Here is a 55,565-nt window from a genome sequence, read left to right as displayed (position 1 = left end):
GAGACATACGACATGGGTACCGTGGGAGCAGTCGACGTAACGAGGCAACCTGGTGTTTGGTCCGAGCCTGTCCCAAGGTTCTTTGTCGAACCGTTCATCGACGGTTGGAACCAGGGCGGGGGAGAAGAGAACCCCGACTCCAGGGTGGACTACGGGTTCGCGGGAAAGTCGCTCTTAATCAGATACACAACCTTGAAGCCAGGTTTTGTGGCCGTAACGGTCTCCACCGACCAATTTACCCTTGCCGGCGCCGCTCTCCCTCAGATCACAGGAAACCCTTGGTTCGGCGAGACTTTGAAAGCAAGCCTTGACCCTGCAACCGTCGTGGGTCTACCCACTGGAGCCAAGCCGACAATAACGTTCGACTGGTACAACGATCTGCAAACACGAATAGGGTCGGGTCCCACCTACACGATCCAACCCCAGGACGCGGGCCACAGCATTCGGGCTGTAGCGCTGATCAGTTACGGCGGAAAGCGTCTCGGCTTAGTAGGCTCACCGACAATGGACTACCCCGAGTTGAACGTGTCCCCAGCAATTTCCCATCCCACGCCCAAAAGAAACTTTGGCGGAGGAAGCACAAACAACCTGATCGCGCGGACGAGCTGGGGCGACCTCATCCAGCACTATACGACTTCCAAATACAGGCATGAGTCCCAGCCCTATATCGGCTGGGGATGGGGAGCCTTCAATCTAATGATCACGCCGGGAGATTTCAACGGAGACAACCTTCCTGACGTCCTTGCCCGCAAGCCCAACGGAGAGCTCTGGCTGTATCCCGGCGACGGCCACAGCGGGTGGCTGACCCCGACTACCGTCGGCTGGGGTTGGCAGGGCATGACTGAACTCATCGCCCCCGGGGATTTCGACGGCGACCACCGCGTTGACGTCTTGGCGAGGGACGGTTCAGGGCGGCTGATTCTGTACCCGGGTAATGGTCGCGGCGGATGGCTTTCGCCCCGGCAGGTCGGTCAAGGATGGAATATCTTCGACAAGGTCTTTTCACCCGGAGACTTCGATGGGGACTCACATGCGGATCTCCTGGCACGAGACAAAAGCGGGCAGCTCCACCTCTACTCTTCCAATGGAGCCAGTGGTTGGTTGGGATCGCGCGTCATAGGAACCGGCTGGTCCTTTATGAAGTTCATCGGCAGCGCCGGAGACTCCGACTTCGACGGCTGGAATGATCTCTACGCCGTAGACCAATCGGGAGTTCTTCTCATCTACCCGTTCAAATCGGGTACGTGGAAACCGCGGAAGTATTTGTCGCCTGGCTGGGGTACTTACACAGCGCTGTTCTAGTTTCAGTGCTTCGCGGAGACGTCCTGCGAAATCGCGTTGGCTGTGGCCACCACTTCCTGTCGCACTGACTGGAGGTACGCGTCCGGGTCCGGCTGTGCCGCGACCGCTTGGGCCTGCAGGGACACGTTGATGGCCGCCACCGTGTCGCCGTTATTGCGGTTGTGCACCGGCGCTGCGATGGACATCAGGCCGAGCTCCAGCTCCTGGTCCAGCAGGCACCAGCCTTGCGTTCGGACACGCTCGACGGCGGCCCTCAGGTCGATCGCGTTCGCTACGGTTCGCGGGGTGAGGGGCTTGAGTTCGGCCTTCTCCAGGTAGGCATCCAGCTTGGCCGGCGGCAATCCAGCGAGCAGCACGCGACCCATGGACGTGGCGTACGCGGGGAAGCGCGTTCCGACCGTTATACCAACGTTCATGATGCGCTTGGTGGCGACGCGCGCTACGTAGAAGATGTCCTGGCCGTCGAGGACCGCGGCGGAAGTGGACTCCCCCAGTTTCAGGCTGAGCTGTTCAAGGTGCGGCTGGGCCAGCTGCGGCAGGGACAGCGCCGACAGGTACGAGTAACCGAGCTGCAGCACCTTGGCCGTGAGCGCGAACGTCTTGCCGTCGGTGCGGACGTAGCCGAGCTCCACGAGCGTGTGCAGGAAGCGGCGTGCGGTGGCCCTCGTCAGGTCAGTGCGGGCAGCGACTTCGCTGAGGGTCATCACCGGGTTGTTCGCATCGAACGCCCGGATCACAGCAAGACCCCGGGCCAGCGACTGGACGTATTGGTCGCTGGCCTGCGGAGAAACTGCGGAATCGCTCATGGATACCAATCCTAGAGTGCGTTGCGGGGCCCGCTTTGCGCCCTATTCGGGGCAAATGACATGTAAAGCGGGCCTCGCAACAGGAGGAGCTTCGTTGCGGGGCCTGCTCTGCAGGCCATGCCGAGGGCGTAGCACGTAAAGCGGGCCCCACAGTGGGGAGCCCAGATTTGCGGGGCCCGCTATGCCTTTTTCAAAGGCAGCGGCACGAGCTCCTGGATTTCCTCGAAGGTGCAGCCGAAGGTCTCGCGGACAGTGACGCCGTCGGGGCCGGTGAGGAACACTGCTTTGTCCGTGTACACGCGGGTGACGCAGCCTACGCCGGTCAGAGGATACGTGCAGGCCTCCACGAGCTTGGATGCGCCCTCGCGGGTCAGCAGGGTCATCATCACGAACACGTCCTTGGCCCCGGTGGCCAGGTCCATCGCTCCACCAACAGCGGGGATCGCGTCCGGGGCACCGGTGTGCCAGTTGGCGAGGTCACCGGTTGCGGAGACCTGGAACGCTCCCAGCACGCAGATATCCAAGTGCCCACCACGCATGATCGCGAACGAATCGGCGTGGTGGAAGTACGAGGCTCCGGGAAGTTCGGTGACGGGGATTTTGCCCGCGTTGATGAGGTCGCCGTCGATCTCCTCGCCCTCGGCGGCGGGCCCCATGCCGAGCATCCCGTTCTCCGTGTGGAGGGTGATGTTCTGCTCTTCGGTGAGGTAGTTGGACACCAAAGTGGGCTGGCCGATGCCCAGGTTCACGAACGAGCCCGGGGCGATGTCGCGGGCCACCAACTGGGCCAGTTCGTCGCGGCCCAGCGGCTTTTCGGAGGTTTGGATGCTTGTCTGCGTGCCCATGCTCAGGCCACCTTTCCGTTCGAACCAAGCGCTTCAGAACCAGCAGCGGAACCCACGCGCACCACGCTGTTGACGTAAATCCCCGGGGTCACCACGTTCTCCGGATCCAGCGAACCCGTGGGTACGATCTCTGAGACCTGCACGATGGTGTGCTTGGCCGCGGCGGCCATGATCGGGCCGAAGTTCCGGGCTGTCTTGCGGTACACGAGGTTGCCCTTCCCGTCGGCCTTCAGCGCCTTGATCAGCGCGACGTCGGCGTGGATCGGGGTCTCGAACACCTGCCACTTCCCGTCCAGGAACCGGGTTTCCTTGCCCTCTGCCAGCGTGGTGCCATACCCGGTGGGTGTGAAGAACCCGCCAATGCCGGCCCCGGCAGCGCGGATGCGTTCGGCCAGGTTGCCCTGCGGCACCAGCTCCAGTTCGATCTCACCGGCGTGGTACTTCGCGTCGAAATGCCACGAATCGGACTGCCGCGGGAAGGAACAGATCATTTTCTTCACCCGGCCTTCCTTGATCAGCAACGCCAAACCCTGGTCTCCCTGGCCGGCGTTGTTGTTCACCACGGTCAGGTCCTTCGCGCCGCAGTCCATCAGCGCGTCGATCAACTCGAACGGCTGCCCGGCGTTGCCGAACCCGCCGATCATCACCGTGGAACCATCCTGGATCCCGGCCACGGCCTCGCCAACAGTGTCAATGAAATTCAACATCGCCCTTAGACTCCTTCAACGCCAGAGGTTACGTTTTCCAGCACCACAGCCAGTCCCTGCCCCACGCCGATGCAGATCGCCGCAACGCCCCACCGCTGCCCCGAAGCCTGCAACGACCGCGCCAGGGTCCCCAGGATCCGGGTACCGGAGGCCCCGAGCGGGTGGCCCATCGCGATCGCGCCGCCGTGACGGTTCACGATGGACGGGTCGATACCCCACGCGTCAACGCACGCCAGGGACTGGGCGGCGAACGCTTCGTTAAGTTCGACGGCGCCAACCTGGTCCCAGCCGATGCCCGCCTTCGCGAGGGCCTTGTTCGCGGCCTCCACCGGGGCGAACCCGAAGAACTGCGGATCATTGCCGTGCGCGCCGCGCCCGGCGATGCGCGCCAACGGTTCCAAACCAAGAATCCCGGCAGCGTTCTCCGAACCGATCCACGCCGCAGAAGCACCATCAGACAAAGGCGAGGCATTCCCGGCGGTGACCGTACCGCCGTCGGGCCCTGAACCCTCGGGACGGAACACCGTCTTCAACCCGGCCAGCTTCTCCGCCGAAGAACCGGCACGGATGCCTTCGTCACGGACCAGGTCCGTGCCCGGAACCGCGGTCACAAGGTTGTCGTAGAAGCCTTCGTTCCACGCAGCATCGGCCAAATTGTGCGAATCAGCCGCAAAAGCATCCTGCCGCTCACGCGTGATCCCATACTTCTCCCGCAGGCGCTCCGTGGCCTCGCCCAGCGAAATGGTCCAGTCCGTGTTCATCGCCGGGTTCACCAAACGCCAACCCAGAGTCGTCGACGCCAAGGTCATGTCCCCCGCCGGGTACGGCTTGGACGTCTTCGGCAACACCCACGGCGCACGCGACATCGACTCCGCACCACCCACCAGCACCACATCAGCGTCCCCGGCATTGATCTGCCGCGAAGCAATGATGGCCGCATCCAACGACGAGCCACACAAACGGTTCACCGTGGTCCCCGGAATCGAGACCGGCAAACCAGCCAGCAGCGTGGCCATGCGGGCAACGTTGCGGTTTTCCTCGCCCGCGCCGTTCGCGTTCCCGAACACCACCTCATCAATCCGCTCCGGATCAAGCCCCGGAGCCCGGCGAACGGACTCACGCACCACATGCGCAGCCAAATCATCGGGACGGACAGCAGCAAGTCCGGATCCGAACTTGCCAAACGGCGTGCGCACGGCGTCGTACACAAAAGCCTGGTTCATAAGATTTCCTTCGTTTCTACGTACCCAACTGGGGGACAGTAAGCGTCGCTATGGGCGTTCAGTGGGACGTTTGCTGTCCCCTCTAGTTGGGTGAGGGGGTTAGTTGGGGGTGGGGGACGCCTCAGAAGCAGCGTCGATGTCTTGGAAGACTTTTTGGGCCGTCTTGAACGCCGAGTTGGCTGACGGAACACTGCAGTAGATGGCGGTCTGGAGCAGGATTTCCTTGATCTCGTCCCTGCTCAGGCCGTTGTTGAGGGCCGCCCGGACGTGCATAGCGAGCTCCTCCCAGTGACCGTGCGCCACCAGCGCCGTGAGGGTGACAGCGGAGCGCATTTGCCGGCTCAGGCCCGGCCGCGTCCAGATCCCGCCCCAGGCGATCCTGGTGATCATGTCCTGGTAGTCCTCGGTGAAGGAATCCTTGTTGGCGTTCGCCCGGTCCACGTGCGCATCGCCCAGTACTTCGCGGCGGACCACCATGCCGGCGTCGTAGATTTCCTGGCCGGTGGCCTCGGGCTGCACAGCTCCGTAGCGCGACGGATCGCCGCTCCGCTGGGGGTTTACTCCGTTCACAGTCCGTTCTCCTTCATGAAGTTCCGCATCAAACCAGCCACCACGGCAGGTGACTCTGCCGGCGCGAGGTGCCCCACGCCGTCGAGCGCTTCCGCCACGGCGAAGCTCCCGCCGGACCGCACGCCAACAGCCACCTCCTCCGCAAACGAAGGCGGCGCAACGGTATCCTCGACGCCGGCGATCGCCTGCGTGGGGACGGTGATGCTGCCGAGCTGCTCGCGGACGTCGAACGTGGCGAGGGCTTCGCAGCAGAACGAATAGCTGAAGCGATCGGCGTCGCGGAGCGTGTGGAGCAGGCGGCTGCTGATTTCGGGCTGCCGATCCATGAACCCGGGCGCGAACCATCGTTCGGCAGATCCCTGGATCATCACCGGTGTACCCAGCGAGCGGACGGTTGCCGCGCGCTCCAGCCAGCCTTCCGGCGTGCCGAGCTTGGCGCCGGTGCACTGAACGGACAGGCTGCGGAGGCGGTCGCCGTGCTTGATGCCGAGCTGCAGGCCGGTGGCCCCGCCCAGCGAAACACCCGCGTAGTGGAACCTCGCGCCCGGGATCACCGAGTCGACAAGATCGACGACGGCGTCAGCAAGTTCCGCTACCTCGAAGCCTTCCGCGGCGGCCGGCGAAATACCGTGACCCGGCAGGTCCCAGCCGATGACGTCGTATTCGTCGCCGAGCAACGCGGCGGTCTCGCTCCAGAGCACGGTGGACGTGCCCAGCGACGGGCCGACCACCAGGAGCGGCTTGGCTCCCAGTTCGCGCTGCGGGGACAGCAGCACAGCCTTGACGGTTGGCTTAGCCACGGGTGGCTCCCTTCGTTGATGCGGTGAAATCGGGGTGGGCGGCGAGGATGCGGCGGCTGATTTCCTTGGCCTCGCCCAGGTAGCTTGCGGGATCCAGCAGGGCGTCGAGTTCTTCGTCCGGGAGCTTGTCCGTGGGAACTGCTTCGCGCAGCAGCTTGCGGTACGTGTCCGCCTGCTGGTCGGCGGGTGCTTTGAGCGTTTCGTCGACGACGGCCTGCAGCTTTTGCTTTCCGTCTTCGCCCAGGCGGGGTGCGACGGCGGCCGTCACGCCTTCGCTGAGGAGCAGCGGGCCCGAGATCTCCAGGTTGCGGCGCATGGCCTCTGGGAAGACCCTGAGGCCCTCGGCGAGTTCCCGGAGTTGGATGGCAGCCCCGATGGTGAGCGCGAGAAGACGACGCAAGGCAGGCCATTCCGTGTGCCAAGCTCCGTCGGGGCGCTCATCGTTGAAGGTCGCTGCAGCCAGGTGCAGCTGGGACGCGAGGCCCGGAGCCTGGAGTGCCGCACTCCGGATCAGCACGGACAGCACGGGGTTCTGCTTCTGCGGCATCGCGGAGGAAACACCGCGTCCGGCCGCCAAGGGTTCGCCCAGCTCCCCAACTTCGGGGCGGCTCAGGAACAGCAGGTCTGCGGCGATCTTGCCGAAGGAATCCACCAGTGCAGCCAACGCGTCTCCGAGTCCGGTGACGGCCAAGCGATTGGTGTGCCACGGGGCAACTGCCGGCGAGAGCCCGAGTTTGGAAGCCAGGTCATCGGCCAACGTGAAGGGGGTTGAGCCCGAGCCGGAGGCTGGGCCCGAACCCGGGCCAACCGCGGAGGCTGTCGCGGAACCCGGGCTTCCCGCCAGGCTTGAGCCAGCAGCCAACCCGGAACCCGGGCTAGCCGCCAGGCTTGAGCCGGCAGCCAAGCCAGAACCGCCGGTCAGCTTGGTTCCCGAGGCCAATGTCCCGCCCGCACCGCCGAACTGCACGGGCAACGCCAAGGAAGTGAGCCGCGATGCAGCAGCAGCCACCCCATGGAACCACTGCGCAGCCCTAAGCCCAAAGGTGTACGGGAGCGCATGCTGCGTCAGGCTCCTGCCCACGCACAGCGTGTCCGCATGCCGTTCCGCCAAGGTGGCGAGCGCCGTCGTCGTTCCTTGTACCTCGGCGAGTAGCGCCGAAACGGTGCGGCTGGCCAGGAGCATGAGGGTGGAGTCGAGCACGTCCTGGCTGGTGAGCGAGGTGTGCACGGCGGAGGCCGCGCCGATTCCGGCCGAGTCCAGCTCGCGGACGCGGGCACGGAGTTCGCCGAGGAGCGGGATCACCGGGTTGGCGCCGCCCTGGGCACGTTCGGCGATAGCGGCAAGGTCGTATTGTCCGGGATCGGCGGCTTCGGCCACCACAGCGGCGGATCCTTCCGGGGCGAGCCCGGCATCCTCAAGGACGGACGCCCAGGCGGACTCGACGTCGAGGATTGCCGCGATCACGGCACGGTCACCTGTCAGGGCCGTCACGGCAGGCGAGGCAGTGACGGGGCTGAGGAGGCCGAAGTCGCCGTCGATCATGGCTGTTCCGAAAGGTCCAGTGACCCGTCCTGCTGGAAGTCCAGGAACACGGTCTCGTCCCCGCCCTGGAGGCGGATGTCCCACGTGAGTCCGCCGTCGGCGTCACGGCGGGCGATCAGGGTCTTGCGGCGCTCGGGATCGAGGGAGCTCAGCAGGGGGTCGTTGGCCAGTGCTTCCTCGTTTTCCGGCAGGTACACGCGGGTGAACAGGCGGTTCATGAGGCCGCGGGCAAAGACGGCCACGGAGATGAACGGCGCCGCGCCAGGCTTGAGTGGCCCGGGGTTCACCGTGGTGAACGTGTAAACGCCGGAGTTGCCCACGGAGCCGCGGCCCCAGCCGGTGAAGGTGTAGCCGTCGCGGACCAGGGAGCCGGTGCGCTGCACGATGTTGCCTTCGGAGTCCGGCTGCCAGATTTCGAGGATGGCGTCCGGGATGGTGTTTCCGGCGCCGTCATACACCGTGCCCTGGAGGCGGATGCTGCCGGGGCTGCCCGGTGCCAGGAGCTCGTTGTCCTTATTAAACGGGAGTGCGTAGCCGTAGAAGGGGCCAACGGTCTGGCCCGGTGTGGGTGTCAGCTTGGTCATGTGCTTACTCCTCGTCCCCGGCGTCGCCGTACGCTTCGTTTTCGGTCCAGGTCCGCTTGGAACCGGTCAAGATGATGTCCCACTTGTAGCCGAGGGCCCATTCCGGGCTGGTGAGCTCGTGGTCGTACTGGGCTACGAGCCGGTCGCGGGCGTCCTGGTCCACGATCGACTGGTAGATCGGGTCCAGCGGGAAGAGCTGGTCGCCCGGGAAGTACATCTGGGTGACGATGCGCTGGGTGAACTCCGAGCCGAACATGGAGAAGTGGATGTGCGCCGGACGCCAGGCGTTCAGGTGGTTCTTCCACGGGTAGGCGCCGGGCTTGATGGTGGTGAAGGAGTAAGAGCCGTCCTCGCCGGTGATGCAACGTCCGACGCCGGTGAAGTTCGGGTCGAGCGGGGCGGGGTGCTGGTCGCGCTTATGGATGTACCGGCCGGCGGCGTTGGCCTGCCAGATCTCCACGAGCTGCCCGGCAACAGGGCGACCGTCGCCGTCGAGAACCCGGCCTGCGACGATGATGCGTTCGCCCTGGGGTTCGCCGTTGTGCTGGATGGTCAGGTCCGACTCCAGCGCGTGCACGTCCTGGTGCCCGAATGCCGGCGAGTACAACTCGATGGTTTCCGGGTCCGCGTGGTGCAGGCTCTTGGTGGGGTGGCGCAGGATGGAGCTGCGGTACGGCGCGTAGTCCAGGCGCGGCATGGTCTCGGGAGCCTTGCCGTTCCTCAGCGACTCCGCGTAGCGGTCCTTGATGCCGTTGATCTCGGCACTGAGGTCCGCTTGCGTTTCCACGGCCTTGGCGGGCGTGTGCGCGGCGTGTGGTTCGGCTGGCGGCACGAGTTCCTCGGATTCGAGAGCTTCTGCAGTGTGGTCTTGTGGCACGGCTGGCTCCTTTCTATGGATTCTTTGTCAGGTTCGGGCGGCTATGCCCGGTGGAGTGAGTCGTATTGGACGGCGTGGCGGACTGGTGCATTCGGCGCTCCGTAGCCGTCGTAGGTGCCGCGGCGTTCAACCATTTCGAAGAACACACTGCCCACAGTGGCGGTGTAGAAGTGGAGGAATTCGCCGTTGGCGTCCCGGTCGTACAGGAGGTTGAGATCCTGGAGCGTGTCCAGGAAGCCGGGTTCAAGATCGAACCGGGCGTCCAGGTCCTCGTAGTAGTTGGCCGGAATCTGCAGGAATTCAAGGCCGCGTTCCCGGGCCGACCGGGCTGTCGCCACGAGGTCGTCCACGGCGAACGCGATGTGTTCCTGGTAGGTTTTGCGTGCTTTTTCGGCTTGCTGCGCCGGGGCCAGGTTCAGCACCAGCCGCACCGCGCCGTCGGTGGTCTGCATGACCTGCGAACGGACCAGGCCGCTGGGACTGGGAACCTCGGCAAAGGGCTGCGGTTCCAAGGCCAGGGCGCTGGTGTAGAAGAGGACGGCTTCGTCGAAGTGCTGCCACGGCTGGGCCAGGTTTACATGGTCAATCACGGCGTTCTGCGTTGTGGCCGGGTGCTCCAGTCCCTCGCCGAACTCGTGGGTCCAGGCCGCCGTTCCATCCGGGCTGCCCTGGCACAGGAAGATTTCGGTGGAGTCCGGCGCGGCGATTCCCTGGAACACTTCCTCGTCCGCCTGCACCTTCCGGGCAACCACGGGGGCCTTGAGTTGCTGGGCCCGGGCGGAGGCAATCACGGGAGAGTCGACGTCGAACCCCAAAGCGGCGATAGCCGGTTCCGAATGCGACGCCGCCTGCTCGTTGATGATCACGCGGGCCTGGCCCATGGTCCACAGCTGGACATCCTTGGTGCGGTGCCGGCCCTCGAATTCGAAGCCGAGCTGGCCCAGGAGCTTCTCCAGCTGGGCGGTGTCGTCCGCCTTGACCTCGGCGAAGTTGAAGCCTGCGGGCTCGTTCACCTTGGGCAGCGTGGCCAGTTCCATGGGATAACGACGGCGGCTGGCGGCCTTCATTTCAGCGTTGCTTTCCGCTGGGGTGCCGGCCAGCCACTTGGCGCTCTGTTCCTCGAGCCAGATGAGGGAGCGCATGGCATCCACGGCGGTGCGCTCCACGTCCGACTGCCGGAAGACGTCGTTGAACACCTCCAAGGAAACAGGACCTGTGTAACCCGCGCGGACCACGTGGCCCATGAACTTTGCGAGCTCGAACTGTCCCTCGCCGGGAAAAACCCGGTAGTGGCGGCTCCAGGACAGCACATCCATGGTGAGCTTGGGGGCGTCTGCCACCTGGACAAAGAAGATCTTCTCCGCGTTGATGTCCTCGATCGGGGCGGTGTCCCAGTCGCGCGAAAGAATGTGGAACGAGTCCAAGCAGGTGCCCAGGTTGGGGTGGTCCACCATCTCCACCAGGCGGTAGGCGTGCTCGTAATCGTTGACGTACTTGCCCCAAGCGAGCGCCTCGTACGCCACCTTGACGCCGTGGTCCCCCGCCAGTTCGGCGAGTTCGCGGAGCTGTTCGGCCCGCAGGTCGTCGTCGTCAATAGTCGCCGTGGCCACGTTGGAGCAGACCAGGATGGTGTCCATGCCCAGACGGGCCATCAGCTTGAACTTTGCCTCGGCGCGCTTGAGGTTGGCCTTCAGCAGGTCCGGAGTGACGCCGTCGAAATCGCGGAACGGCTGGTACAGGTCAAGGCCCAGGCCCAAGTCCGCCGCCATCTTCCGGACATCCTCCGGGCTGAGCGATGACGTGACGAGGTCCTGCTCGAAGATTTCAATGCCGTCGAAGCCCGCGATGGCGCAGGCCTGCATCTTCTCCTTCAGCGTGCCGGAGAGGCAGACGGTTGCGATTCCAGTGCGCATCAGTGGGCCGCCTTTGCCAGTGCGGGTGCTCGCTCTTCAGAGGCGATGAGTTCCAGGAAGTGTTCACGCATACGGTCGCGGTCGGCGTCCTTTCCGGTAAAGATCTTGAAAGCGTCCGCCGCCTGCCCGACTGCCATGCGGCCGCCGTCGAGCACTTCGCAGCCCTTGGCGCGCGCCTCGCGGACCAGTTGCGTTTCGATGGGGCGGTAGACGATGTCCGCCACCCAATGGCGCGGTTCCACGAGGTCCATGTCCAGCGGGAGGCCCGGGTGGGCGGCCATGCCGATGGGGGTGCAGTGCACCAGGCCGTCGGCGAGGGGCATGATCTGTCCGAGTTCGGCTATGCTCCGCGGCGTGATGGTTGCAGCCGGGAAGAGTTCGCCGAGCTCTGCGGCACGTTCGGCCGCGCGGTCGGGGTCCATGTCCACGAGGTCCAGCTGCTTGGCGCCGGCTTTGAGGAGCGCATACGCGACGGCGGATCCGGCACCGCCCGCGCCCAACTGGACCACGCGATCGAGCTTGGCCTCCGGAAGTCCGTCGGCGAGCGCCGAGCCGAAGCCGGAGAAGTCTGTGTTGTGGCCGATGAAGCGGCCGTCCTGGATCAGGACCGTGTTGACGGCACCGAGGCGACGGGCGTCGTCGGAAATCTCATCCAGGTACTCCAGCACCAACTGCTTGCACGGGTGCGTGATGTTGAGGCCGTTGAAACCCAGCTGCCGGGCGGCCGTGAGGAGATTCCCGACGGCGGTAGCCGGCAGTGCGAGCCCAAGCAGGTCGATGGGGCGGTACAGCAAGCGAAGGCCCTGCACATCGGCCTCGCGTTCATGCATGGGCGGAGTGAGCGAGGGCATCACGCCTTCGCCAATCAGGCCCACCAGAACGGATTCGGCTCGGTTGCTCATCCTCAAGCTCCTTTTACTTTCACGTCCCGCCGGTGCGTATCAACGCGGTCCCGACCGGGCGTATGACTCAGGTTACTACAGTTGTTCATATTCCGCACGCTTGTTCTTATCGCGAACAAACTGCGATGACGGCCCTGCGTTGTTGGGCCTGCTCTGCGTGCCATTTGGTGCGACCAGGGCGCAAAGCGGGCCCAGCAACGCATGGTCAGCGCTGGGGCAGGCGGGCCGCAAGCTCGGCCGCGGCTTCCTGCAGGGTGGGGACGTGGGCCACGAGTTCCTCCATGGTCAGGCGGAACACCGGCACAGCGACGGCGATCGACGCAAAGGCATTGCCTTGGGAGTTGAGAATCGGCACGGCAACTGCACGCATGCCGATCTCGTTCTCCTCGTCCATCACGGCATAGCCCTGGCGGCGGACCTGCTCGATCTCCTCACGGAACTCGTCCCGGTCGGTGATGGAGTGCTCGGTCAGGGCCTCGAGGGGAAGTTCTTCGAGCAGTCGCTTGCGCTCGATCTCCGTCTCGAACGCAACGATCGCCTTGCCCACGGACGTGGTGTGCAGCGCACCAAGGTGTCCAGGGTCGCTCGTGACCCGGAAGGACTTGGGTCCATCCACCTTGTTGACCGTCAGGTGATGGTCGCCGTCGCGAACGGAAAGGATGGTGGCTTCATGCGTGCGTTCAGTAACCCGTTGCAGTACAGGCAGTGCAGTTGCCGCAAAACCGTGATGATTGGAAACGCGCTGGCCGAGCTGGAACACGCGGAGGCCCAGATGGTACCGGCGGCCGTCCGGCTCATAGTCCACAAAGCCATCCCTGGTCAGTGAGCCCAGCAGACGGTATGTGGTGCTGAACGGCAGGCTTGCGCTCCTGGCAAGATCCGCCGCACTGGCGCCCTTCGGCTCGTTGCCCAGCAATACCAAAAGGCTCAAGGCCTTGCCGACCATGTCGGTCTTTGTGTCCTCTTTCACACTCATAAGTGAAATGCTCTCACATTGTGAGAGCTATTTCTAGATGGTGATTACTTCTCTTGACAAGTGACCCCACTCACAGCCACTATTGCTGTATTACACAAGTAGCTCTCACCATGTGGTTACTTATCGGGAAGCTCCAGCCGCACCTCGCTCGGGATCCCGCACAGCTTTATCCGCGACATCGTCGTCACAGAAGGAACACCCCATGAGCCAAACAATGCCGTCAGCGACGCCAGGCACAGAAACAACCAAGGGAACGCCCAAGAAAGCCGCACTCGCCAGCTTCCTGGGCAGCGCCGTTGAGTACTACGACTTCTTCATCTTCGGATCCGCCGCCGCGCTGATCTTCCCGCACGTCTTCTTCCCGGACGCTGATACCAACGCCGCAGTTATGTCGTTCGCTACGTTCGGTTTCGCGTACGTCGCCCGGCCCGTGGGCGCAGCCTTCCTGGGCCACTTCGGTGACCGGATCGGCCGCCAAAAGGTCCTCATGTTCACTCTGATCCTCATGGGTGCGGCAACGTTTGTGATCGGCTGCCTTCCGGACTTCAAGACCATCGGCTGGTGGGCACCCGTGCTGCTTGTGCTGGCCCGCCTGGCCCAGGGTCTCTCCGCCGCCGGAGAGCAGGCCGGTGCTTCATCCATGACCTTGGAGCACGCTCCGGACAATCGCAGGGCCTTCTTCACTTCATGGACCCTGACTGGCACGCAGGGTGGCTTGATTCTCGCGTCCCTCGTCTTTATCCCGGTAACGGCGCTCCCGGACGAGGTCAAGTACTCCATCGGATGGCGCATTCCGTTCTGGCTCAGTGCCGTGGTGGTGATGGTCGCGTTCTTCATTCGTCGCACGCTCCACGAGCCGCCGGCCTTTGCCGAGGCGCAGAAGACCAAGCAGATTGCCAAACTCCCGATCGCCGACCTCTTGAAGCAGCACTGGCGCGACGTTGTGCGTGTGATCTGCTGCGCGTTTATTGCCGCTGTCAGTACCGTCTTCAGCACCTTGGCCATCAAGTACGCCACCGACGTCGCCCAAGTGAACAGTTCCATCACGCTCTGGCTCGTGGTTGTGGCGAATGTGGTGGCTCTCGGCACCCAACCGCTCTTCGGCATACTGGCGGACAAGATCGGCCGAAAGCCGGTGTTCATCTACGGAGCCGTCGCCAGTGCCATCATGACGCCGTTCTTCTTCCTAAGCTTTGAATCCGGCTCAACGCTGGTGATGTTCGCGGCTGCGGTTGTCTACTTCTCCTTCGGTTACGCAGCCGCCAACGCAGTGTGGCCGTCGTTCTACGGCGAAATGTTCAGCACCAAGGTCCGTTTCTCCGGCCTGGCGATCGGTACGCAGCTTGGATTCCTTGCCGCAGGCTTCGCTCCGACCATCGTCACGGCAATCGGTGGAACCAAGCCCGGCGGATGGGTTCAGGTTTCAGTCTTCACGGCTGTCATTTGCGTGATCGCCGCCGTCTCCGCCCTGACGGCCCGCGAATCAGCAAAGATCCCCACCGCCCAGCTCGGCCTGACCAAGTAATCCAGGCTTCAGCGGAGGAGCGCTCCTTCCCGGCTCCCGGGAGCGCACACCAGTGACGACACACAGAAATGCCCGGCATGTTCCCAACATGCCGGGCATTTCTGTGCCCTGCCACCCCGCCTGATGGGGGCACACCCGGGAGTAGGCGAAGGAATACTGGCGGGACTACCGCGGGTTCAACGCCACAGGCTTGAACTTGCCCGCACCGGTCCCGGAGTACAGCAGCAACGAGCCATCCCCGGCTACCCCCACCACTGACGGGTCACCCGTTCCGGTAAATCCATTGCCCAACGCCGCGATGCCGGAGAACATGTTCCACCCCGATCCCAGGAAGGAACGCGACAAGAAACCACCGGATCCGTCGCCCGGGTAGAGCCATAACCCACCATCGCTGCTCCGGCCCAGGATGTCCTCCCGGCCATCGCCATTGAAGTCGCCGGCCTGCAGCACCAGGTTGAACATGTTCCAACCGGAGCCGATCTGCTTCCGGGCCAGGAACCCGCCGCGCCCGTTTCCGGGGTAGGCCCACAACGTCCCATCCGAGGACTCCGCCACGATGTCCGGCTTTCCGTCGCCAGTGAAATCGCCAGGGGCAAGCATCTGCGTGAACCACTGCCAACCGGTGCCGATCTGCTTCCGGGCCAGGAACTGCCCCTTCCCGTCCGTCGGGTAAAGCCAAAGCGTCCCGTCAGGGGCCCGCCCCACTAAATCGGGACGGGCATCGCCGTCGAAATCGCCGGCACTGAGCACCGTGATGAACATGTTCCACCCCGTCCCGATTTGCTTGCGCGGCAGGAAGCCACCCGAACCGTTCCCCGGGTAGAGCCACAGAACCCCGTCCTTGCCGCGCGCCAGGACGTCAGCCGCGGCGTCGCCGTCGAAATCACCGGCCTCCCAGACTTGGCTGAACGCGGACCAGCCGGCACCGATGGCAATCCGGCCAGCGAAGCCGCTGCCGTCGCCCGGATACAGGGTCATGCCGCCGCCCGACGCGGCGGCCAGCACATCCGCGGACTTGTCACCCGTCAGGTCGGGGCCGCCGATGATGTCGCCGGCACTGTTCCAGCCGCTTCCGACGGCGGCCCGCGGCTGGAAGCCTCCCTCGCCGTCGCCGGGGTAGACATAGAGCGTCCCGTCGCTGGCCCGGGCGAGGAGTCCGGAAGTTCCGCCGCTGAAGGAACCCGCCGGTGCGAGAGTGGTGAAAACATCCCACCCCTGCCCGATCTGCGTCGCAGCCAGGAAGCCACCGGAGCCGTTGCCCGGATAGAGCCACAAGCGCCCATCGTTGCCGGCTGCAACGACGTCGTTGCGGGAGTCGCCGTCGAAATCGCCCACAGCCACGACCTGCGAGAAGCCCTGCCAGCCGAAGCCCACCTGGCTCCGCGTGAGGAATCCTCCCTTCCCGTTGCCGGGGTAGAGCCACAATCCGCCGTCGCTGGCCCGCGCCAGGATGTCCGCGAAGCCGTCACCGTTGAAGTCGGCAGTGCCGAGGACCGCGTTGAAGATGCCCCAACCCGATCCGATCTGCACCGGATCCTTCAGGCGGTTCCCCGACTGGCCGCCGAAGAGAAGGAGCGAGCCATCAGCCTCACGGGAGATCACGTCGGGGAGCTTGTCGCCGTCGAAATCCCCTGCCGAGAAGCGCATGCGGGTCTTGAGTTTCGGATCGGCATTGATGGTGACGGTGGCGGAAGTGCTGGAGACCGCGTTGATGGTGACCTGGGTGCCGGTGTAGGTGGTGAAGGTGCTGCCGGCCTGCCACGCGTGGTTCTTGGCGTACCAGGGCTCAGTGAAGGGGATAGTGGACGGCATCAGGATCAGCGACGATGCGATGGTCGCGCCCCCACGTTGGACGATCTTCACGCCGCGGTTGCCCTCACGACCCGCTGCGGAGAGGTAGCTGTCGTAGCCCACCGGCTGCCGCAGTTCGAGGTAGTAGACTTCCTTGCTCACGGGGTCCGTGAACTTGATGGCCCGCTGCGCTTCGGTTCCGCCCCACGGCTTGAGTGTGTAGCTCTTGACTCCGCCGGCAACCCCGACATCCCGGATCTCGTCTCCACGGCCGAAGCCCGCGTAGTCCCAGAACGACGAACTCACCACGGGCTGCGCGTATTGCGCGGCACCCATGATGTCCGTGGTGTCCCCGTATTCACGGATGTAACAGGAAGGATCCGTGAAACGGCCGCTGCTGTCCGTTCCCACATCCGGCACACCGCTTCCGCACTGCAGGGCGTCAGCGTGCATCAGGCCGATCACGTGCCCGAACTCGTGCGTCATCACATTGCTGGAGAAGCTGCTGAGCTGCGGCATCAGCACCCGGCCGCTGTAGCCCCCGCTGCTGTAACCGGCTCCCAGTGCGTTGCCGGACAACGTGGAAGTTGGGATGAAGATGACCAGCGCCGTGTAGGGGCTCGCCGACCATTTCAACTCGCTGGTGATCGTGGAAATGATGGTGCCGTAACTGTCCGTGGATCGGGCGCTCGACTGGAATCCGGCCACCCGGGAGTCCACGGTCATGGACAGCCGGCCCGCCGTCATCGCCCTCCAGTAGCCGCTGGTGGCTGCCACTGCCTGCTCGGCTCCGCTCATGGACACCGTGTTGGCATTGTCGGCCAGTTTCGCGGTGACCAGCCGGATCCGGATATCACCGTTGGGGCCCGCCGCGGCCACGCCGTCGCTGAGGCGGCTTTCGACGTCGGTGGATCCTTGGGTAGCTCGCGGCGGAACCGTGGGTGGCGTCTCGAAGACGTGCTCGGAATGCGGTGTCCCCTCAACGAATCTGACGTTCGGATTATCGGGGCTGGGCAGCGGCACGGCCGGTGCCGGGGCCTGGACAAAAAACAGGCCGGTGGCGAAAACCACCAAGCCCGTGGACACCGCAATTGCACGCCGCAGCAAACCCATGGAATCTCCCAGAGACCGAGCCTTCGGTTCCCGTGAGTCCCAAGAACCGACATCAGGCTACAACCGGCCCCGCTGACTGCGGCGGACCTGCGGGCCAAGCGTCGGCGCGTCACCCCGCCTGTGGCGCGTTCCGGCGTCGGGCATTCCCGAAACTCCGGCAGCGCCCAGTGCTAACCGGACCCTAACCATGCCGAAATACCCCGGCAACAATGCCCCGCCACACTGGAATAGCCGGCAAGTGCAGGCACCAGCTCCAGCCAGGAGGACACCATGCTGAAGGAAGTCAAAACTCAAACAACACGTATACGCGCGATCAGCCAGCTTCACCGCGGAGACGAAATCGAGGCCCGCATGTCCGTGGGACCTGCCTACGACGACGTTGTGATCCGTCGTGGACTCGTCCAGGAAACAGCGCCGGGGATTGGCGTTGTCTGGATCATGGACCGCGTCTCCGGGATGAGGAAAGCCATCAATACCGACGAGTGCAGCGTTTGGCGCGTCGCCTGAACCACCTCGTTTCGAGTGTTGGGCACGGGCCCAACCCAGGCACCCGCTCAGCCGCCGGCCACGGACTGGATAATCAAGACCTCCTGGCCGCCAGAAACTTCCGTATCAAGCCCCTTGAGTCGCCGGACCTCGTCACCGTTCACGTAAATATTCACGAAACGGCGGAGCGCACCGGTTTCATCGCGCAAGCGCCGGGCCAGCACCGGATATTCACCGGTCACAGTGTCCAGCAACTGTCCAACGGTCACAGCCCCGTCGGCGGACGCAGTCAGGTAGGACTGTCCGCCGACGAGAGGCTGCAGGACACCAGGCAGCAGGACCGTTATGTCAGCCACATCGGACCTAAGCCGGTGCCGGGGCGCCGGTAGTATCTTCGGGCGCCCCGGCCTCTTTCGCAGCTGTCTCCACGATCTGAGCCGCCTCCACCAGCACCGTCTCTTCGGCGGCTGCCAGCGGCGCGTCCACGCCTGCTTCGTTTCCAAATACGACGGCGGCCCTCACGCAGAGCACGTCCGGCAGGTGCGAGGCCACCTCCGTAAAGGTCCCGCCCTCGTCGGCGCTGGCATAGACGGACCCGCCGCGGGTTCCGAAGTACACGCCAACGGGATCACCGGTGTCCACGGCCGCAGCGTCACGCAGCACCGCGTTGTACTCGTGGTCCGGAAGTCCCGTGTGCAACTCTGTCCAGGTGTTGCCGGCGTCTTCGGTGCGGTGGACGCTCAACTTGCTGTCCGGCGGGATGCGTTCACCGTCGGCCTTCAGCGGGATCACCCAAGCCGTTCCCTCACGGCGCGGGTGGGTCAGCATCACGAATCCGAAGTCGGCCGGAAGTCCCTCGGCGATCGAGTTCCAGTTTTCACCATTGTCATCCGTGCGGTACACGCCGTGATGGTTCTGGGCGTACAGGCGGCCCGCCACCATGGCATCCGCTGCGATCTTGTGGACGCACTGGCCGAACTCCGGGTTGGGATCGGGCATGAAGTAGGCCGAGATGCCCTTGTTCCGGGGCTCCCAGGAGGTACCGCCGTCGAGCGATCTGTAAACGCCGCCGGTGCTCATTGCGATGTGTACCTGCTCGCCGGAAGGGTCCACCACGATCGAGTGGGCGGCCGCGCCTCCGTAGCCGGCACCCCACTCGCTGCGATGCGGATGGTCCCACAGCCCGCGGTTCAGCTCGAAGTGCTCGCCGCCGTCGGTGGACTTCCAGACCGAGATCGGCTCGCAGCCGGCCCAGACGACGCCAGGCCTGGACTCGGCATCGGGGTAGATCTGCCAAATGCGTTCCAGCGCGGCGTCGGTGCCGTCAGGAAACGTGATGGCGCCATTGTCAGGCTCGGTCCACGTGGCACCAAGGTCATCCGAATGTGCAACGGTGGGTCCCCAGTGCTCGGAACGGACGCCCACCATGATCCGTGTTTTGCCGGCCCGCGTGTCAATCCCGATGCTCGGTATCTCGTTCATCAGGAAGTGCGGGCCGGAGAGGGACCAATCCTTGCGGTCAGGGCTGGTTGCCAGCCACAGACCCTTTTTGGTCCCGATCGCCAAGACATAACTCTCTGCGGTATTTGGGGTTGCCATGAGTCCCATCGAACCATCGTGGGACGGGGAGGGCAATGGATTCATCGCGGCTATGTGGACAACATGGCGACTCTGACATCAGGGAAGCGGTAGAGATTCGCATCACGTTCCAGTGTCGGGCTTCACTACGTCTTTGACAGGGGAGTAGTGCTGAGGTCGACAGAGCTCCAAAGAATGGAGCTCTGCGCTAACCGTAGCGAAGCTCCCAATCGCAACTCGAAGGGGACGATTCGTGATTGGTGTACGAAATTCGGGCGCGGCTTTACTGGCCGTAGTTGTGTCGTTGAGCGCAGGGGGGCCGGCCGCTGCTTCGGTTTCTCAATCACCAACTCAGGTACCGACAGCGGAGCTGAACGTACTTTCTGAAATTCTGGAGTCAGCGATTCGGGACCGGAACCAGCAAATGGTAGTTGGCAGTGGCCGTGATGGCACCGAGCAAGTGAGTACACAACTTTTTAGTGCAAAGTCCAAAGATAAGATCGCTGCTGAAAATAGGGAGCTCAAGGCTCGAAAAGAGCGCCTGGCGGGCTACGGACAGGGGTATTCAAAAATCGAGACGAATTTTGAATCGGAGAGATTCGAAGTCACCGGTGATAAAGCCAGAGCGGAGGTGACCGAACGAACTGAATTGACGTACACCACCGGAGGGCCACCGGAGAGCTACAAGTATGAACAGATCATTGAATTTTCGAAATCAGGCAGCGGATGGACTATCGACAACATCAGCCCCAAGTCCCGGGAAGGAATTCCGCCGTCAACAGTGGTCAGCTCAGAGCAGCTTTCCCATGCAACAGGGGCCCATGGCTCCAGCGCTGCCCTTCGCCTTAATTCGGGCCGCGTGGCAACCCCTGCAAAGGCAGAGGTAGCTGAAAATCATGCCACACAGAAGACGGCGCCCGGACAAAAGGAGACTGGCCAGGAAGTCTCTCGGGCGGTGAGCTACAACTACACAGCCATGGTGAACTACGCACGTTCCTGGGCCCTTGGCCGAAATGGCGCGTACAGACAATTTGGCAACGACTGCCAGAACTTCGTGTCCCAGTCTCTAAACGCTGGCGGCTGGCAGCACGTAGGAGGCTGGTACCAATACGACAGCAGTTGGTGGTACAGCTGGGCCAATCAGACTTGGTCCTGGACCGGAGCGCAGCATTTTCATAACTTTGCAGTGTCACAAGGACGAGTTTCGTACCTCAATTATCTGAACGACCTCGGCCCCGCTGACGTGCTTCAGGTGCACTGGCCTGAAGGCACGCCTGATGTAGATCACTCAATGATTGTCACTTATTCCCCATGGAGCGCCGGCACACGTGACATCCGAGTCAGCTATCACACGACGGACACTCTCGACAGGAGTATCTGGAATTTGTACTCTTCCTTCCCCTACGCAACCTGGTACGCGCTGAGAACCTAGGAGTAGGGTACGGACGTGCGGCGCATACGAATGATGGTTTTTGTGGCAACAACCATTTGGTTTGGGGCAGTGTTGAGCGGCTGCGATATGACGTTTGAGCCCGATGTGGGGCAGCGTGATAGCACTTCAGAGCAAGTTATCAAGGCTGCCCAGGATGGCGACCGCCAGAAACTGCTCGACATCGCCCTGCCAGAAATGCAGGGACGAGAAGCCGCGGCAGATGCTCTTGTCGTCAGAGTGGGCAGGCTGGACCCTTCTTCATACTCGGTTGAATTCCGTGAGCATCACGGAGCCCCGGACAACTACATCGTGACCGCCAAGGATGCGGATGGAAACATAGCCTCGTTCGAGCTGGACTGGAACGACGCGAAATGGCAGCTTGTCTTGGGGACAGCGGGCCCGGCAAAGTCTCCTGCTGCTTCGTCCAGCCCCTAAGTGCTGAACAATGCAGTATTGAAAGCGCAGCGTGTCGCTCATCCGGACGTTTCCAGATGAGCGACAGCTAGCGCCAAGACAACCATCTGATGCCTCTGCGGCACGGCACCAAGAAGCTTTCCAGGTTGTTGAGCCGTAGGTGCGGCCGGGCGCCGTCGTTCGCGGAGCCCTGCCCCGCACGGATTGGACTTCAACAATTGTTGAGGTTTTAGGGTGGGAGTGGCCCCGGAATCCCAGGGCCCGCAACGAAAGCACAGGTTATGCCCCTCTCCAGCGCCCCGGCCGACACAACCCACCATCTTTTCCGCAGCGCGTTCCGCACCCACCCCGCCGGCGTGGCCGTGGTGACCTCGGCGGGCGAAGGGGGACCCGTAGGGCTCACCGCGTCCTCGGTTGCTTCGGTGTCCGCCGATCCTCCGGCACTTTCGTTCTCCCTGTCCGGCAGCAGATCGGCGGAACAGCTCATCCAGGCCGAAACAGTGGTGGTCCACATGATGGATGCGGGCCAATTGGAACTGGCAAAGACCTTCTCCCGCCCCGGCACTGAGCGCTTCACAGCCGGCATGGACTGGGTCACGCTGCCCACGGGTGAGCCGTTGCTCCGGGCAGCACCGTGGGCCTTGCGGTGCCGGATCACCCACCGCGTGCCGGTGGGAGCATCCATTCTGCTGGCCGCGGAGGTGCTGGAGATTCACGGCGCGCCGGGGACCACTGAGCCGCTGGTCTATCACGACCGATCGTTCCACCGGCTCACGGACGCGTCCCGCATCGGTTAGGAACGCCCGACGGCGGATGGTCACCAAGGCGACCATCCGCCGTCGTTGTTTGTGCCTTAGTGGGAAACAGCGGCGGGCTGCTACGGCTGGATGGAGACCCCGGTATGTTCGGACAGCGAGCTGAGCAGCGCGTCCTGGAACCGATGATCGTGGACCGAGGGGTGCGGCTCCCGCACCATCTGGTGATACCAATACTGGCCGGTTCCCTGAGCCTCCGGCGCCGACCCGGCGGCGAGCCAGACCTGCGTCAGGTGGCCCAGACGGAGGTCATCGGGGGCGCCGGCACCGCCCATGCGTGTGGGCACCCAGCCGGGATCCACAGCGTGCGTCGAGACCCCGGGCCACAACCGTGCAACTGCGGCCATGAGGGTGGTGACGAACAGTTTGCTGTCCGAATAGGAACGGCTCGCCCGCGCTCCGCTCCATTTGATCCCCTGAAGATCCGGATGGCCGCCCCGGTGCATGCCACTGCTGAGATAGACCACGCGGTCCGGCCGGTCCATCCCGGCGGTCAGCAGATACGGCGCTACGACGTTCACCGGCAACACCGAAGAGCCATCAAGGACGCCGGCATTGTGGATGACGGCATCGAAACGGCCCAGCTCGTTGGCTTGCCGGACCAGATCGCGCACCTGGTCGGTGTGGGCGAGATCGCCGACCACCGCCTCCGCGCCGCGCCCGAGCAGATCGTCGACAGCCACGAGCCGCGCTTCGGTGCGGACGTGCACCACCACTGAATGGCCGCCGTCGAGCAACGCTTCAGCGGCACCGCGCCCCAGGCCGTCGCTGGAACCGGTGATGAGGATCTTTGCCATGCGCCCCAGCCTAGGTCCCGCGGGGGTAAGGGAGGGAGGTACTGCCATAACCCGTACCCGCCGTACCCTCGCTAACTTTCGCCGCACGGGGTTTAGTTGAGGAACCTAGGGAACGGAGAAGTGCTGATGCGCGCAACAATCATCCATGCACCCGGCGATGTCCGGGTGGAGGAACGGGAAAAGCCCACCCTCCAGGAACCCACTGATGCGGTCATCAAACTGGTGGCTGCTTGCGTGTGCGGTTCGGACCTGTGGCCATACCGTGGCGCCGACACCATCGAGGAACCCCGGCCGATGGGCCACGAGTACGTGGGGATCGTGGAGGAGGTTGGCGATTCTGTAGTCAACGTCCAGGTTGGGCAGTTCGTGGTGGGCTCGTTCTACGCCTCGGACAACACCTGCGAGATCTGCTTGTCCGGTTACCAGTCGGGCTGCATCCATCGCGAAGGCGTGGGAAGCGCCCAGGCCGAGTACCTCCGCGTGCCACTCGCGGACGGCACCCTGGTTGCCACCCCGGAAATGCCCGACGCCGGCAAGGTCGCCTCGCTGCTGGCCGCCTCCGACGTCCTGGGGACCGGGTGGTTCGGCGCAAAGGCCGCCGAAGTGGGCCCGGGCAAGACCGTAGCGGTGGTGGGGGACGGCGCCGTCGGGCTTCTTGCCGTACTGGCCGCCAAACATATGGGCGCCGAACGCATCATTGCCATGTCCCGCCACGCCTCGCGCCAGGCGCTGGCCCGCGAATTCGGTGCCACGGACATTGTTGAAGAACGCGGCGACGAGGGCGTCGAGAAGATCAAGGAACTCACTGACGGCCTGGGCGCCCATTCGGTGATCGAAGCTGTCGGCACGCAAGAATCCATGATGCAGGCCATCCGGTCCACGCGCCGGGGCGGACACGTCGGTTACGTGGGGGTTTCCCACGATGTGGAACTCCCCGGCCGGGAATTGTTTTCTTCCCACGTCCACCTCCACGGCGGACCGGCACCAGTGCGCGATTACCTGCCCGAACTGATCGATTTGATCTTCAAGGGCGAGATCAACCCCGGCAAGGTCTTCGACTTGGAGCTTCCGCTGGACGAGGCCCCCGAGGCGTATAAAGCCATGGACGAGCGCCGGGCCATCAAGGTGTTGCTGCGGCCGTAATTTTCATTCCCTGCGAGGAGGAATCCAATGAAGTACACACAGAGCGGCGGCCAAACCGGAGCCGGACCTGCGGAATGGTTCACGGGCACGGTGCAGATCGACACGATCCGTACTCCCGACGAGCAGACGGCCATCGGTTGCGCCCACGTTCGGTTCGCCCCCGGGGCCCGCACCGCCTGGCACCACCACCCCAAGGGCCAGACGCTCTACGTGACCGACGGCATCGGCTGGGTTGCCCGCCGCGGAGGAGAAATCCAGGAGATCCGACCGGGCGATGTGGTGTACATCGAACCGGGCGAGGAACACTGGCACGGAGCCACGCAGGACAGGTTCATGGCGCACATCGCCCTTCAGGAGGCCGACGGAAACAGGCAAGTGGTGACCTGGCTGGAGCACGTCACCGATGAGGAGTACGGACTGTAGTTGAACTCAGGAGTGCCCGGAGAACCTTTAGCGGTTCCCCGGGCACTCCTGTGCTTTCTGGCGCTCATGTCCCCCGTCGATGCCCACGGGTGGTTTCGGGAATACTCTTGTAGGAAATGACGCACCGTGTGCAGGGAGGAAACCGTGCGAATCCCCTCAGAGGAACGAAAAGAACAACTCATAGCCGCCACCGTGGAATTGATGAAGCGTGAGGGAGTTCAATCGGTAACCATGCGTGCCATCGCCAAGGAAGCCAATGCCCCGTTGGCTACGGCACATTATTGCTTTGACAACAAAGACGTTCTCATGGAGGCTGCCGCTGGCGCCTGGCTGAAAAACCTGGGTCGTTTTTCCCGTGACCTGCCGCTGCATTTGGGGTTGCGCAAGACGGTGGAACAGGTAGCGGACGGATACTGGCGGTCCCTGGAAGAAGAACCCGCGAGTTTGCTCGCAGAATTCGAGCTCATCCTCTGGGCAACCCGCAACATCGGATCGAGCCAGGTTGCGGCGAAGATATACCCGGCGTACGTCGTCGAACTGGGAAAATTGCTCTCTGAAGCCGCCAGTTATGATTCCGAGGTGTGCCGGATGGACATTGATACCTTGGTGCGCTCGTTCCTGATGATTTTTGATGGCGCCTCCATTCAATACATCACCGATCCCGAGGCAGTCGATCACCGCGCCAACTACTTCATGATGATCGACGCGCTATTGATCAAGGCAGGGCTCTAAGCGGCGCTAGGACCGGGAGACCAGCGTGGAATCGCCATCCCGTTGGGGTTCGTTGTCCGCGTCGGGTACAGCGCCTGACTCGAACCCTTTGGCAGCAGCTGCCCTCTTGTGGCGCTTTTGCTCGTACTGCGTGAAGAACCAGATGGGAACGTAAAGAGCCAGCGCAATGAACCCCAGCCACGTAGGTGCCCAACCGATCTCCAGGCTGTTCAGGTAGACGACGCCCACCACGCAAAGGGGCAGATTGAACAATCCAAAGAACAGCGCCACCTTCGTCCACCCCCGGGGTGCTCGGAAGGGACGGTCCAAGTGGCTGAAGGACGGGTGCTTCTTGGCCTTGACGTAGGCGAAAAGGCTGATCCCGTTGGCACACGTGTAACCGATGGCCGCGGCCGCGAGGATTGCCGGAATGGATCCCAAGGAGATCAGGGCCACGTTGAAGGCAGCCGTGAAGAACATGGCGACCCAGGGAGTTCCATGGCGGTTGGTCCTTCCGAACACGCGGGGAAGGTTTCCTTCAACCGACATGGAGTGCATGGCCCGTGATGAACCAAGGTAGGCCGTCTGGATGATCAGGATCATGGCGGCTATCAGCATAATGATCGTGACCACGGATCCAACGCCGCCAAAGACGGCTTGTGCCACGGTAATCAAGGGCGAAATCGGTTCGGCCATCACACCGTCAACGCCAAGGACACCAATGACGGCGGCCTGCACCAGGACGTAGGAGAAGAAGCAGATGATGCCGCAGGAGAACAGTGCCTTAGGTACGTCTTTTCCCGGTTTCTTGTACTCCGGACCGTAGATGGCCGCAGTTTCCCAGCCGCAGGCACTCCACTGGGCGATGGCAAAGATACCGAAAAGAATGAGGACGTGGTGCAAGTCCCAAGACCAGTCGGTGGGCACCCAGTTTCCGCTGATGTGCGCGAAGTCCACATGCCCGGTGGCAAACGGGGCCACGGTCAGGATGACCAGGGGGATCAAGGAGACGGCGGCAAGGATGTACCCCAGAATGGCGCCGTCCTTCAGGCCGAACCAGTTGACTATGGACAGGGCCACAAAGATGGCCAGGCCCGCAATCAGTGAGAGCTGGTATTCGGTGAAGGTCTCAGCCAGGGCCGGAAACAACCCATGCAGGTAACCACCCACCAGCATGGCGAAGATGGCCAGCACTGGATTCCAGGCGAACCAATAGCTCCACGCACTAAATCCGCCGATTAGCTGCCCTTTGTTGAACCGGCCCGTGTGGTTTTCGGTACGGAAGACGTGCTGGGCAAATCCAGGAAGACCGGACGCCTTGGGAAAAGTGGTGGCCAGTTCCGCATAGGCCGTGTTCTGGAAGAAGCCTTGAACCACCGACAATCCCCAGATAAGAATTGCCGCTGCAGAAACGTACATGGGCAGGTAGCCCAGGGAAGGAAGGATCAGCAGTGGCACGCCCAGCGAAATGGCCAGCCCCTGTTTCCAATCGATTGACCGTTTAAGGTGGTCCGCTCCGTTCAAACTGTCTTGACTCATTGATTTCTCCTTTGAATGGCAATGGAATCTGTAAACCGGGATGTTTACAGGCAGGACAATGTCACTGCATGCCGAATGGAGGTGTTCCAATTGATGATCAGAATGCAGTTACTTGCGCAGCAACGCGTCCAAGGATGCGGGAAATGGTGTTCGATGTGGACGCAGCTGTTCGCCGCGAACTCCGGATACGGAGCGGTTCAGATTTCGAAGTAACGGAATGAATCCGACTCCAGGCCTTCAGGGTTGGGGCCGTAGATGGTGACCATATGGGCGTAAACCGGCGCCCAGTAGCGGCCGAGTTGGCCGGGGTTGACCCGGGCAACGTCGCCTGGTTTCAGAATGACGGTTTTGCCTTCACTCTCAACGTGAAGTTCGCCTGCAATAAGCACATTGGTTTCGGTATGCGGATGGAAGTCCTCCCAGCCGCACGCTTCCAACTCCCACTCGGACAGAATGAAGTCTGCCCAGCGGCCAACAGGCTTCGAGTTGATGAATCGGCACCGCAACCGCGGCCATTCCGCTTTCATGGGCGTCATGGCTTCGGCCGGCCAGAGGTCGAGAACCTCCCCCGTCATTGGGGTCCAGGACTGCAGCGCAGGGGTTGTGGTCATAGTTCTCACCCTTTCTTAGGCGTGGCCGACTGCCCCGCAGATTCAAAGGGAATTCGTGGCACAACGCGCCAATATGATGCGGGTCACAGCGAGGTCAACTGTGACAGGAACAGATGTTCAAGTCAACGGTTCAAGACGAAGAATTCCTTATGCAGGAGATCCGGTTAATTTTTCATGAACGGTTGACTTGTACAGGCGTTCATGTCAACGTGATTCAGGCAAGGGAAGTGACTCGCATCACAGATCCAAGGCCTTCAAGCCGAATCTTCCGGCGGCTAATGGGCGATGAAAATTACCAACCAGTCCCTTGGCACAGCTCTGCCGAAAATCCCACCAGATCCAAAGGAGAAATCATGGAAACGCTTAACGGAACCCTGAGCAAGGCTGGATCCATCCACAAGGTTGAAGGCGGATTCCTCAACCTTCCATCGATGAACGAGGAGGGCTGCGACGCAGCCATTGGCGACTCACTCTCCAACCCTGTCGGCTCGGTCATGTGTGCCGGATTCTTTGAACTGAAGGCGTCCAAGCCGCTCGTGTACACCTACACCTACGACGAAATGAAGGTTGTGGTGGCAGGGGAATTCATCCTCACCGACCAGGCAACGGGCGAAGTCACCCACGCCAAAGAGCGGGATGTCCTGTTCTTCCCCAAAGGGACAACCGTCAAGTTCGAAACCCCCGGCTACGCCCTCGGGTTCTTCGCCGGCGACCGCGACTTCGCTGCCTAGGTTCCGGCACCCTCACACCATCTGAAAGAGGTAAGCAGCATGACACTTCGAGTCGGAATCATTGGCGCAGGACCCAGTGGCCTTGCCCAACTGCGCGCGTTCGAATCAGCTCGGCAAAAAGGCATCGACATCCCTGACATCAAGTGCTTCGAGAAGCAGGACGACTGGGGTGGCCAGTGGAACAACAGCTGGCGCATCGGCCTGGATGCCAGCGGTGAGCCGGTCCACTCCAGCATGTACCGTCACCTGTGGTCGAACGGCCCCAAAGAGTGTCTGGAGTTCTCGGACTACTCATTCGATGAGCATTTCGGACGGCCCATTTCCTCCTTCCCGCCCCGCGAGGTGCTCTTCGACTACATCAAGGGCCGGGTGGAAAAGTCGGATGTGCGCAAATACGTCAACTTCAACACCGTGGCGCGCCACACCACCTACAACGAGGACACCCAGGAATTCACGGTGACCGTGGAGGACCTGCGGACCAACCTCACCGAGACCCATGTGTTCGACAAGCTCGTGGTTGCCACCGGGCACTTCCACGTTCCTGCCGTACCCGAATTCAAGGGCATCAAGTCATTCCCCGGCGAGGTCCTGCACGCCCACGACTTCCGTGGAGCCGAGCGCTTCGTGGGGAAGAGGCTGCTCATGATCGGCAGCAGCTACTCTGCCGAGGACATCGGTATGCAGGCCCACAAAATGGGCGCCGCCTCCATCACCATGAGCTACCGAAGCAACCCCATGGGCTACCACTGGCCATGGAACACGGTGGAGCGCCCGCTCGTCACGCACTTCGAGGGCCGGACGGCTTACTTCGCGGATGGCACCCATGACGACTTTGACGCCGTGGTGCTCTGCACCGGATACCAGCACAAGTACCCGTTCCTGCCCGGCGAACTCTCGCTGAAATCCCCGAACGTGCTCTACCCGGGGAACCTCTACAAGGGCGTCGTGTGGCAGCAGAACACCAATCTGTTCTATCTGGGCGCGCAGGACCAGTACTACACCTTCAACATGTTCGACGCCCAGGCCTGGTTTGCCCGCGACGTCATGACCGGCGTCGTAAACCTCCCATCCCTGGCCGACCGCGAGGCGGACATCGCACTTTGGCTGGAGCGCCAGGCGGCACTCCAGGACCATGATGCCGAAGCCGATTTCCAGTCCGATTACCTGCGCGAGCTCATCGACGCCACGGACTACCCGTCCTTCGACCTCGACGCCGTCTCCCAGCTGTTCAAGGACTGGATGCACAACAAGCACACCGACATCCTGGGCTACCGCGATGCCGTGCACCGCTCAGTGGTTACCGGCACCATGGCAACCAAGCACCACACCCGGTGGATCAACGCCATGGATGACTCCCTGGACCGGTACCTCAACGGCCCCTCCCAGGAGCTGGCCAGCGGGTCGCCCAAAGTCCTGGCTGACGAACGCGCCTGACGCACGCGGTTGGCCCTTCGCCGGCTGGAGATACCGGCGAAGGGCCAACCATGGAACAACGTGGAGAAGTGTGGTGAGAAGAGCCTATTGCCTGGCGGACCGGGAGGAGTGGGAAGCGGAACTCTTCGCCTCCCTCAGCAGGGCTGTCAGGTACGAACTGCGGCATGACCTGCGGTGCCTTGCCTGCGGCGGCAAGGCGTTGTTCCGCAGCGCGTCCGCACGACGGCCCGCCATGTTCGCGGCCCGGCATTCGCCGGCCTGCCTCCTCATCAACCACCCTGCGTGGGGCGTCTTCAGGTATCTCCAATAGCCTCCCGCAAGGCTCCTACGCCTCCAGCGTGCTCGTCGTCGCACCCTGCTCCCGGGCGGCCTGCAGTTCCAACAGCTCGGACCGCAACGCCGGATCCAGCGCCGCGTCCAGCACGGTCAGTGCCAGGACAGTAGCGCCGTCCACGACGGCGTCGTCGGCCTCGGGCGTGATGGCGTCTGCGGTGAAGTCCGGGTGGTGCGGAACGGCGGTGCTGTTGCGGACCACCACCATGCCATGCACAGAGGGAAGAACCTGGGAAACGTTCCCCATGTCCGAGGATCCGCCACCGAAGATCGGCGTGTGGTCCACCGGGCGGCCGATGCCTTCCATGTTGTTGTCCCAGAGCTTCCCCAGGCCCGCGTGGGTATGGATCGGCGCGTACGGGTGCTCGGTTTGCCGGTGGGTCCAGGTACATCCGGTGGCGATGGCCGCACCTTCGAAGCAGGCGAGCACGCGGCGCTTGAGGTCCCGCCACACGTCAACGTCCCCCGCGCGGACCTCAACCTGTACCGTGGATTCCCCGGCGATCACATTGGTGGCGCCGCCGCCGTGCGAGATGAAGGCGTTGGTGTTCGCGTTTTCCGGCAGGTGCTGGCGCAGCACGGCCATGTTCATCAGGGCCAGGCTCGCTGCTGCCCCGGCGTTGATGGCCTTGTCCGGGGCGCCTGCGGCGTGGGCTTCACTGCCCTTGAACTGCACCTCGAAGCGTTCCACCGCGGCCATGCTGAAGGCCGAAGCGCTGCGCTCCACCCCCGTCATTCCGTGCACCATGAGCGAGAAGGCGGCGTCCTCCCAAGCCCCCGCCTGCAGTAGCGAAACCTTGCCGCCGCCGTGCTCTTCGGCGGGAGTGCCCAGGACCTTGATGCGCAGTCCGGCGGCGTCGGCTACGGGCTTGAGAGCCAGTGCTGCACCAACGCCGGCGGCCGCGATCATGTTGTGACCGCAAGCGTGGCCCACTTCGGGGAGGGCGTCGTATTCTGCGCAGATCACTACAGTCAGGTCGCCCACACCATAGGTGGCCTCGATCGCCGTCGGAATTCCGTACGCACGTTCGGTGACGTCGAAGCCGCCGTCGCGCAGCACCGCGGCCACGGCCGCCGCCGACTCATGCTCTTCCCAGGAGATCTCGGCCAGCGCGTGCACCTTGTGGCTAAGTTCCAGGATGGAAGGTACGACGGCGGTCGCGGCCTCGCGTACGGCGTCGCGCAGGGTTTCCTTGGAGGTGATATCAATCGAAACGGTCATTGTTTCTTCCTTCTCTGTCGAGGTTCAGTTGGCTGGTTCGAGGGTCTGGTCCGTGGCGGAGTCCTGCTGCCCGGACATCCGGGGCTCGGCGGTTTCGGACGCCGCCTTGGCCTGGCGGATGAAGAGCACTGCGATGGCGAAGAGGACACACAGTCCGGCGCAGATCCACCAGACGGCGTGGAAGGAGAACTGCGTGGCTACGCGTGTTCCCGACGCGGAGGGAGCAGTGAGGGCCGACATGAGCAGGGCAAAGAGCGCACCGGCAACGCCGCCGGCAGCAGTCCGGGCCGTGTTGTAGAGGCCGGACGCGATGCCTACCGAGTCGGCGGCCGCACGCTGCACCACCAGCGTGGGAAGTGTTCCGCTGACGATGCCCGTGCCGAGACCTGCCACCACCAGCCACACCGTGAACGTGACCAGGGTTCCGGGCGCCAGGATCATGAGCAGGTAGGCCACGGCTCCGAGGAGTCCGCCGAAAGCAACCGTCCGCGTGCCGCCCAGGATGCGGGATACGCGGTCTGCGAAGGTCGCTCCCAGGAAAGCCGCCAGCGCCATGATGCTCAGCAGTATCCCGGCTGCGGACGCTGCGGCGCCGAAACCGAATCCGAGCGTCGCTGGATCTGAACGCAGGTAGACCGAGATCGGGGCCTGGGCTCCGAACAGTTGTGCGCCGAACAGGAAGGCAACCACGATCGGCAGGCCGATGCCTCCTCGAAGCAGCATATTCAGGTCAACCAGCGGGTGTTTGATGCGACGGGCGGACACTACCCAGCCCGCGAGCAGTGCCACGCCGATGATCATGGCGATGCCTACAGTCAACGGGGGCCAGGTGGCCAGGTTGGATGCACCGCCCAGGACGGCCGCCAGACCGCCACCGAGCAGGACCGCGCCAAGGTAATCCACTTTGCCTTGGCTGCGAAGCGGTGTTTCCTTGACGAAGATGGCGATGCCGGGGATGCACAGCGCCATGAAGATCGCCGGGAACAGCAACGTCAGGGAGAGGCTGCCGACGGCGTCAAGGACGATGCCGGACAAGAAACCACCGATCGTGGCGCCGAGGGTCAAGGCGGCGACGAGCCGGCCGATGCTTCGGCCCGACCGTTCCGAGTCACGCTGGTGGACAATGGCGAATTCCAAAGGCAGGAACACAGCCAGCGGTGCCTGGATGGCGCGGCCAACGAGGAACAGTTCGTAGTTCGGCGCGAACGCGACCAGGACGGACGCGGCTGCGACGATCGCCGTGGCGATCATGAGGACGCGTTTGTGCCCGTGGATGTCGCCGAGCTTGGACAGGAGGGGAACAACCAGGACCGTCGCCAGCAAATAGGCGGCACTGATCCAGTTCAGCGAGGCGGCTGAGACTCCGTGGTGCTCTCCGATCGATGAGAACAAAGGACTCAACCAGCCTTGCAGGATGCCGCTGCCAAGTTCCATGACAACCAGGAAGCCGACGGCTCCGGCAGCAGTGGATTTCTGCGCAGTTGTACGCATGTGCGCTCCGATGTGATGAGAAGTGAACGGGATCACACCATGATCGAAGCACCATGTTTCCGATGGATGAAATTGAAGCTTTCCATGGATTATCTTGCTGATATGCAGGAATACATGCTCGATCCCCTTGAAGAGCGCATCATCCATGCCTTGCAGATCGAAGGCCGGGCCTCGTGGGCCGAGCTTTCGCCCCTCCTCGGCGTGGATGCCGTGACACTTTCGCGGCGCTGGGAATCCCTCCGGGAAAGAGGACTTGCCTGGGTCACGGGGATCTTCACCGAAGGGGCCAGTGCCCTGGTGGACATCACCTGCATGCCCCAACACACGGCGAAGGTGGCGCAGGAGCTCATCAAGATTCCGGCAGTGATGACCCTGGACCACACTTCGGGTGGCCGGGACTTGCTGGCGACGTGCCTCGGGGAGAACCCTTTGGCGATTTGGGATGTGGTGACCAACCAGATCGGCGCCCTTGACGGCGTGCGGAACACGCAAACGCACCTGGTCACTGAAATGATCATGGAAGCCTCGGCCTGGAGATTGCGTGCGCTCACGCCCGCAGAGGCGGGCAAGGTTGCCAAGCCCAAGCCCCCGCGTGCGCGGGCCCCGCGAACTGTACATCCCGACGTCGAATATGCGCTCCGGCACTGCCTGCTGGAGGATGGTCGCCGTCCGGTGAGCCGCATCGCCGCAGAACACGGGCTCAGCGAACAACGCGTCGCGGATGGACTGGCCAGGCTGCGGGCTGACGGACGGCTGAGGCTGCGCACGGACGTAGCCCGCAGCGTCACCGGCTGGCCTGTCTACGCCTGGTATTTCGTGCGGACCGCGGCCAAACACATCCAGCAAATGCGCGGGCTCATGGCCCAGATTCCCGAAGCCCGCACTGCCTTGGCCGTGGCCAGCCAATATAACCTGGTGGTGGCCGTCTGGCTGCGGGAAATGACCGATGTGATGCGCTTCGAAGCAGCCTTGGAAGCGGCGGTTCCGAGCGCCCGGATTGTGGACAGGAGCGTGGTCTTCCGGATGAGCAAGCACCTGGGCCATGTCATAGATGACGAGGGCAGAGCCACGCTCGGGTTCGTGCACCCCTTCACTCCGTAGCCGGGAGTGCGGTTAAGTAGAGCTAAACCGAAGGGAGCGTCAGTGCTGGACATCCGACGCCTGCATATCCTCAAGACCCTTGAGCTCGAAGGCACCATGACCGCCGCCGCCGCCAAGCTGCACATGACCACCTCCGCAGTCAGCCAGCAATTGGCCGTGCTTGAGAAGGAGGCCGGCCTCGCGCTGCTGATGCGGACGGGCCGGAAGGTCAAGCTGACGGAGGCGGGCGCCTTGCTGGTGGAACACTTTGGCCGGATTGCCTCGGAAGTGGAAGCCGCTGAAGCCACGATGAAGAAGTTCCAGACCGACGTCCGCGGACGCCTGGCCATCAGCGCGTTCCCGAGTTTCTGCAGCACCGTCCTTCCCTCGGCGGTCATGTCCCTGCAAGCGGCCTACCCGAGGCTGGACGTCACCATCTCGGACCTCGAACCGTCCGAGAGCGTGGCCCAACTCCGTGCCGGAAACATCGATATCGCGGTAGTGGACGACCTCAGCGAGATCCAGGACGAGGGCCTGGTGAAGACCCTCTTGGCCCGCGACGAGATCATCCTGGTCCTTCCCCGGGACCACCCCGTGCCGGACACCGGCTCTCCCGTCAGCCTTCCCGACTACGCCCACGAAAGCTGGGTCCTGGACCAGGAAGGCAGCGTTTTTGAACAATTCGTGCTGCAGACGTGCCGTGAAGCCGGCTTCACTCCCAAGGTCATCGCCAACTGCCGGAACCTGATGGCTACGCTGGGCCTGGTCCGTGGCGGACTGGGGGTGGCACTCATGAGCGAGCTGAATCTTGGCCGCGAGACCCAGGATCTCCAGGTCCGCCGGGTCGATCCGAGCTGCGGCCGCAACATCATCATCCTGTACCGGGCAGCCGGCAAGGCCGCTCCCGCCATTGCCGCCGTCATCGAGGAACTCCGGATCGCCACCGAGGCCCGACCCACAGCCTGATTGTTAAGCGCAGCTTGACGGTTGTTTCACTAATTCCCGATGGACGCGCGCGCCGCAACACTCCACAGTTGAAAGGGAACCCAGCCCCTTTTGCTCCCTTGGAGGATCCCATGGCATTGAGCGCCCTCGACCTGTTCTCGATCGGCATCGGCCCGTCGTCGTCCCACACCGTGGGTCCCATGCGCGCGGCCCGCACCTTTGTTGACGCCCTGGAACAGGACGGGAAGCTCGACGCCGTTGATCGGGTTCACGCCGGACTGTTCGGTTCGCTGGGGGCTACTGGAAAGGGACACGGCTCGGACAAGGCCGTGATCCTCGGTTTCATGGGCGAGCTCCCGGAAACGGTGGACCCCATGGCCGCGGACCGCATGGTGGCCGAGGCGACGGAGGCCAGGAAGATCCTCCTGGCCGGGCGCCGGATGGTCTCCTTCAACCGGGCAAAGGACGTTGTGCTGCATATGCGCCAGTCCCTGCCGGCCCACCCCAACGGCATGCGCTTCCAGGCCTTCGACGGCCAGGGAAACCTCGTTTCCGAGCGGGTGTTCTATTCCGTTGGCGGCGGTTTCGTGGTGGACGAGGATGCTGTGGGCCAGGTAGCGCAGGACAGCGTGGTCCTGCGCTACCCCTTCAGCAACGGACAGGAACTGCTGGCCCACTGCGAGCGCGAAGGCATGTCCATCAGCGACGTCATGCTGGCCAATGAAAGTGCCTGGCGAAGCGAAGAAGACACCCGCGCCGAGCTCCTGCGCATCTGGGAAACCATGAAGGAGTGTGTTTCGCGCGGCTGTAGCCGCACGGAAGAGCACCTGCCCGGAAACCTGATGGTCCGCCGTCGTGCGCCGCGTCTCTTTGCCGATTTGCAGACCAAAGACGACGCGACCGATCCCCTGCGCGCCGTGGACTGGGTGAACCTGTTTGCCCTGGCCGTGAACGAGGAGAACGCCACGGGCGGACGCGTGGTCACTGCGCCCACCAATGGTGCTGCCGGAATCATTCCCGCCGTTTTGCACTACTACATGAAGTTCGTTCCAGGCGCCTCTGAAGACCATGTAGTCCGGTTCCTCCTGACCGCGGCCGCCATCGGCGTGCTGTTCAAGACCAACGCGTCCATTTCGGGTGCGGAGGTGGGCTGCCAGGGCGAGGTCGGTTCGGCCTGTTCCATGGCCGCCGGTGCACTGTGCGAAATCCTGGGCGGGACTCCCCAGCAGGTGGAGAACGCGGCCGAGATCGGTATCGAACACAACCTGGGCCTGACCTGCGATCCCGTCGGTGGCCTGGTGCAGATTCCCTGCATCGAGCGCAACGCGATGGCCAGCAACAAGGCCATCAACGCCGCGCGGATCAGCCTCCGCGGCGACGGCATCCACCATGTCTCCCTGGACACCGCCATCAAGACCATGCGCGAGACCGGCGCGGACATGAAGAGCAAATACAAGGAAACCTCGCGCGGCGGCCTCGCCGTCAATGTCGTGGCGTGCTGAGGGCTACTCCGTTTCGACCCACGCTGAGCGCCACTCCGGTGCTTCGAAGGCTTCGCTCCAGTAGGCCGTTTCCTTGGCGATCTTGCCGTCCCGGAATTCGAAGATGAACACCGTCTCGTATTGCGGGCGGGCATAGTCCAGCAGTGCCTCGGCAACCACCAGGTCCCCTCCGCTGGTCATCCTTCGCGGGGTGATGGTGGGCAGTTGCGGGAACGCGTTGTAGATACCGCGTCGGTTTTCCGCTCCACGCACCACCTCTCCGGACTGCGGCCAGTGCATGATGGCGTCGTCGTGGAAGAGTTCATCCATGACTGCTATGTCGCGGGCATTGATGCAGTCGATCAGCCGCTGGACCACTTGTTCGTTGGGCGTTGCTTCAGTCACGTGCACCCCTCGTGGTTGTGTGTTCGATACACGGATCATAGGAGTCCGGGGGCGCCAGGGGGAGAGGTTTTGGTCCGGTTTTACCGGGGGCGCCTGGGCGAACGCTGGAGCTATCGGCCTTGGCGTTGTTGCGACGGCGGCGATCATCGTGGGGCTCAACGCCCTGATCGGGCGCGCGGGCATCGCAGTAGGCGCGGTCATCACCCTGTTCGTGGGCAACCCGCTCTCGTCGCTGACCCAGCCCAAGGAATTCCTCCCCGCACCCTGGGGCGACGTGGGCCAATGGATGGTGCCCGGCGCCTCGGGAACATTGCTGCGGGACCTTTCCTACTTCCCGGACGCGTCGGCGGCGTTCCCGTGGCTGGTGCTTGCGGGCTGGGCCGTTGCCGGGGCGATGCTCATCGCCGTCGGCCACTTCCGGAACGCTCCGGCGGTGGCGGAAGCGTAGGCGCTGGAGAACTGTGGGGCTGGTCTCATTGGCGTTCGTTTATGAAGAGAGTTGGTTGACCAGTTCTTGGGTCTGAAAGTTAGGGCAGCCTACACTTAGTCTGGCCCTGCGCACCCCGGGCTTCCCCAGCTTCGCCTGCTCCCGTTCGCAGGCTCCCCGTACCTTAGGTGGTTTCATGCGTTTTTCGTTCCCCTCTGCCCTTTCCGTGGGGCTCGTGGCGGTCCTGTCTTTGTCCGGCTGCGGCTTTACGGGGACGGCGTCATCCGGGTCAGCGCCAGCCGTGGACAAGAACCAGCGCATCGTCGTGGACAACTTCCGCGCCCCGGTAGCGAACTGGGCCCTCGAAAGTGACGCTGCCTACATCCTCTCGCTCTCAGGCTGCTTGGAAACCCTGACCCGGTACGACGAGTCGCAGGGCAAGATCGTGCCTTCCCTGGCTACTGATTGGAAGCAGGTTTCTCCGCTGGAGTGGGACTTCACCGTCCGCGAAGGAGTGCAGTTCCAGGACGGGACCGCTTTGACGGCGGACACTGTGGTCGGGTCGCTGGACAGGGTCCTGAAGGCCGCGGTTCCGGCCCGTGCCTTCAACCCCAAGGTGGTCAGCTCTGTAAAGGCCGTCGACCAGCACACCGTCCGGATCACCACCCCCACCGAAAGCCCGCTGGTTCCGTATCGCATGGCCAGCGTCAACACCGGCATCCTCTCCCCAGCCGCGTTCACCGGACAGGGAGTTGACCCGTTCGGTCACTGCACGGGACCCTTCACTCCGGTTTCGGAGAAGGCCAAGCAGTCTTTGACCCTGGACCGCAACGACTCGTACTGGGGCGGGGAAGTCCAGTTGGCTGGGGCGGAGGTGCGGTTCGTGACCGACGGCGCCACCCGCGCCACCCAGGTGAGGACAGGCGAAGCCGACATTTCCCTGTCGATTCCGGTCCCCGCGCTGTCGTCCTTGGAAACGGACCCGAACGTCAAGGTCCTGAAAGCTGACTCCCCGCGGACGGCGACGCTCTACATGAACAATGCCAAGGCGCCGTTCGACAACGTCAACTTCCGCAAGGCCATCACGTCGGCGCTTGACCTTGAATCCCTGGCAGCCAGCGTTTATGAGGGTGCGGCAGTCGCGTCCACCGGACCGTTCGCCCAGTCTGAACCGTGGGCAACCGAGGCCTCGGGGGCTCCGAAGTTCGATGTGGAGAATGCCCGGAAGCTGCTCACCGAGGCCGGCTACACGGCCGACCGCCCGCTCGAGGTCATTGCCATCGTCGAACGCGCCGAGTTTGCCGATGTCGCCACCGTCATCCAGGACAACCTGAAGGCCGTGGGTGTTCCGGTCAGCATCGTGACCAAGGAATATGCCGCCGTCGAACCGGATCTGCTGGCCGGGAAGTACGACATGGTCTTGAGCCAGCGCAACCGGCTGATCGACATTGCCGATCCCATCGGGTTCCTCACGGCCGACTACACCTGCGAGGGGACCTACAACCTTAGCCACTTCTGCAACAAGGACTACGACGCCGTTATCACCAAGGCGGCAAAGACTACTGACGCGCAGGAACGCTACAAGCTCTACGCCGAAGCCGGAACGATTCTGCGCGACCAGGCAGTAAACGTCTGGCTGGTGAACGAACAAGCCATCGACGCCGTCCGCGCCGATGTGCAGGGCCACACCCAGGACCCGTTGGCCCGTTACGTCGTCCGCAGCAGCACGGCCAAACCCGCTTCCTGACCGCTATGGCAGTACCCGTCCCCTGGTTGTGGCGCCCATGATGGCATTTGTCGGCAAGAGGACTGCGGCCCTGGCAGCCGCTGTCCTCTTGTCCTCCTTTGCCGTCTTCCTGATCCCGTACGTGACCCCCGGCGACCCGGTGCGAAAGATCATTCGCTCGCGCGTCTCCGGGGAAATCATTGACGACTCCGCCGTCACGGCGCTGGCTGCCGAACTCGGATTGAACGATCCGCTCTGGACCCAGTACCTGCGTTGGCTGGGACGCCTGGTTACCGGTGACATGGGATTGTCCTATACCAGCCGGACACCGGTAGCGGATCAGGTCTTCCCGGCCTTCGGCATCACGCTCACGCTGGTCATCCTGGCCCTGGTAACGGCAGCAGTGCTTGCCCTGGTGCTTGGCGTCGTGTCCGCGATCCGACACGGTCGGACCGCCGACCGGGTGATCACGGCTTTAACCCAGGCCTTCATCGCCATCCCCGAATATTGGCTGGCGCCAGTCCTCGTCCTGGTGTTCGCGCTGCAGCTCTCCTTGGTGCCGTCAGCAGGTTGGGCTGGCCCTGCCTCGGCGATCCTTCCAGTGGCGGTCCTCGCCCTGCGGCCCACCAGTTACTTCACCTCAGCCGTGCGGGAAGGAGTGTTGGAGGCGATGCAGGCCGAACATGTGGGCGCGGCGCGCAGCCGCGGGGTAACCGCGGCACAAACCATGTGGCGGCACGTGATTCCCAACAGCCTGCTGCCGCTGACCACCTTGGTTGCCGTGTGGTTCGCCGGCTTGCTGGGTGGCTCCGTGATCGTGGAGGTCATGTTCGCGATACCCGGCATGGGAAGGTTGCTGTTCGACGCCGTAGTCAACAGCGATATCCCGGTGGCCCAGGGTGCCGTTGTCCTCATCGTGGCCCTGGCCGTCACCCTGACCACAGCTGCGGACCTCGTTCACACCATCCTTAATCCCCGAATGAGGCACTCCCTTGCCTAAAATCCCCAAAAGCTTGTGGATCGCCGCATCCCTGCCGGCTCTTGTCGTCGTGGCCGTCCTCCTCGCCCCGTCGATCATGCCCTTCGCTCCCGAGGCCCAGAACCTACCTGCCAGGCTGGCCCCTCCCAGTGCAATCCATTGGTTGGGCACGGACCACCTGGGGCGCGACGTCCTCAGCAGGCTGCTGGACGGAGGCCGGTTTTCCCTGACGCTCGCCGCTCTCGCCACCATAACGACGGCGGTAATCGGTACCGCCGTCGGCGTGCTCAGCGCCCGTCGGCGCGGATGGATCGATGAGTTCTTCACCCGAACCAATGACGTCCTGCTCGCCTTGCCCGAAATGGTCATTGCTTTGTTCCTGGTCGCCGCCCTCGGCACCGGCTACCACTCACTGCTGCTGGCACTGACCTTGACCGGCTGGACCCCCTTCGCCCGGCTGGCCCGTGCACTCACCTTGGACGTTTCAGCGCGCGGTTTCATCGAGGCCGCCCAGGTGCTGCGCTGCTCCCCGGCGTTCATCGTCAGGCGCCACATCCTTCCACACCTCGCCGGACCCTTGCTGGGGCAGGCCACCCTCCGGTTCGGGCAGTTCCTGATCAACGTCGGAGCCCTGTCCTACCTTGGGCTGGGAGTGCAGCCCCCGCAGTCTGACTGGGGGTCCATGCTGGCCGCCGCCCAACCGTACGCGCTGCGGGCACCCATGACCATCCTGGCACCTGGGCTTGTCATTTTTGCCGTTGCCCTGTCGGTCACCCTCATCGGCCAACACGTGCTCCGATCCTCCACGCGCCCCACCTCCGCCCTGCCTGCGGCACCGGAACAGGAGCCAACGCATGCCTGAACCACTCGTCGTCGAGAATCTCCGCGTGAGCCGCCACCGCCCAGGTGCGCTTGAGGCAACTCCGGACCCGATCCTCCGCTCGGTAGACCTGACCGTGGCACCGGGTGAGTTCGTGGCGATCGTCGGCGCCTCAGGCAGCGGGAAGACGATGACCGCCCGGGCGGTGATGGGCCTGCTCCCCCACCAGGTCCGCGTTGACAGCGGAGCCATCACGCTGGGCGGCACGGACCTTGTGAACGCCAGTGAAACCGAACTCAACAAGGTTCGCGGCGGTCGGATCGGGATGCTCCACCAACAGCCCAAGCGGATGTTCAACCCCCGCATGCGGGTCGGCCGCCATGTGGCTGAGCCGCTGAAGCTCCATCGCGGCCTACGCCGCGGCGAGGCCAAGGACACCATCCTTGAACTGCTGGCCGAAGTTGGGTTCGACGATCCGGCCGCCATCGCGGCAGCATTCCCGCACGAGCTCTCCGGAGGCATGGCCCAACGCGCCATGATGGCCGTTGCGTTGGCTGGCCAGCCCGGCCTGCTGCTCGCCGACGAACCGACCTCTGCCCTGGACAAAGTCCTGGAACGTCAGATCCTCCAACTCATCGACCGCCAGCGCCACAACCGTGGCCTCGGCGTCCTGTATATCACCCACGATCTCTCCACCGCTGCTGCCTTCGCCGATCGGCTGATCGTCATGGACCGTGGCATGATCGTGGAAACCGGGACCGCCCAGCAAGTCCTCAACACACCCCGGACCGACACCAGCAAGGCCTTGGTGGCCGCCTCTGCCCTCGTGCGCGCGGACGGCGCCGCAACCGCCGTCGAGCATCGCGTGGTCCTGGACCTTCAAGGCGTCACCAAACGCTTCCACCGGAAGGCCTCCCCGGCACTGGACGATGTGTCCCTGCAACTGCGTCAGGGCGAAATTCTCGGCGTGCTTGGACAGTCCGGGTCCGGGAAGAGCACCATGGCCCGCCTCCTCGTCCAGCTCGGCGCACCGGACACCGGAACCATCAGGGACACCACCGACGGCGGCATCCAGCTGGTCTTCCAGGAACCCCACGATGTCTTCGACCCAAGGTTGAGTCTTCGCCGAAGCCTTGAAGCACCGCTGCTGAACCGCCGGGGACTCCCCGGCGGTGAGTGCAGCGCAGAGGTGGAGCAGGCAGTCAGGGACGTGGAGCTCCACCCGGAGATCCTGGACAGGTACCCCGGCCAATGTTCGGGCGGCCAGCTGCAACGGCTCACCATCGCCCGAGCGCTTCTGACGAAGCCCAGTGTGCTGATCTGCGACGAAGCTACATCCGCGCTGGACACCGTCACCCAGAAGAAGATCCTGGACTTGCTGATCCGGCTCCACCGGGACAAGGACATGACCCTGATGGTCATTTCCCACGACCTGAACGTGATCCGCTACATGAGCCACCGGGTGGCCATCCTCCACCAAGGCCGGCTCGTAGAGGTTTCCTCCACCACGGACTTCTTCGCCAGGCCGCAACACGAACACAGCAAGCAACTGCTCGCAGCTACCTCGTCTCGCCCCGGACCCACGCCGCAAAACGCTCCATCTGCTGGCGCATGAGTACCCTGCCCCGCACCAAGGACACCCGGACGTTATTGGCCGCCCAGTTGGTGTTCAACATCGGTTTCTACGCTGTGGTGCCCTTCCTCGCCGTGGCCATGCGCGACGACTTTGGGATGCAGGCGGCCGCTATCGGGCTAGTGCTTGGAGCAAGGACCTTCAGCCAGCAAGGCATGTTCCTGGTGGGCGGACTTCTGGCCGACCGGTGGGGTACGAAACGCGCCATGCTCCTGGGGTGCCTGGTCCGCATCAGCGGCTACGCCACGTTGGCAGCAGCAACTGATTTTCCCTTGTTTCTGGTGGGCGCAATCCTCACCGGCGCCGGCGGCGCAATGTTTTCCCCGGCCCTGGAATCACACCTCTCCCGGGCCGATCTGGAGGTCGACGGGAACCTCCCCCCTGGGCAAACCCGACGACGTTCGGTTTTCGTGTGGCTGGCCATCACCGGAGAAATCGGCGCGGTCCTGGGACCGCTGCTCGGTGCCGCACTGATGGGCTGGGGTTTCGGTGCCGCGCTCGGGCTCGGCATCGCCGTGTTTGCCGTGTTCACCGTGGTCCTCTGGATCCGCTTGCCGTCCATTCCACCCAACGCAGCCCGCACGCCTGAATCCGCTGCGAACAGCCACGGCCGGCACCACCCCCTCCGCTGCCTGCGCAACCGCAGCTTCGTCGCGTTCTGTGCACTGGCCAGCGTCAACATGCTCGCCTACAACCAGCTGTACTTCCTCATACCGTTGGAACTGGACCGGCAAGGACTGGATAGTTCGTGGCTCGCGGTCCTCTTCCTCATTGCCTCTGCCCTCACGATCGCCTTGCAGCTGCCCGTTTCCGCGGCCGTGCGCCGTATGGGTGAGTCACGGGCCATGCCGGCGGGTTTCCTGCTGCTGGCCGCCGCCTTCGCTGCCGCATGCTTCGGGCAGGTAGCCGGGTCTTCGGCGATTCCCCTCGTAGTGGTGGTGGTGCTCCTGATTCTTGGCCACATGACCCTCAGGCCAACCATCCTTGCGGCCATCCCCGGATTCCTGGCTCCTGGAGATATGGCGGGGCGGGGCGCCTACTATGGGCTCGCCGCCAGCTGCGGCGGCATCGCTGTGCTGCTGGGCAACGCTGCGATCGGCCAACTCCGGCACTTGGCAGAGAACGGCGGGTGGGCTGGAGCGCCTTGGATACTCCTCATCGGCGCCGCGGTGCTTCCGGCGGTCCTCCTGCCCAGAGTGCTTCCAGTGCGGACGCAGTCTGTGGCTATGCCGGTGGGTGACAGGACCTCGTGAATGCAGCGGGGCGGCAGGGTTGCCGGGCGGTTGTGGGCATTAGGTCGGGGTGGCCCCAAGCTTGTCACTCACGGCTGACGGGGGGTTGGGCTGTGGACGATGCGCTCAATGACTTTGCGATGTCCACCGGCTGGCAGACCGTACACCATGGTTGCGAGAAGACTGGTAGCGGGCTCAACTAGGCCAAGTACCTTGGACTACCTTCCTGCCTTCCGGCTGCCTCCACAGTCCGCAGTGAACGCGAACTTGTGGCCAAGGACGCGGTCCGGGTCGCGTCCTTGGTGCACAACTCAGGCGGCTGGTCCAGCCTGCCATGCGCCGAGAATACGGACATCTGCGGTCCAGTAAGCGGCGACCGCCTTGATGAGGCGATCAGCCACACCCATGTCGTTCATCTGACCAGCTAACAACGGGTTAATGCGCGATTTTCTTGTCCAATGGTGTCTCACAACTGGCATGCACGGGTATTCGTGAGCCGGGAGTAGACGGGTTTCGACGGATGGCTAGAGTCAGCCTGAAACCGATGCGTTGCCCTTCGGGGGCCTAAGGCTTGATGCTGGTCAACAGGTTTCGAAGTGACTCCGCTGCCGTCTTCAGTTCTTCGCCTGGATCTAATGCGAGTTCTCCTTGGGCTCTCCAAGGAGTTGGGCCGGCGAACTCCTCGAGTTCGAAGGCTATGCGAACGTGGCCCTCGTGCTTCGCGGTTAACCTAAGGTCGCCCTCAATGGAGGCGAAGCTTATCTCACCATCCCAGCCACGCCAGTTGCGTGCTAGCTCGTCAAAGAAGGACAGCAGGCCCAAACCAACCGTCGAAATCCCAAACACGTTTGGCGGCTAGAAGTCCAGGCAGTTCGGCGGTAACAATCAGGACTTCGATAGGCAGGCTTGGGTTGGAAAGTGTGCTTTCAACGCGGAAGTTGAGCTTGCCCTGGTGTCCGACTGTCGCCTCATGCATTGCTTCATCTTCCACTAAGAGCTTCGACGAAGTTGCCGGGCTTTCCGCCAGTAGTAATAGACCGTCAGATCGGCCGCTAGGGGCTCTCCGTCGTCGATTGCCTTTCGAGGCTGGTCGATGTCATCAACTGCGGGGTCGAGGAGACGCCACTCAGGGTCACGGACGTATCCCTCTTGCTCAGGAGCGGCAAGTGGCCGCATCCAGGCGGGAGGGTGAGCATATGCGTCCTGGCATTTGATGAGGGGTGAATTAGCCCCACCCGTGGTTGGGAATCGTAGCTGAACTATGTCGTCTTCCCAGCCACAAACTTGGCAGATCTCATACGACCCAGGCTCTTCGGTAAAAACGAGATACCCGCAGCACGGGCAGGGAAATTCTGGGGAATCCGGCATCGTGCCAGTCTGACATATTCGAGCTTAGGCAAGCCGTAGTTTGCTGTCCTTTGCGAGGTATCAGCGCCTTCGAACGGCGGCGATGTATTGGGCGTAGGCGGCGGCGGAGTCTGTGGCGTGGCGTTCGATGGTTGTGGGGGAGTAGCCGAGGGTTTCGGCGATGATGGCCACGGGTGCGAGTTTGGTGAGTTCGTGGAGTGTTCCCAAGCGTGCGGCGCGGGTGCTGAACAGTTTGCTGAGGCGTGTGGTGAGGTGGCCAGGATGGATGTGGCGTCCGGGTGATGCTCCGCGGAACACCCATTTGGTGTTGGGGTGCGCGGCAGTCAGCCCGTGGCCCGGGTTCGCAGCGAGCTCCCGCCATGGCTGTGCAAGGGGATCTGGAAGTGCGATCTGGATGGTCCCCAGTTGAACGGTGACCAGTTCGTCGGTGACGCTGACGTCGTCCCAGATGAGGCGTGCGATGTTCTCTGCCTGTTGTCCGAAGACGAGGATCAGGATGGCCGCGGCGCGGTCGCGGGTTTCCAGTTCATCGGTGTGGATGACTTGTTGGAGTGCTTGGTCTTGTCCAGCTTTGGGGAGTCGTGGGCTGGTGCCGCGGCGGTGCGGAATGATGGTGAGCCCAGCTGGGGCGGCTTTGGTCTTGATGGCCCATTTGAGGAAGCGCTCAGCGATGCGCCTGGTTGTGGGTCCTTCGGCTTGCCATACGTCAAGGTGGGACTGCCGAAGTTCCGGCAACGTGATGTCATGACTGGTAAGCCAGTTCAGGAGGTCGATGGCGACGGTGACTTCCTGCTTGGCACGAAGAAAAGTGCCGCGTGACTTCGTCCATGAGATTCATGCGCCGTTGGTGATGCCAGCGGATGTAGCGGCGGATCACGTCACGGTGCTGCGGGTCGCTAACGCGTTCCAGGGCCTGGGCAGCCCAACTGTCGTAGCGCGTCAGGAAAGCATTTCGTTGGGGGAGCACCCCGTGTTCGGTGAGGAGTCCCCGGACGTATTCGCGGAAATGCGTTCGGTTACTCTCCGGGCTCGAGGAATTGCCTTGATTCGGCAGCACGGATGTCAATGAGCCTGTACGGGATCATTGCTGCGCAGGTCTTGGTCTCCACACCATGCTTCGGATAACTCAGCCGCCGCATCCTTCGGGCCAATCAGGCCAGTCCAGTTCACGGGGCCTGAGAAGGACCGTGTGCATGGTTTCTGCATTGCTTGGTTGATCTGAAACAGAATTCGGACCTGGGGTGTAATCCTCAAGCGTCTGATTTGACGCGGCGTCACATAGTTTGAACGACCTTTTATCCATGGGATCTCCTTTGCTTAGTAAGCGAAGTGCGCGGAACTCATGCACCTGCAATCGCAGTCCCATCCCGCCGTGCTCTCACACCCCACTCGTTGGGGCGGAATACCACTGAGGGCCGCAACCCAGCCAAGTTCCTTTCTGCCATCAACGAACTCGTGTCCACATTCCACGCATGGTGCATTGACCGTCGGTGCTGAGTGCCCAGCCTTCATCCATGAAACGAGGCGCAGAAGGCGCTTCCCCCCGGGTTTGTTTCGTTGTGAATTCATCGCCAGGAAATCCTTTGTGCGCATGGCCGTCGGTGGTCATGTCTGAGGCGCCAAGCGAGATAACCAGGAACCCAATTGGGGTTGACCTGACTCCTTGAGACGGAGCATCTCTACCCGGCCAGCAGAACCTCGAGTGACCTGACTCATAGACAATCACAGCTTCGTGAGCGGCCGCATCATCCTTTTGGTCGGAAAAAGACCATCCCATCGGAAACCCAACCGGCCGATGTGCGCCACATCACGCAACAGAAGAATTGATGTTGTAAGGACCTGGAGGGGCGGGTCACCGAACACCACTTCTGGAACATCGGGAGGCTAATCATGAAGCGCATAGCTTTAGTGAACAGCAGGTGGGACTGCCGGCCACTTAGCGAAAATCCCAGGGCAGGACAACCCGCCCAGGGCTCGGACCGCGAGCAGTGCCCAGTATGCCGCTCCTCCATTGACTTCCTGGATTGCCCCTTCTGCATGGGGAAGCATCCGCAGACGCAACCCCACCACACTCACCGCTAGGCAGGGCAACCCTCATATGCCGGGGCCCACTGTTTTCATATTCCCTCTTCACGTATTTGGTTAGGCCGCTCGCTTCAAGGAGGAAGCCATCATGTCCATCACACTCCAACTGCCCATGACTTTCCGTTCAAGGCGTAGGGATTTTTCGGCTGTAACAGCAGACCACTCATTTGACACTGCGGCCCGCCGATTCCACACGAAGCCTGGAGAGATCAGTGCCTCCCCCTGGGAGGGCCTATACATCGAGCCCGGCGACGAAACGGCGGAGGCAGTGGCCCGCACCGCTCAGCCGAACCCTGAACTCGAACGATTCCTCGCCGGCCTCATGTACGGCGAATAAGACGACTGCACACACCATAATTTAGGAGTTGAGCAAAGATGACTATCACTTTGGACCAGAAGACCGCTCTGGAACCGGCGTTTGATCCGCGGGTTTTCCGTGACACGCTCGGTCACTACGCCTCCGGTATCACCATCATCAGCGGCATCGACGAAGAGGGCCCGATCGGCTTCACCTGCCAATCCTTCTATTCCGTCTCCACCGAACCTCCCCTGGTCTCCTTCAGCGTCATGACCAACTCAACGACCTACCCGCGGCTGCGCGAGACCGGAAAGTTCGTCGTCAACGTCCTCGCCCACGACCAGGACACCGTCTCCAACCAGTTCGCCCGCAAAGGCACCGACAAGTGGGCCGGCATCGACTGGTCCCAAACCAACGCCGGCAACCCCGTCATCGCCGACACCCTGATGTGGCTCGACTGCGACATCTGGGCAGAACACGAAGCCGGAGACCACTACATCGTCATTGGCCGCGTCAACGAAATGAGCCCAGCGACCTGGCACAAAAAAGAACCACTGCTCTACTTCAAAGGCCAATACCGCCACCTCCGCGGCATCAACGAGAGCGCTTAGGCGCCCGTCCGGCTGCCGCTGCCGAAAGGACCTGCCCTGCCGCCGCCCTGACCTGCAAGTCAGGGTGGCGGAGTTTGAAATCCGCGGGCATTTGGGATGCCCTGGCGAAGGCGCGGCCAAGTAATCAGATGACCACCTACTCTGGATTGGCATTTTGCCAGAGGTATTGACATGTCGCATTGGCGCCAGAAACGCAAAACTAAACCGGCACGGCCCGTCGCCGAAATTCTCCGTGAACGCAACGAAAGAAGGACTGCCGCGCTGGTCGCCTGCATTGCAGAGATCAGCGGCACGGGTGGGCCTGACTCCGTTACCCATTCCGTCGTTGCTGAACGGGTTGGCCTTCCGCTCCAATGGGTCGAGTGGCAGTATCCTTCCCGGGAAAATCTTCTTGCCGTCGCGGGTAGGTAGCTGCTCAGCCATATATCGTCGGCCCGGTATTGGAAAGAACCGGGTCGACTTCCATTCCCATCAATTAATCGGGATCCGGCGATGAGTACAAGAGATGATCTGTGATGCATGAATTGGTCTTTGCTGCACCTGCCGGTCGTACCGACCCTCGTGAAAGACTATTGCCGTGAGCCCTGATGAGGCACTTCGCCGACTGAAACAAAGCGCTTTTGACGCATCTCCCCTGGCGACTGCCATCTTTCGAAAGGAGTCTCCTGAGGGGCTGGTCTTTCTCGGAGGGAACAGTGGGCTCGAGGCGTTGCTGCACGGTGCGGACCAGTCAGCCGGGGAGCCGGATCGGACAGCGGTCACGCCGGCCTTGGTAAGGCTAGTTGCAACGTCCCTTTCTGCGCCCGCTGACGATCGGACCCTGACAGTTCATCTGGGCGATCAGTTGGCAGCCTTCCGCCCGCAGGTCAAAACGTTCAAGGTACCTGGAGACCCTGCCGAGTATCTGGTTGTTCAGTTGACGGCCCTGGCGGATCGGGAATCCATCGAACACGACTTGCACTCGACAATCAGGCAGTTGAAGGATCTTTTGGATAACTCGGCGGCGCTGATGTACGTCAAGGACCTTGACGGTCGTTACCTTATCGCCAATCACTATTACGCGCGGCGCTTTGGGATCACGGCAGAGTCGATCATCGGGCTGACCGATTACGACCTGTTTCCCAAGGCAGTGGCCGACAACTATTCCAGTAATGATGACATGGTCATCAGGACTGCCAGCTCAATCGAAGTCGAGGAACTCTTGGCGACAGACCGGGACCAGTCCGAGTTGGATGAGGATAGTCGTTGGCTGTCCATTAAATTCCCGCTTCTGGATGACGCCGGCAAGCCATACGCTTTGGGCGCGATCTCCACGGACATCACTGACCGTAAACGGGCCGAAAGGGCCGCTCGTGAAGCGATGCATGAGGCCGAGCGTGCCAATCGGTCGAAAAGTGAATTTCTCTCCAGAATGAGTCACGAGCTGCGGACACCGTTGAATGCGATCCTGGGCTTCGCGCAGCTGCTCCAGGATCTTCCCCTCAGCCCTCGCGCAGCCGAAAGCGCAAGCCATATCCTTGATGCTGGCAAACACCTCCTGGCACTGGTCAATGATGTCCTGGACATCACGTGGATTGAGGCCGGAGCACCGGGCATTGCCTCAGCTCCTGTACCGGCCATCGAGTCGATCCACCAGGCCCTCGAACTTGTGCGGCCTTTGGCCGCGGCGCAGGACATTGAAATCGCCAGCGATCTGCATGGCGCCTTGCACCGTTACGTCCTGGCGGACACGCAGCGGCTCCGGCAAGTCTTTATCAACTTGCTCGGCAACGCTGTGAAGTTCAACAGTCCCCAAGGGGTGGTCAGAGTCTGGTGCGAGGCCGGGGACGGGGTGTTGCGTTTTCTGGTCATGGACACGGGACCCGGGATGGGTGAGGAAGACGTGGAGCGGCTGTTCAGGCCGTTCGTGCGCCTTGATCAGTCCGCCTCGGTTGAGGGCTCGGGCCTGGGCCTTGCCCTGTCCCGGAGGCTTGTTGAGGAAATGGGCGGTTCCTTGGGTATCGAACATACAGCACCGGGAGAGGGGTCAACTTTCTACGTGGACATGCCGCTGGCCCCTGCCCCCGTGGAGGAGCCCGTCGAGTCGGTCCCTGAAACGGGCGCCGTCGTTGCCACCGATGCGGCTCATGCTACGATCCTGCAGATTGAAGACACCTACGCCAACATCCGTCTGGTCGAGAACATCATTTCCGGGATGGGCGGGCTGAACCTGATCTCCGCGACAAGCGGCGAGTCCGGGGTGGCTTTGGCCCGGGACAAAACACCTCAACTCATCCTGCTGGATTTGAATCTTTCCGACATGTCAGGGGTAGACGTCGTTAAACTTCTACAGGAGGACGAGCGTACAAAGGACATACCGGTGATAATTCTTTCCGCAGATGCAACGCCGGCCCGCATAACTGAACTCAGGAGCATGAGAATACTGGACTACCTCACGAAACCGTTCGATATTGAGCATTTTGCGCGGACGGTTCGCCAGGCGTTGGCTCAGGCATGAAGGTTTTCACTGTTTTCATCGCCGATGACCACCCCGTCTACCGGGAGGGGCTGACGCAGAACTGGAAGAACGTGCCCCAAATCGAGGTTGTGGGTTCCGCTGGAGACGGCAAGAGCGCACTGGCAGCTATTCGCGAACTTAAGCCGGACGTGGCAGTCATGGACCTGAAACTGCCCGAACTCGACGGCATGGAAGTCCTTGAGACATTGTTTGCTGAAGCGGCGCCGACGAGCATCCTTGTTCTGACCGCGTACATGGACAGCAAAACGGTGTTCAGAGCCTTTACACATGGTGCGCGCGGGTTCCTGGAAAAAGCGGCGTCCTTCGACGAAATCACGGATGCAGTCCTGCGTATCGGTGCCGGTGGAACCATTATCGCCCCGTTCGCCCAGGACGTCCTGGCCCGCGAACTAAGGACCCGCCAAGACACCCCTGAAAGGCCGACGCTCACCGCCCGCGAGGTCGATATTCTGCGTCTGGCGGCCGACGGGCATTCGGGTCAGAAGATTGCCAACGAGCTGCACATCTCGCTGACGACTGTTAAGACGCATTTGCAGCACATCTACGAAAAGCTTGAGGTCTCGGACCGGGCGTCCGCTGTCGCCCAGGCCATTCGTCGCGGTATCCTCCACTGATTCCACCCGGACACCGAAATTAAGTGGCCAGGGCCACCCAACGTTGCGAGAGGGGCGGCCCTGGCTGCTTGGATGATTGTCACTTTCGAACAATCTCGATACCGTCACGCGGCGTGATGATCCGGCGCTCCTGAGTATCGTGTAAACGTATCCAGACCATTCTGCGGTCTTGAAAGTAGTCGTCTATCGTTGCCTCCATCGCCCGGCCATGGACCGGTTTCACGGTGACAACATCACCCCGCCGCAGCTTCTTCCAGCTGATCGCCTCGCTCATGCGCGGCACGCCCTCACCTGGGAACGAGCTCCGAATCCAGCCCTGTCCACCCATAGCGGCCGGGTTAGACGAGAAAAGGAGGCTGCGCGCCGGGGTGGCTGAAGGCGCCGAACACTGGGCTTGTACGCTCGTGGGCAGTTCGGGATCTTTTGCATGATGGCCGTCCATCCGAAGGTCTTGGGGAAATCCCTGTGTTGGGGGTGGCTGCACATAGGCTAGGCAACGGTGTTGGTCAGGGTGCCGATGCCTTCAATGGTGATCGACGTCGTATCGCCTGGCCGGACTTCGACAATTGTGCCGGGGGCCCCGGTCAGGACGATGTCCCCGGGTTCCAGCGCCATCCACTTGGTTACGTGGACCAGACACTCGATCACGCTGGAGGGAAGGTTGAAGGTGCCGGAGCCGGCCTCGGACCGGCCATTGACGGTGACGTCGATGCTCAGGCTTTCGGGGTCTACGATGTCCGTTTCGATCCATGGACCCAAGGGGGTGTAATGGGTGCCGGACTTGGCTTGAAAGAGTCGTTCGTCCAGCAGCGCCTGGCCGGTGTTGGTGACGTCGTTGGCGATGGTGTAGCCCAGAACATGGTCCAGGGCATTGTCTGCCCGAAGATTGAAGGCCGTCCTGCCAATGACCACGGCAAGTTCGCCCTCCACATTGACAGTTTCCGCGTCCCGGGGTGGTTCGATGGTGTCTTCGGGGTTGGCAACGGTGTGCACTGATTTGAGCCACGGCTGTATCGGTAACGGGTGGTCGCTGTCGTTGTGCCCGATACCGACAACGACGGCCGGGCTGATCGGGGCCAGCAGTGTGGCAGTCTCCGCCGAGGTCACCGGGCCCAGGAATGTCGGAACCGGGGCGAATGGGTCATCAATGTGGTGCCATTCCTCGTTCAGGTAGACGGCATGGCGAATGCCTTCACCGGTTAGTAGTCGCGCTATTCGCATTGCATTCCCGTCTCTCGCCCGCGGCCCGGACCCCAGTGGCAGGCGTTGCTCAAAAGGGGCTGATGTCCGCCGGGCTGCTTCCTTCCCCGTCATGCGGGGTGGGAAAGGAAGCAGCCTAAGCTGGGTTGGTTAGTCAGCGTGGGGGTTGTTGATGCCGATGTATTGGGTGTAGAGGTATTCTTCGATGCCTTCGAGGCCGCCTTCTCGTCCGAGTCCGGATTGTTTGATGCCGCCGAAGGGTGCGGCGGCGTTGGAGATGACGCCGGCGTTCAGGCCAAGCATGCCGGTTTCGAGTTTTTCGCCCATGCGGAGGCCGCGGTTCAGGTCGTTGGTGTAGACGTAGGCTGCGAGCCCGTATTCGGTGTTGTTGGCCAGGCGGATGGCGTCGTTTTCGGTGCTGAAGGTCGTGATGGGGGCGACGGGTCCGAAGATTTCTTCGGTGAGGATGCGGCTTCCCTCGGTGACGCCGTTGAGGATGGTGGGCTGGTAGAAGTAGCCGGGTCCGTCCACCGGGGCGCCGCCGGTGATGGGTGTGGCTCCGGCGGTGATGGCGTCGGTGACGAGTTCGTGGACTTTGTCCCGGCTCTTGGCGTCGATGAGCGGTCCGACTTTGGAGTCGGGTTCAGTGCCGCGGGCAGTGGTCATCGTCTTCATTTTCGCCGCAAATTTCTCGGCGAACTCGTCCGCGACGGTTTCGTGGACGATGAACCGGTTCGCTGCGGTGCATGCCTCGCCCATGTTCCGCAGTTTGGCGGCCATGGCACCGTCGACGGCGGCATCCACGTCGGCGTCTTCGAAGACGATGAAGGGTGCGTTGCCGCCCAGTTCCATGGAGGTGCGCAGGACCGTTTCGGACGCGTCGGCGAGCAACCGCCTGCCGACTTCGGTGGAGCCGGTAAAGGAGAGTTTCCGGAGGCGGGAGTCTTTGATCAGCGGCCCGGTGGTGGCTCCGGCGCTTGCGGAGGGGATGACGTTCAGGACACCGGCCGGGAGGCCGGCTTCTTGCATGAGGGCGGCGAACAGCATGGAAGTCAGCGGGGTGAGTTTCGCTGGCTTCAGGACCATGGTGCAGCCTGCGGCGACGGCCGGGGCGATTTTACGGGTGGCCATGGCCAGGGGGAAGTTCCACGGTGTGATCAGCAAGCACGGGCCTACGGGTTTCTTCGTGACCAGGATCCGGGACTTGCCGTCAGGGGCTACCGAGTAGCGGCCGAAGGTCCGGACGGCTTCCTCGGAGAACCAGCGCAGGAACTCGGCCGCGTAAGCAACCTCCCCGCGGGCTTCGGCCAGGGGCTTGCCCATTTCCAGGGTCATCAGCAGCGCGAACGTCTCTGCCCTTTCGGTGACGAGCTCGAAAGCGCGGCGAAGGATTTCGCCGCGTTCACGCGGTGACACCTGCGCCCAGGACTCCTGGGCGGCATCGGCGGCGTCCAGCGCCGCGGCCCCGTCTGCAGGGGCTGCGTCGGCGATGCTGAGCAGGACTTTGCCGGTGGCCGGGTCTTCGACGTCGAACGTCTTCCCGGCAGCGGCGGGACGCCACTGCCCATCGATCAGCAGCCCGGTGGGAACCGAGTCGAGTACGTCTGCTTCTGCCAGTGCGGGAACACTCATCGTTTCTTCCATTCCAAATCTATGTTGTCTTTTTGCTCAGGCCGGGAGCCGGCCGGGGCTGGGTGGGGTTGTCAGGGAGTTAGTAGGCTTTGACGCGTTGTTCGACGATCAGATGGATCAAGGCGAAAACCCCTTCTTCGTCGATGGCCCGCAGGGCGGCGGTGAGTGCCTCAGGGATCTCGGAGTCCTTCTCCACCCGGATACCAAACCCGCCGAAGGCTTGGGCCATCAGGGCGAAATCCGGGTTCTTCAGCTGGGTGCCCGAGACACGGGAGGGGTAGTGGCGTTCCTGATGGGTGCGGATGGTCCCGTATTCCTGGTTGTCCATGACCACCACGAGCGGGGTCGCGCTGTACTGCGCCGCCGTGGCAAGCTCCTGGCCGTTCATCAGGAACTCCCCGTCACCGGCGATGGTTACGACCCGCCGCCCCGGATACGCCAGAGAGGCAGCGATCGCTGAAGGAACGGAATAGCCCATGGAACCGTTCCTGGCGCTGATCATCGAGGCGTAGCGTTCGGTCGGGAAGTAGCGGTGCGCCCAGTTCGTATGCTCCCCGGCACCGAAGGTGACCATGGCATCCTGGGGCAAACCGGGCACCAGGTTGGCCATGAGGGTGTCCATCTTCGCTTGTCCCTGCCCCGGGTCCGCGGAGGGAAGCTGCGCGAAGGCTTCCTGTTCCGAACGCATCCTGGCCGTCCAATCCCGCCATTCATCCTTGACCGGCAGATCAATCTTGGCCAGATCCCGGACAAATACGTCGGGCTTGGACACGATCTGGTACGTGACCGCCCCGGAACGGCCACGAAGGGACGGATCGATGGTGACCAGGAAGTTTTCCTTGTTCCAGTCCTGACGGCACAAGAATCCGTCCGTGATGACATCCCCGGGGACCGTGCCGACGAACACCAGCAGATCGGTCTCTTCCAGCAGGTCATAGGTCGGACGCGGACGTCCGTACCCGATCGGACCCACATACGAGGGTGAACTGAACGGCACCGTCCCTTCGGTGCGCCACTCCGCGGCGGCCGGAATGTTGTGCTTCTCCAGCCATGCCGTCAACTGATCGGCGCCCTGCTGGGACCAGTCATTGCCGCCGGTCACGAACAAGGGCTTCGACGAGCCAGCCAGCGCCGTGGCCAGCGCCTCCGAATCCGCGGTCGTCATTCCGCCGGCCGCGACCGGAATCGGGGGGTGCAGGGCCGCCGGAACCTGCTGCCGGATCACGTCCTCGGGCAGCCCAATGACCACCGGACCGGGACGGCCACTCATCGCCGCAAAGAACGCCTCGGCCACAATCTCCGAGGCCCGTTCGGCATGGTCCAGGACCATCACCCGCTTGGCACCGGTATCAAACCAGGCCTTGATATCGAACTCCTGGAACGCTTCCCGGTCCCGGTGGGCAAACGGAATGAGACCGACGAACAACACCATCGGCGTCGAATCCTGCCACGCCGTATGCAACCCAACATGGGCGTTCGCAGCACCAGGACCCCTGGTCACCATCGCAACCCCGGGAACCTGGTTCATCTTCCCGTCAGCCTCAGCCATATACGCCGCACCACCCTCATGACGGCACACGATGGTCTCAATCCCCGAACCATGCAACCCATCCAGGACATCCAGGAAACTCTCCCCCGGCACCACATGGGCACGCTCCACACCATGAGCAACAAGGCTGTCAACAATCACATGCCCCGCAGACTTATGCGCGGTGTGTGGGTCAACCAGGGTGGCGTCTTCGGGTTGAACGGTGGTCTGTGTCATTTCATAAACTTTCTTATTGGACTGCTGGTGATCGGTACGAGTGCGGGTGGGTCCTGCAGGTTGTTCGCTGGCCCGGGGACGGGCCGTCGAAGCCCGTAGGAGTCAAAGC

General features: G+C 62.9%; 55 protein-coding genes (2 of these 55 only partly in view). 25 read left to right on the top strand and 30 right to left on the bottom strand.

Annotated elements, in window-relative coordinates; translation table 11 throughout:
• Positions 1-1,302 carry the 3' portion of an FG-GAP repeat domain-containing protein gene (locus ACIPV6_RS18535; RefSeq protein ID WP_400272288.1) on the top strand. Its footprint begins 198 nt before the window's first position, so the window shows 1,302 of its 1,500 coding nt (coding positions 199-1,500); its start codon lies off the left edge, out of view; the stop codon is at positions 1,300-1,302.
• A 2-nt stretch (positions 1,303-1,304) separates the two neighbouring features.
• On the opposite strand, the gene ACIPV6_RS18530 is transcribed toward ACIPV6_RS18535, so the two are convergent.
• The 12 genes from ACIPV6_RS18530 to ACIPV6_RS18475 all read right to left on the bottom strand — a co-directional run bounded on the left by ACIPV6_RS18530 (position 1,305) and on the right by ACIPV6_RS18475 (position 13,048).
• Positions 1,305-2,108, bottom strand: coding sequence for an IclR family transcriptional regulator C-terminal domain-containing protein (locus ACIPV6_RS18530; protein ID WP_400272287.1), 804 nt, complete (start codon positions 2,106-2,108; stop codon positions 1,305-1,307).
• Positions 2,109-2,287: 179 nt separating this feature from the next.
• A complete protein-coding gene (locus tag ACIPV6_RS18525) occupies positions 2,288-2,953 on the bottom strand; it encodes a 3-oxoacid CoA-transferase subunit B (RefSeq protein WP_400272286.1) in 666 nt (221 codons plus the stop codon).
• 2 nt (positions 2,954-2,955) lie between these two features.
• A complete protein-coding gene (locus tag ACIPV6_RS18520) occupies positions 2,956-3,660 on the bottom strand; it encodes a 3-oxoacid CoA-transferase subunit A (protein WP_400272285.1) in 705 nt (234 codons plus the stop codon).
• Positions 3,661-3,665: 5 nt separating this feature from the next.
• Positions 3,666-4,883 carry a thiolase family protein gene (locus ACIPV6_RS18515; RefSeq protein WP_400272284.1) on the bottom strand — a complete coding sequence of 406 codons (1,218 nt, stop codon included), beginning with the start codon at positions 4,881-4,883 and terminating at the stop codon, positions 3,666-3,668.
• A 99-nt stretch (positions 4,884-4,982) separates the two neighbouring features.
• A complete protein-coding gene (gene pcaC / locus ACIPV6_RS18510; protein WP_400272283.1) occupies positions 4,983-5,453 on the bottom strand; it encodes a 4-carboxymuconolactone decarboxylase in 471 nt (156 codons plus the stop codon).
• Entirely contained in the window at positions 5,450-6,253 is an 804-nt protein-coding gene (locus ACIPV6_RS18505) for an alpha/beta fold hydrolase (protein WP_400272282.1), read from the bottom strand. The genes pcaC and ACIPV6_RS18505 overlap by 4 nt, the downstream gene beginning before the upstream one ends.
• Positions 6,246-7,796: a lyase family protein gene (locus ACIPV6_RS18500; RefSeq protein WP_400272281.1), complete on the bottom strand. Its 1,551-nt coding sequence runs from the start codon at positions 7,794-7,796 to the stop codon at positions 6,246-6,248. Before ACIPV6_RS18500 ends, ACIPV6_RS18505 begins: the two co-directional genes overlap by 8 nt.
• Positions 7,793-8,380: a protocatechuate 3,4-dioxygenase subunit alpha gene (pcaG, locus tag ACIPV6_RS18495; RefSeq protein ID WP_400272280.1), complete on the bottom strand. Its 588-nt coding sequence runs from the start codon at positions 8,378-8,380 to the stop codon at positions 7,793-7,795. The genes ACIPV6_RS18500 and pcaG overlap by 4 nt, the downstream gene beginning before the upstream one ends.
• A 4-nt stretch (positions 8,381-8,384) precedes the next feature.
• The gene (pcaH, locus tag ACIPV6_RS18490; protein ID WP_400272279.1) at positions 8,385-9,257 is read right to left on the bottom strand and encodes a protocatechuate 3,4-dioxygenase subunit beta; all 873 of its coding nucleotides are present in this window, start codon (positions 9,255-9,257) and stop codon (positions 8,385-8,387) included.
• Between the two features lie 41 nt (positions 9,258-9,298).
• Positions 9,299-11,170, bottom strand: coding sequence for a bifunctional sugar phosphate isomerase/epimerase/4-hydroxyphenylpyruvate dioxygenase family protein (locus tag ACIPV6_RS18485; protein WP_400272278.1), 1,872 nt, complete (start codon positions 11,168-11,170; stop codon positions 9,299-9,301).
• Complete coding sequence (locus ACIPV6_RS18480) at positions 11,170-12,072, bottom strand: shikimate dehydrogenase (protein ID WP_400272277.1); 903 nt, start codon at positions 12,070-12,072, stop codon at positions 11,170-11,172. Before ACIPV6_RS18480 ends, ACIPV6_RS18485 begins: the two co-directional genes overlap by 1 nt.
• 205 nt (positions 12,073-12,277) lie before the next feature.
• On the bottom strand, positions 12,278-13,048 hold the full coding sequence (locus tag ACIPV6_RS18475; RefSeq protein WP_400272276.1) for an IclR family transcriptional regulator: 771 nt from the start codon (positions 13,046-13,048) through the stop codon (positions 12,278-12,280).
• A gap of 202 nt (positions 13,049-13,250) precedes the next feature.
• Between ACIPV6_RS18475 and ACIPV6_RS18470 the strand changes: the two genes are divergently transcribed.
• Positions 13,251-14,573: an MFS transporter gene (locus ACIPV6_RS18470; RefSeq protein WP_400272275.1), complete on the top strand. Its 1,323-nt coding sequence runs from the start codon at positions 13,251-13,253 to the stop codon at positions 14,571-14,573.
• Between the two features lie 165 nt (positions 14,574-14,738).
• Here the strand turns inward: ACIPV6_RS18470 and ACIPV6_RS18465 are convergent, their stop codons facing one another.
• The gene (locus ACIPV6_RS18465; RefSeq protein WP_400272274.1) at positions 14,739-17,477 is read right to left on the bottom strand and encodes an FG-GAP-like repeat-containing protein; all 2,739 of its coding nucleotides are present in this window, start codon (positions 17,475-17,477) and stop codon (positions 14,739-14,741) included.
• Positions 17,478-17,747: 270 nt separating this feature from the next.
• On the opposite strand from ACIPV6_RS18465, the gene ACIPV6_RS18460 reads away from it, so the two are divergent.
• Positions 17,748-17,984: a hypothetical protein gene (locus ACIPV6_RS18460; RefSeq protein ID WP_400272273.1), complete on the top strand. Its 237-nt coding sequence runs from the start codon at positions 17,748-17,750 to the stop codon at positions 17,982-17,984.
• A gap of 47 nt (positions 17,985-18,031) precedes the next feature.
• On the opposite strand, the gene ACIPV6_RS18455 is transcribed toward ACIPV6_RS18460, so the two are convergent.
• Both ACIPV6_RS18455 and ACIPV6_RS18450 read right to left on the bottom strand, forming a co-directional pair.
• Complete coding sequence (locus tag ACIPV6_RS18455; RefSeq protein ID WP_397325185.1) at positions 18,032-18,319, bottom strand: MoaD/ThiS family protein; 288 nt, start codon at positions 18,317-18,319, stop codon at positions 18,032-18,034.
• A gap of 7 nt (positions 18,320-18,326) precedes the next feature.
• Positions 18,327-19,571, bottom strand: a complete 1,245-nt coding sequence (locus tag ACIPV6_RS18450) for a WD40/YVTN/BNR-like repeat-containing protein (protein WP_400272272.1) — start codon at positions 19,569-19,571, stop codon at positions 18,327-18,329.
• Between the two features lie 223 nt (positions 19,572-19,794).
• Here ACIPV6_RS18450 and ACIPV6_RS18445 point away from each other — a divergent pair, with 223 nt between their 5' ends.
• The 3 genes from ACIPV6_RS18445 to ACIPV6_RS18435 all read left to right on the top strand — a co-directional run bounded on the left by ACIPV6_RS18445 (position 19,795) and on the right by ACIPV6_RS18435 (position 22,184).
• On the top strand, positions 19,795-20,973 hold the full coding sequence (locus tag ACIPV6_RS18445; RefSeq protein WP_400272271.1) for an amidase domain-containing protein: 1,179 nt from the start codon (positions 19,795-19,797) through the stop codon (positions 20,971-20,973).
• A 42-nt stretch (positions 20,974-21,015) separates the two neighbouring features.
• A complete protein-coding gene (locus ACIPV6_RS18440) occupies positions 21,016-21,408 on the top strand; it encodes a hypothetical protein (protein WP_400272270.1) in 393 nt (130 codons plus the stop codon).
• Positions 21,409-21,668: 260 nt separating this feature from the next.
• Positions 21,669-22,184, top strand: coding sequence for a flavin reductase family protein (locus ACIPV6_RS18435; protein WP_400272269.1), 516 nt, complete (start codon positions 21,669-21,671; stop codon positions 22,182-22,184).
• An 80-nt stretch (positions 22,185-22,264) separates the two neighbouring features.
• Here ACIPV6_RS18435 and ACIPV6_RS18430 read toward each other — a convergent pair whose 3' ends face one another.
• Entirely contained in the window at positions 22,265-22,999 is a 735-nt protein-coding gene (locus tag ACIPV6_RS18430) for an SDR family NAD(P)-dependent oxidoreductase (protein WP_400272268.1), read from the bottom strand.
• A 126-nt stretch (positions 23,000-23,125) separates the two neighbouring features.
• On the opposite strand from ACIPV6_RS18430, the gene ACIPV6_RS18425 reads away from it, so the two are divergent.
• The 3 genes from ACIPV6_RS18425 to ACIPV6_RS18415 all read left to right on the top strand — a co-directional run bounded on the left by ACIPV6_RS18425 (position 23,126) and on the right by ACIPV6_RS18415 (position 25,297).
• Complete coding sequence (locus tag ACIPV6_RS18425; protein WP_400272267.1) at positions 23,126-24,142, top strand: zinc-dependent alcohol dehydrogenase family protein; 1,017 nt, start codon at positions 23,126-23,128, stop codon at positions 24,140-24,142.
• A gap of 27 nt (positions 24,143-24,169) precedes the next feature.
• On the top strand, positions 24,170-24,565 hold the full coding sequence (locus ACIPV6_RS18420; RefSeq protein ID WP_400272266.1) for a cupin domain-containing protein: 396 nt from the start codon (positions 24,170-24,172) through the stop codon (positions 24,563-24,565).
• 144 nt (positions 24,566-24,709) lie between these two features.
• Positions 24,710-25,297 (top strand): TetR/AcrR family transcriptional regulator, encoded by a 588-nt coding sequence (locus ACIPV6_RS18415; RefSeq protein WP_400272265.1) that lies wholly within the window; start codon positions 24,710-24,712, stop codon positions 25,295-25,297.
• Positions 25,298-25,303: 6 nt separating this feature from the next.
• On the opposite strand, the gene ACIPV6_RS18410 is transcribed toward ACIPV6_RS18415, so the two are convergent.
• Both ACIPV6_RS18410 and ACIPV6_RS18405 read right to left on the bottom strand, forming a co-directional pair.
• Positions 25,304-26,815 carry an APC family permease gene (locus ACIPV6_RS18410; RefSeq protein ID WP_400272264.1) on the bottom strand — a complete coding sequence of 504 codons (1,512 nt, stop codon included), beginning with the start codon at positions 26,813-26,815 and terminating at the stop codon, positions 25,304-25,306.
• Positions 26,816-27,012: 197 nt separating this feature from the next.
• Positions 27,013-27,426 (bottom strand): cupin domain-containing protein, encoded by a 414-nt coding sequence (locus ACIPV6_RS18405; protein ID WP_400272263.1) that lies wholly within the window; start codon positions 27,424-27,426, stop codon positions 27,013-27,015.
• Positions 27,427-27,779: 353 nt separating this feature from the next.
• Between ACIPV6_RS18405 and ACIPV6_RS18400 the strand changes: the two genes are divergently transcribed.
• The 3 genes from ACIPV6_RS18400 to ACIPV6_RS18390 all read left to right on the top strand — a co-directional run bounded on the left by ACIPV6_RS18400 (position 27,780) and on the right by ACIPV6_RS18390 (position 29,901).
• Positions 27,780-28,157, top strand: a complete 378-nt coding sequence (locus ACIPV6_RS18400) for a cupin domain-containing protein (protein ID WP_400272262.1) — start codon at positions 27,780-27,782, stop codon at positions 28,155-28,157.
• Positions 28,158-28,196: 39 nt separating this feature from the next.
• Positions 28,197-29,591, top strand: coding sequence for an NAD(P)-binding domain-containing protein (locus tag ACIPV6_RS18395; RefSeq protein WP_400272261.1), 1,395 nt, complete (start codon positions 28,197-28,199; stop codon positions 29,589-29,591).
• Between the two features lie 73 nt (positions 29,592-29,664).
• On the top strand, positions 29,665-29,901 hold the full coding sequence (locus tag ACIPV6_RS18390) for a hypothetical protein (RefSeq protein ID WP_400272260.1): 237 nt from the start codon (positions 29,665-29,667) through the stop codon (positions 29,899-29,901).
• Positions 29,902-29,916: 15 nt separating this feature from the next.
• Here ACIPV6_RS18390 and ACIPV6_RS18385 read toward each other — a convergent pair whose 3' ends face one another.
• Positions 29,917-31,146: an amidohydrolase gene (locus tag ACIPV6_RS18385; protein ID WP_400272259.1), complete on the bottom strand. Its 1,230-nt coding sequence runs from the start codon at positions 31,144-31,146 to the stop codon at positions 29,917-29,919.
• A gap of 24 nt (positions 31,147-31,170) precedes the next feature.
• Positions 31,171-32,637, bottom strand: a complete 1,467-nt coding sequence (locus ACIPV6_RS18380; RefSeq protein ID WP_400272258.1) for an MFS transporter — start codon at positions 32,635-32,637, stop codon at positions 31,171-31,173.
• Between the two features lie 84 nt (positions 32,638-32,721).
• On the opposite strand from ACIPV6_RS18380, the gene ACIPV6_RS18375 reads away from it, so the two are divergent.
• The 3 genes from ACIPV6_RS18375 to ACIPV6_RS18365 all read left to right on the top strand — a co-directional run bounded on the left by ACIPV6_RS18375 (position 32,722) and on the right by ACIPV6_RS18365 (position 36,164).
• Positions 32,722-33,738 (top strand): Lrp/AsnC family transcriptional regulator, encoded by a 1,017-nt coding sequence (locus ACIPV6_RS18375; RefSeq protein ID WP_400272257.1) that lies wholly within the window; start codon positions 32,722-32,724, stop codon positions 33,736-33,738.
• Between the two features lie 42 nt (positions 33,739-33,780).
• A complete protein-coding gene (locus ACIPV6_RS18370) occupies positions 33,781-34,683 on the top strand; it encodes a LysR family transcriptional regulator (protein WP_400272256.1) in 903 nt (300 codons plus the stop codon).
• Positions 34,684-34,793: 110 nt separating this feature from the next.
• The gene (locus ACIPV6_RS18365) at positions 34,794-36,164 is read left to right on the top strand and encodes an L-serine ammonia-lyase (RefSeq protein ID WP_400272255.1); all 1,371 of its coding nucleotides are present in this window, start codon (positions 34,794-34,796) and stop codon (positions 36,162-36,164) included.
• A 3-nt stretch (positions 36,165-36,167) separates the two neighbouring features.
• Here ACIPV6_RS18365 and ACIPV6_RS18360 read toward each other — a convergent pair whose 3' ends face one another.
• Entirely contained in the window at positions 36,168-36,548 is a 381-nt protein-coding gene (locus ACIPV6_RS18360; RefSeq protein WP_400272254.1) for a nuclear transport factor 2 family protein, read from the bottom strand.
• A 19-nt stretch (positions 36,549-36,567) separates the two neighbouring features.
• Between ACIPV6_RS18360 and ACIPV6_RS18355 the strand changes: the two genes are divergently transcribed.
• The 6 genes from ACIPV6_RS18355 to ACIPV6_RS18330 all read left to right on the top strand — a co-directional run bounded on the left by ACIPV6_RS18355 (position 36,568) and on the right by ACIPV6_RS18330 (position 43,386).
• A complete protein-coding gene (locus ACIPV6_RS18355) occupies positions 36,568-36,996 on the top strand; it encodes a hypothetical protein (protein WP_400272253.1) in 429 nt (142 codons plus the stop codon).
• A 175-nt stretch (positions 36,997-37,171) separates the two neighbouring features.
• Positions 37,172-38,722: an ABC transporter substrate-binding protein gene (locus ACIPV6_RS18350; RefSeq protein ID WP_400272252.1), complete on the top strand. Its 1,551-nt coding sequence runs from the start codon at positions 37,172-37,174 to the stop codon at positions 38,720-38,722.
• A 37-nt stretch (positions 38,723-38,759) separates the two neighbouring features.
• Positions 38,760-39,701 carry an ABC transporter permease gene (locus ACIPV6_RS18345; protein WP_400272251.1) on the top strand — a complete coding sequence of 314 codons (942 nt, stop codon included), beginning with the start codon at positions 38,760-38,762 and terminating at the stop codon, positions 39,699-39,701.
• Positions 39,702-39,714: 13 nt separating this feature from the next.
• On the top strand, positions 39,715-40,542 hold the full coding sequence (locus tag ACIPV6_RS18340) for an ABC transporter permease (RefSeq protein WP_400272250.1): 828 nt from the start codon (positions 39,715-39,717) through the stop codon (positions 40,540-40,542).
• Positions 40,535-42,115 (top strand): ATP-binding cassette domain-containing protein, encoded by a 1,581-nt coding sequence (locus ACIPV6_RS18335; RefSeq protein ID WP_400272249.1) that lies wholly within the window; start codon positions 40,535-40,537, stop codon positions 42,113-42,115. The genes ACIPV6_RS18340 and ACIPV6_RS18335 overlap by 8 nt, the downstream gene beginning before the upstream one ends.
• On the top strand, positions 42,112-43,386 hold the full coding sequence (locus ACIPV6_RS18330; RefSeq protein ID WP_400272248.1) for an MFS transporter: 1,275 nt from the start codon (positions 42,112-42,114) through the stop codon (positions 43,384-43,386). Before ACIPV6_RS18335 ends, ACIPV6_RS18330 begins: the two co-directional genes overlap by 4 nt.
• 543 nt (positions 43,387-43,929) lie before the next feature.
• Here ACIPV6_RS18330 and ACIPV6_RS18325 read toward each other — a convergent pair.
• The 4 genes from ACIPV6_RS18325 to ACIPV6_RS18310 are packed head-to-tail and all read right to left on the bottom strand — an operon-like array spanning position 43,930 to position 45,468.
• Positions 43,930-44,211 (bottom strand): DUF6228 family protein, encoded by a 282-nt coding sequence (locus ACIPV6_RS18325; protein ID WP_400272247.1) that lies wholly within the window; start codon positions 44,209-44,211, stop codon positions 43,930-43,932.
• Complete coding sequence (locus ACIPV6_RS18320) at positions 44,165-44,341, bottom strand: hypothetical protein (RefSeq protein ID WP_400272300.1); 177 nt, start codon at positions 44,339-44,341, stop codon at positions 44,165-44,167. Before ACIPV6_RS18320 ends, ACIPV6_RS18325 begins: the two co-directional genes overlap by 47 nt.
• A 14-nt stretch (positions 44,342-44,355) precedes the next feature.
• Positions 44,356-44,733, bottom strand: a complete 378-nt coding sequence (locus ACIPV6_RS18315) for a CPCC family cysteine-rich protein (protein WP_400268488.1) — start codon at positions 44,731-44,733, stop codon at positions 44,356-44,358.
• Positions 44,734-44,793: 60 nt separating this feature from the next.
• A complete protein-coding gene (locus tag ACIPV6_RS18310) occupies positions 44,794-45,468 on the bottom strand; it encodes a hypothetical protein (RefSeq protein ID WP_400272246.1) in 675 nt (224 codons plus the stop codon).
• Between the two features lie 1,438 nt (positions 45,469-46,906).
• Between ACIPV6_RS18310 and ACIPV6_RS18305 the strand changes: the two genes are divergently transcribed.
• From ACIPV6_RS18305 to ACIPV6_RS18290, 4 genes are all read left to right on the top strand, one after another.
• On the top strand, positions 46,907-47,155 hold the full coding sequence (locus tag ACIPV6_RS18305; protein WP_400272245.1) for a hypothetical protein: 249 nt from the start codon (positions 46,907-46,909) through the stop codon (positions 47,153-47,155).
• A gap of 38 nt (positions 47,156-47,193) precedes the next feature.
• Positions 47,194-47,727, top strand: coding sequence for a flavin reductase family protein (locus ACIPV6_RS18300; RefSeq protein WP_400272244.1), 534 nt, complete (start codon positions 47,194-47,196; stop codon positions 47,725-47,727).
• Between the two features lie 577 nt (positions 47,728-48,304).
• The gene (locus tag ACIPV6_RS18295) at positions 48,305-50,224 is read left to right on the top strand and encodes an ATP-binding protein (RefSeq protein WP_400272243.1); all 1,920 of its coding nucleotides are present in this window, start codon (positions 48,305-48,307) and stop codon (positions 50,222-50,224) included.
• Positions 50,221-50,859 (top strand): response regulator, encoded by a 639-nt coding sequence (locus tag ACIPV6_RS18290; protein WP_400272242.1) that lies wholly within the window; start codon positions 50,221-50,223, stop codon positions 50,857-50,859. The genes ACIPV6_RS18295 and ACIPV6_RS18290 overlap by 4 nt, the downstream gene beginning before the upstream one ends.
• 79 nt (positions 50,860-50,938) lie before the next feature.
• On the opposite strand, the gene ACIPV6_RS18285 is transcribed toward ACIPV6_RS18290, so the two are convergent.
• From ACIPV6_RS18285 to ACIPV6_RS18265, 5 genes are all read right to left on the bottom strand, one after another.
• Positions 50,939-51,133, bottom strand: coding sequence for a hypothetical protein (locus tag ACIPV6_RS18285; protein WP_400272241.1), 195 nt, complete (start codon positions 51,131-51,133; stop codon positions 50,939-50,941).
• A gap of 215 nt (positions 51,134-51,348) precedes the next feature.
• Entirely contained in the window at positions 51,349-52,080 is a 732-nt protein-coding gene (locus ACIPV6_RS18280; protein WP_400272240.1) for a fumarylacetoacetate hydrolase family protein, read from the bottom strand.
• Between the two features lie 129 nt (positions 52,081-52,209).
• Positions 52,210-53,691: an NAD-dependent succinate-semialdehyde dehydrogenase gene (locus ACIPV6_RS18275; RefSeq protein ID WP_400272239.1), complete on the bottom strand. Its 1,482-nt coding sequence runs from the start codon at positions 53,689-53,691 to the stop codon at positions 52,210-52,212.
• A 79-nt stretch (positions 53,692-53,770) separates the two neighbouring features.
• On the bottom strand, positions 53,771-55,456 hold the full coding sequence (locus ACIPV6_RS18270; RefSeq protein ID WP_400272238.1) for a thiamine pyrophosphate-dependent enzyme: 1,686 nt from the start codon (positions 55,454-55,456) through the stop codon (positions 53,771-53,773).
• On the bottom strand, positions 55,453-55,565 hold the final stretch of the coding sequence (locus ACIPV6_RS18265) for a hypothetical protein (RefSeq protein ID WP_400272237.1). Its footprint extends 703 nt past the window's final position; only the last 113 of its 816 coding nucleotides appear in the window; its start codon lies off the right edge, out of view; its stop codon occupies positions 55,453-55,455. The genes ACIPV6_RS18270 and ACIPV6_RS18265 overlap by 4 nt, the downstream gene beginning before the upstream one ends.

The organism is Paenarthrobacter sp. NPDC089988 (assembly GCF_044748465.1).
Taxonomy (GTDB): Bacteria; Actinomycetota; Actinomycetes; order Actinomycetales; family Micrococcaceae; genus Arthrobacter.
Note: the sequence above shows the minus strand (reverse complement) of the source record. Positions and strands in the feature narration are given on the sequence as shown.

What these genes read in the sequence shown, in the direction of transcription:
- ACIPV6_RS18530 (WP_400272287.1), bottom strand. Translation starts at nt 2,108, where the DNA reads ATGAGCGATTCCGCAGTTTCTCCGCAGGCCAGCGACCAATACGTCCAG.
- ACIPV6_RS18525 (WP_400272286.1), bottom strand. Translation starts at nt 2,953, where the DNA reads ATGGGCACGCAGACAAGCATCCAAACCTCCGAAAAGCCGCTGGGCCGC.
- ACIPV6_RS18520 (WP_400272285.1), bottom strand. Translation starts at nt 3,660, where the DNA reads ATGTTGAATTTCATTGACACTGTTGGCGAGGCCGTGGCCGGGATCCAG.
- ACIPV6_RS18515 (WP_400272284.1), bottom strand. Translation starts at nt 4,883, where the DNA reads ATGAACCAGGCTTTTGTGTACGACGCCGTGCGCACGCCGTTTGGCAAG.
- ACIPV6_RS18500 (WP_400272281.1), bottom strand. Translation starts at nt 7,796, where the DNA reads ATGATCGACGGCGACTTCGGCCTCCTCAGCCCCGTCACTGCCTCGCCT.
- pcaG (WP_400272280.1), bottom strand. Translation starts at nt 8,380, where the DNA reads ATGACCAAGCTGACACCCACACCGGGCCAGACCGTTGGCCCCTTCTAC.
- ACIPV6_RS18485 (WP_400272278.1), bottom strand. Translation starts at nt 11,170, where the DNA reads ATGCGCACTGGAATCGCAACCGTCTGCCTCTCCGGCACGCTGAAGGAG.
- ACIPV6_RS18480 (WP_400272277.1), bottom strand. Translation starts at nt 12,072, where the DNA reads ATGAGCAACCGAGCCGAATCCGTTCTGGTGGGCCTGATTGGCGAAGGC.
- ACIPV6_RS18475 (WP_400272276.1), bottom strand. Translation starts at nt 13,048, where the DNA reads ATGAGTGTGAAAGAGGACACAAAGACCGACATGGTCGGCAAGGCCTTG.
- ACIPV6_RS18470 (WP_400272275.1), top strand. Translation starts at nt 13,251, where the DNA reads ATGAGCCAAACAATGCCGTCAGCGACGCCAGGCACAGAAACAACCAAG.
- ACIPV6_RS18465 (WP_400272274.1), bottom strand. Translation starts at nt 17,477, where the DNA reads ATGGGTTTGCTGCGGCGTGCAATTGCGGTGTCCACGGGCTTGGTGGTT.
- ACIPV6_RS18460 (WP_400272273.1), top strand. Translation starts at nt 17,748, where the DNA reads ATGCTGAAGGAAGTCAAAACTCAAACAACACGTATACGCGCGATCAGC.
- ACIPV6_RS18450 (WP_400272272.1), bottom strand. Translation starts at nt 19,571, where the DNA reads ATGGGACTCATGGCAACCCCAAATACCGCAGAGAGTTATGTCTTGGCG.
- ACIPV6_RS18435 (WP_400272269.1), top strand. Translation starts at nt 21,669, where the DNA reads ATGCCCCTCTCCAGCGCCCCGGCCGACACAACCCACCATCTTTTCCGC.
- ACIPV6_RS18430 (WP_400272268.1), bottom strand. Translation starts at nt 22,999, where the DNA reads ATGGCAAAGATCCTCATCACCGGTTCCAGCGACGGCCTGGGGCGCGGT.
- ACIPV6_RS18425 (WP_400272267.1), top strand. Translation starts at nt 23,126, where the DNA reads ATGCGCGCAACAATCATCCATGCACCCGGCGATGTCCGGGTGGAGGAA.
- ACIPV6_RS18420 (WP_400272266.1), top strand. Translation starts at nt 24,170, where the DNA reads ATGAAGTACACACAGAGCGGCGGCCAAACCGGAGCCGGACCTGCGGAA.
- ACIPV6_RS18410 (WP_400272264.1), bottom strand. Translation starts at nt 26,815, where the DNA reads ATGAGTCAAGACAGTTTGAACGGAGCGGACCACCTTAAACGGTCAATC.
- ACIPV6_RS18405 (WP_400272263.1), bottom strand. Translation starts at nt 27,426, where the DNA reads ATGACCACAACCCCTGCGCTGCAGTCCTGGACCCCAATGACGGGGGAG.
- ACIPV6_RS18400 (WP_400272262.1), top strand. Translation starts at nt 27,780, where the DNA reads ATGGAAACGCTTAACGGAACCCTGAGCAAGGCTGGATCCATCCACAAG.
- ACIPV6_RS18395 (WP_400272261.1), top strand. Translation starts at nt 28,197, where the DNA reads ATGACACTTCGAGTCGGAATCATTGGCGCAGGACCCAGTGGCCTTGCC.
- ACIPV6_RS18385 (WP_400272259.1), bottom strand. Translation starts at nt 31,146, where the DNA reads ATGACCGTTTCGATTGATATCACCTCCAAGGAAACCCTGCGCGACGCC.
- ACIPV6_RS18380 (WP_400272258.1), bottom strand. Translation starts at nt 32,637, where the DNA reads ATGCGTACAACTGCGCAGAAATCCACTGCTGCCGGAGCCGTCGGCTTC.
- ACIPV6_RS18375 (WP_400272257.1), top strand. Translation starts at nt 32,722, where the DNA reads ATGGATTATCTTGCTGATATGCAGGAATACATGCTCGATCCCCTTGAA.
- ACIPV6_RS18365 (WP_400272255.1), top strand. Translation starts at nt 34,794, where the DNA reads ATGGCATTGAGCGCCCTCGACCTGTTCTCGATCGGCATCGGCCCGTCG.
- ACIPV6_RS18350 (WP_400272252.1), top strand. Translation starts at nt 37,172, where the DNA reads ATGCGTTTTTCGTTCCCCTCTGCCCTTTCCGTGGGGCTCGTGGCGGTC.
- ACIPV6_RS18345 (WP_400272251.1), top strand. Translation starts at nt 38,760, where the DNA reads ATGATGGCATTTGTCGGCAAGAGGACTGCGGCCCTGGCAGCCGCTGTC.
- ACIPV6_RS18335 (WP_400272249.1), top strand. Translation starts at nt 40,535, where the DNA reads ATGCCTGAACCACTCGTCGTCGAGAATCTCCGCGTGAGCCGCCACCGC.
- ACIPV6_RS18330 (WP_400272248.1), top strand. Translation starts at nt 42,112, where the DNA reads ATGAGTACCCTGCCCCGCACCAAGGACACCCGGACGTTATTGGCCGCC.
- ACIPV6_RS18320 (WP_400272300.1), bottom strand. Translation starts at nt 44,341, where the DNA reads ATGCATGAGGCGACAGTCGGACACCAGGGCAAGCTCAACTTCCGCGTT.
- ACIPV6_RS18315 (WP_400268488.1), bottom strand. Translation starts at nt 44,733, where the DNA reads ATGCCGGATTCCCCAGAATTTCCCTGCCCGTGCTGCGGGTATCTCGTT.
- ACIPV6_RS18305 (WP_400272245.1), top strand. Translation starts at nt 46,907, where the DNA reads ATGTCCATCACACTCCAACTGCCCATGACTTTCCGTTCAAGGCGTAGG.
- ACIPV6_RS18300 (WP_400272244.1), top strand. Translation starts at nt 47,194, where the DNA reads ATGACTATCACTTTGGACCAGAAGACCGCTCTGGAACCGGCGTTTGAT.
- ACIPV6_RS18290 (WP_400272242.1), top strand. Translation starts at nt 50,221, where the DNA reads ATGAAGGTTTTCACTGTTTTCATCGCCGATGACCACCCCGTCTACCGG.
- ACIPV6_RS18285 (WP_400272241.1), bottom strand. Translation starts at nt 51,133, where the DNA reads ATGAGCGAGGCGATCAGCTGGAAGAAGCTGCGGCGGGGTGATGTTGTC.
- ACIPV6_RS18280 (WP_400272240.1), bottom strand. Translation starts at nt 52,080, where the DNA reads ATGCGAATAGCGCGACTACTAACCGGTGAAGGCATTCGCCATGCCGTC.
- ACIPV6_RS18275 (WP_400272239.1), bottom strand. Translation starts at nt 53,691, where the DNA reads ATGAGTGTTCCCGCACTGGCAGAAGCAGACGTACTCGACTCGGTTCCC.
- ACIPV6_RS18270 (WP_400272238.1), bottom strand. Translation starts at nt 55,456, where the DNA reads ATGACACAGACCACCGTTCAACCCGAAGACGCCACCCTGGTTGACCCA.